Source organism: Streptomyces sp. NPDC028305, from assembly GCF_055569495.1.
Map to the genome: position 1 here is coordinate 230,685 of NZ_JBVHTN010000012.1, position 56,299 is coordinate 286,983.

A 56,299-nucleotide genomic window follows, 5' to 3' on the forward strand; every position below is an offset into this window, starting at 1 on the left:
GCGGTGGGCCGTCCATGCGGGCGAGGTGGTTGCCCATATCGGCGAAGCGGCTGCCCGCATGGGGGGTGAGTTGCCACCCGAAACGGGCTGGAATTCCGGCGGAACGGGCAGAGGGCCCGCACGGCCCCGTCGGGCCGTGCGGGCAGCGGTCCTCAGGAAGCCCCGGTCCCCGCGGGCTCCGTGGGCGTCGTGGGCGCTATGGCCTCCGTGGGCTGCCGGTCCCGCGCGTCCCCCGGGCGCCAGCGCCGGGCCCGGCCGCGGGGGATCACCACGGCCCCGGCGGCCACCAGCAGCAGCAGGCCGCCGCCCGCGCCCGCGATGATCACGGCGCGATGGCGCGGCTCGGGCGAGGCGGCCGGGGGGACATGGGCAGCCGCCGGCTTCGGGGTGGCGCCCTGCTGGTCGGTGAGCAGCGAGCTCACCGACGCGTACGGGTCCACCCGTGGTGTGTCCGACGGATACGCGGCCACCGTGAGCTGCCGTGCGACCTCGGCCGCGGACATCTCCGGGTACCGGGCCCGTACCAGCGCCGCCGCGCCCGCGACGTGCGCCGCGGCGAGCGAGGAGCCCGAACCGATGTAGTGGCCCGAGCCCTTGGGTCCGACGCTGACCACCGCGTCACCCGGCGCCGCCAGGTCCGCGCCGTCCAGCGCGGGCGCGCTGTCGGGGCGCTTGCCGTCCGGGCCGTAGTCGATGACCGAGAGCACGCCGGGCGCGGACGCGGGCCAGTACCAAGGCGCGGGCTCGACCGTCTGGCCCGTGTTCCGGTCCCTGGGGAGGAAGTCCGGGCCGACCGGCGCCACCACCAGCGCGTCGCGCTCGGCCGCGTATGCCGCGGCCTTGGTCAGCTCGGCCTTCCCCGTCGCCAGCACCCGCCCGACGTAGATGACGTCGGCGCCCTTGTCGACCGCGGTGCGGATGCCCGCCGCGAGGGTCGCGGCGGTGGTCTCGCCGCGCGGCTGCGTCCCGCGCACCGCCAGGATCCGCGCCCCGGGCGCGACCCCCGCCACGCCGACGCCCTTGACGGGTGCCGCCGCGATCAGGCCCGCGGCGAAGCTGCCGTGGCCCACGCAGTCCTCGCCCGCGTCGCCGACCGCGGTGACCCGGCCGGACAGCGCCGGGATGTCCGTACCGACGCCGGAGTCGACCACGGCCACGGTCACCCCGGCGCCCTGGGACAGCTCCCAGGCCCGGCCGAGCCCGAGCGTGGACCGGGACCAGGTCGCGTCCTCGGCCTTCCTGGTGGACGCCTTCGCACACGGGACGTCCGACGCCAACACGGCGACGACGGGGGGCAGTTCCACCGAGCCCGAGCCCGGGTCCGCGGCGGCGGGGGTGGCCGCGGTGGCGAGCGGAGCGGTGGCCAGCGCGGCGGCGGCGACCACCCGCGCCACCGGATGACGATGAGAGAGAGCACGTCGCATGGCGCGCATGTTACGCGGCCCAGGGAGGAACCACCGCAAGGTGGTCGATTTACCCATATAAAGTTCTTCAACTCGATAGTTCCGTTTACCTGGATGGCTCGTTCTGTCTGGCCGGGAAGTCGGCCCAGGCACCACAACAAGGAGGTCCCTGCGTGTCACGGCAGTTGCTCACGGTCGGCCCGGACCAGACGGAGAACTTCCGGACGATCGGCGAGGCCCTGGCGAAGGCGCGCACGGGAGCGGTCATCCGCGTCAAGCCCGGCCGCTACCGCGAGAACCTCACGGTCAGGACCCGGCTCACCATCGTCGCCGACGGCGACCGCGGCAGCGTGGAGATCTGCCCGCCGCGCGGCACCGCCGTGGTGCTCGTCGCGGACGCCGTGATGCTCACCGACCTGACGCTGCGCGGCGGCAGCGAGGACCTGCCGGTGGTGGACGCGCCGCGCGGCCAGGTCGCCATGGACGGCTGCACCGTCGTCGGCTCCGGCTGGACGGCGCTCCTCGCCCGCGAGAACGGCTCGCTGGCCATGCGCGGCTGCCGGATCTCCAACCCCGAGGGCGCGGGCGTCGTGGACACCGCCCCCACCGGGAGCATCATCGACGACTGTCTGATCGAGCACCTGGGCACCTCCGCCGTCGTCCTCAGCGAGCAGGCCCGCACCACCGTGCGCGGCTGCCGGATGCGCGACGCCAAGGGCAACGGCCTGCTCGCCAACGGCGAGGCGCAGGGCCGGGTCGAGGACTGCGACATCTCCGGCACCGAGAAGCCCGCCATCGCCCTGGAGGGCCGGTGCGCCACGCACGTGGCGCGCACTCACGTGCACGACACCTCCGTCGGCGTCTACGTCACCAGCGCCGCCCGGCCGGTGCTGGAAGAGGTCACCGTCAGCGACACCACAGGACCCGGCATCGTGCTCGCCCAGGGCGCCGACCCGGAGCTGCTGCGCTGCGGCACCGCGCGCACCAAGGGCAACGGCCTTGCGGTCACCGAGCGTTCCCGGGGCACGTTCCAGGACTGCGCGTTCGACGCCGCGGCCTCGTCCGCCATCCGCGTCGTCGGCTCCAGCGCCCCGCTGCTCTCCGACACCACCGTGCGCGACTGTGCCGACGCGACGGCGGCCGTCCTGCTGTCCGAGGACGCCTCGGCCGAGTTCGACCGTCTGGAGGTGGTGGACGCGGCCGGCGTCGCCGTCTCCATACGCACCGGGGCCAACCCCCTGCTGCGCAACGCCCGTCTCCTCGCGCCCGGCGGCCACGGCGTGGAGGTCGTCGAGGACGGCCGCGGGCGCCTGGAGGACTGTACGGTCGCGCACTCCGCGGGCGCGGGCATCCGGGTCGCGGTCGGCGGCGCCCCCGAGATCACCGGCACCGTGCTGCGCTCGACCGCCCAGGCCGCCGTCTGGGTCGGCACGGGAGGCCGCGCCACCGTACGGGACTGCCAGATCCACGCGAGCACCGCCGCGGGGCTCCATGTGGAGAGCGGCGCCGAACTCTCCGCCGGCCACACCCAGGTGGCCGAGGCCGGGGCACACGGCGTGCTCGTCGCCAACGGCGGCCGGGCCACGCTCGACACCTGCCAGATCAGCGGCAGCGTCGGCGACGGCATCCGCGTCGACAGCTCCGAGCAGGTCACCCTCACCGACTGCGCCGTGCGCGACAACCGCGGCGCGGGCCTGAAGCAGACCCGCGCGACCGAGCGCCTCACCGTCCAGGGCCTGAACAGCAGCGGGAACGCCACTCCCGACGCCTGGGGCGAGACCGCCGGGGACCTGGCCCAGGAGGGCAAGGCCGCCGCCGGCCCCGGCGAGAAGAAGCCCGAAGGCCCGCTGGCAGAGCTGGAGTCGCTGATCGGCCTCGCCGACGTCAAGCACCAGGTGCGCACCCTGGTCAACCTCAACCAGCTCGCGCAGCGCCGGGCCAGCCTCGGCATGCCCGTCCCGCCGATGAGCCGCCACCTCGTTTTCTCCGGCCCGCCCGGCACCGGCAAGACCACCGTGGCCCGGCTCTACGGCGGCATCCTCGCCGAACTCGGCGTGCTGCGCTCCGGGCATCTGGTGGAGGTCTCCCGCGCCGATCTGGTCGCCCAGGTCATCGGCGGTACGGCCATCAAGACCACCGACGCGTTCAACGAGGCGCTCGGCGGTGTGCTGTTCATCGACGAGGCCTACACGCTGCTGTCCGACGGCAAGGGCTCCGGCGCCGACTTCGGCAAGGAGGCCATCGACACGCTGCTGAAGCTGATGGAGGACCACCGCGACGAGGTCGTCGTCATCGCCGCCGGATACACCGACGAGATGGGCTCGTTCCTCGCCTCCAACCCGGGCATGGCCTCCCGCTTCACCCGCACCATCGACTTCGCCAACTACTCGGTGGAGGAACTGGTGACCATCACCGAGAGCATGTGCGCGGCGCACCGCTACGAGCTGGCCCCGAGCACCCTGGACGCTCTCGCCCGGCACTACGAGCGGATGCCGCGCGACGCCACGTTCGGCAACGGCCGCGCGGCCCGCCAGGTCTTCGAGGAGATGGTCGACCGGCAGGCGTTCCGGCTCGGCTCCATGGCCAACCCCGCCGAGGCCGACCTCTCGCTGCTGCTGCCCGAGGACATCGCGGACAAGTCGGCGGCCGGGGCGGGAGCGGACGGCGGCCGCAGCTCCGAGGAACTGCTCGCCGACCTCGACGCCATGATCGGCCTGGAGGCCGTCAAGCGCGAGGTCACCGACCTGGTCAACCTGCTGTCGGCCACCAAACGGCGGCAGGCCGCGGGCCTTCCCACCCCGAAAATCAGCCACCACCTGGTCTTCTCCGGGCCGCCCGGCACCGGCAAGACCACCGTGGCCCGGCTCTACGCCGACCTGCTGCTCTCCCTGGGCGTGCTGGCCACCGGCCAGCTGGTGGAGGTGGCCCGCGCCGACCTGGTCGGCCGCTACGTGGGCCACACCGCGCAGCTCACCAAGGAGGTCTTCGAACGCGCCCTGGGCGGCGTGCTGTTCATCGACGAGGCGTACACCCTCACCCCCGAGGGCGCCGGCTCCGACTTCGGCCGCGAGGCCGTCGACACGCTGCTGAAGCTGATGGAGGACCACCGTGACGAGGTCGTCGTCATCGTCGCCGGCTACACCGAGGAGATGGCGCGCTTCCTCGCCTCCAACCCGGGCCTGGCCTCGCGCTTCTCCCGCTCGGTGAACTTCGAGCACTACTCCACGGACGAACTGGTCGAGATCATGAGCCGCCACGCCACGGCATCCGGCTACGACTGCGCACCCGAGACCGTCGAGGCGCTGCTCCAGTACGTGGCCGGACTGCCGCGCGACCGCTCGTTCGGCAACGCCCGTACGGCCCGCCAGATCCTGGAGGCGATGATGACGCGGCAGGCCCGGCGGATCGGCCCGATGGCCGCACCAGGCCTGGACGACCTGCGGCTGCTGCTGCCGGAAGACCTCCCGACGGACACACGGCAACCGGCGGGCTGACGGAAGGGGCCGTCAGGCGATGGGGTCGCCGACGGCCCCGCCGGTGGCCGCGCGGATCGCGTGGGCGAACCGCCGGGCGGCGGCCTTCACCTCGGTCAGCTCCGTGGCACCGGCGCCGGCGAGGAAGGCGACGCCGATCTGCTCGTCCAGCACCCGCACCACCGCGGCAGCGGCCGCGGCATGCACCCGCACCTCCAGATCACCGGCCGCACACCCCAGCCGATCACCGATGATCACCCGCATCTGCTGCTCGATCTGATCACAAGCCATCAGCCAAGCCGTACGCAACGCCGGTTCGGTGTCGGCCAGCCGGATCATCTTCATCGCCAGCATCTCATCCGCCAGATCGGCCGGCCGCGTCTCATACTGAAGCCGGACCAGCTCCCCCACCAAGTGGTCCTCAAGAGACCTGTCCTTCGGCCAGCTGCGCAGCACACTCATCAACGTGACGACGCCCTGCATCACGATCGGCTCGGCACACGCCTCCTTGCTCCGGAAGTGCCGCCAGATGGTACGCGTGGACAACCCCACCGCATCCGCGATCTGATCACCGCTCGTCGCAGCCACACCCTGCTTCCAGAACAGACGCGCCGCCTCCCGCGAGATCTCCAGCCGCAACCGCGAACGCCGCCGCTCACTCATCCCTCCCACAGGGCGGCTCTCCGTCGCCATGGCACTCATCAACCCTTCTCCTCTCCAAAAATGAACCGATGCGCGGCAGTGCGCGGCCGGCGGTGGTGTTACCAGCTGAGAGCGTTGTCCATCGACTGCTGCCAGTACGTGACGCTCAGGGAGTCATCGACGTAAAGGCCCTTGGCGGGCAGAGGCGGATGGGCGGCCCATGAAGTGTCCTCTCCGGCGCGGTCCTGGAAGGTGACGGCGAGAGATTTCACGGTGCGGCCGTTCGTGCCGCTGCCGTCGGTGGCCGACAGGTTCACGGCGGCGTAGCCGGACTCGCCCGGGGCGAGTCTGACGACGACCCGCGGCTTGGAGTCCTCGTTGACCGGCGGCACCGACTGGGCCTTGCCGAAGCGGGCGGCCGGGTAGCCGTAGAGGTCGCAGGGGGCGCTGCCGGTGTTGGTGACCGTGAGCAGCATGTGGTTCACCGGCCGGTTCACCGGCGCCGCGACCGTCTTGATGCCGGAACCCCCGCAGACGACGGCCTTGTTGCCACTCCCACCGGAATCCCCGATACCGGCCTTGCCCTGCCCCGCCGGCGCGTCCCCGCCATGCCCCGAACCGGCTCCGGACTTCGCGTACTTACCGGAGGTCGATCCGTCGCCGCACGCGGTCAGGGAGAGAACGGCGATCACGACGACCGCGGTGGCGGTAGGCAGGCGGGTACGGATGTCCCGGACACTGGACATGTGGGTGGTGCCCTTCTGTGGCGCAGTGGGGGGTGCTTGGATAACCGGAGTGTGTGGGGTGATCCATCCCAGCCGCTACGAAGGACCGGCAATTGGATACGCTGGGACGCCGGAACAGGCTTTGACCAGGAGCGATCCAGGGAGCCTGGAATGCGGGAATGGGACGCGGCAGGCCACGTGGGACATGGGGAGGAACGGTGTCAGGGTCGATAGGGTCCACCGGAGCGACCGGGCCCACCGAGGACGCGGAAGCGCTCGCGGAGCTGCTGCGGGGGCTCAAGGAACGCTCGGGGCTGAGCTACGGGGCGCTGGCCAAGCGGCTCGGCATGAGCACCTCGACGCTGCACCGTTACTGCAACGGCAGCGCGGTGCCGACGGACTACGCGCCGATCGAGCGGCTCGCCCGGGTGTGCCGGGCGACCCGCGAGGAGCAGGTCGAGCTGCACCGGAGGTGGATTCTGGCGGATGCGGCGCGGACACGCAGGAGGCCGAGTCCGGGCGGAGCAGAGTCGGAGGTAACGGCACCGGAGGTAACGGCGCCGGGCGGGGCGGAACCGGAGGGAATGGCGTCGGCATCCACCGGCAGCGAACACCGCGAGCCGGGCGGAAGTGACGAACCAGTCGTCAGCGGCGCCGGGCCGTCCGCCCCCGCGCGCGCCCGCCGGCGCCGCATCGCGCTCATCGCCCCCGTCGCCGCGGCCGCCGCTCTGGGAGCCGTCGCGCTCGCCGCGATTCTGCCGTCCTTCACAGGCGAGGCCGACGACCGGAGGGCCGGGGACATCACCGTGGGCACCATTGCCGGCCCGGAGGACGACACCATCCCGGCCGACACGAGCCCGGCCGCCTCGGACTCCCCTTCCCCGTCCCATCCTGCGAAGAACGGCAAACCCTCGGCGTCGAAGTCCGCCGCCCACACCGGCGGAGTCACCACCGAGCAGGCCGAAGCGGCACCGGTCAAGGTCACCACCCGGCCCTACGTCTACAAGGACCCGTGCAACCAGCACTTCCTTGTCGACAGCGAGCCCGAACAGGTCGGCCCGCCCGCCGTCGAGCAGGACGCGCCCCGCTGGGCCGCCGCGTACGGCGCGGTCCCCTCGGGGGACCAGCGCATCGCCCTCTCCGTACAGGGCACCGGGAAGGACACGGTCGTCCTGGAGGCGCTACATGTACGCATCGTCACGAAGGGCACCCCGCTCGCCTGGAACGACTACTCGATGGGCGTCGTCTGCCCCGGCGGCGGCGCCGCCGTCAAGACCGAGTCGTTCGACGTCGACCTCGACAACGGCAGCCCCGAAGTCACCCTCAAGAACGGCCAGCGCGACTTCCCGTACAAGGTCAGCGAGTCCGACCCGGAGGTCTTCTACGTCACCGCCCGCACCAAAGCGCACGACGTCCGCTGGAACCTCGCCCTGGACTGGTCCAGCGGCGACCGCCACGGCACCGTGCACATCGACAACACCGGCACCCCGTTCCGTACCAGCGCCCGCCGCCCCGGCTACACCTACCAGCCGGGCAGCAGCGAGTGGGTCAAGCGGTAACTCGTCAGGCGGCGAGCGCGAGTTCGGAGGGGAAGGCTGTGTTTTCCCGGTGAGCCTGGGACGCCCGGACATTTTTCATTTTCACCTACAACCCTTGGGTTCCCTCGCGAGTCTCCTGATCGCCAACCGCCTCGCGAAGCCGTAGCCGCCTTCCGGTGAACTCGCGGCGAACGCGGGCGGAACACACCCCATTGACCGCGGATGCCTGTCAGGCATCCCCCGCATGCCGCAGGAGAACCCCGCATGCACAAGCACCTTCGTATCGCCCTCGCGACCGCCGCCGCGGCCTCGCTGACGGGCGGTGTGCTCACGTTACCGACGACGACGGCCATGGCAGCGGACTCGACGACGGTCCCCCAGGCCGACTTCAACGGCGACGGCATCGGCGACGTCGCCTTCTCGGCCGCCGGCGCCTATGTGAGCGGCAAGGAGACCGCGGGCCAGCTCGTGGTGCTCTACGGCACGTCCACCGGTGTGTCGTCCGCCAAGCGGACCGTGCTCAGCCAGAACAGCGCCGGTGTCCCCGGCACCGCCGAGGCCAAAGACGCCTTCGGTGGCGAGACCGCCTACGGCGACTTCAACAGCGACGGTTACGACGACATCGCCGTGGCCGCGGCCGCGGAGGACGTGGGCGGCGACATCGACGGCGGCACCCTCGCCGTGCTGTGGGGCTCGGCCTCGGGCATCACCGGCACCGGTGTCACGATCGCGGACCCGGCCGCCTCGTCGCACGACTTCTGGGGCAAGAACCTGGCCGCCGGCGACTTCGACGGCGACGGGAAGGACGATCTGGCCGTCGGCAACACCTCCAGTACCGTCTACGTCTACAAGGGCGGCATCAGCACCTCCGGCACCGCCGGCGGCCGCTACACGATCAAGCCCCCGATCCAGTCCGGCGGCAGCGCCCGGGGCCCGATGAACCTCACCGCCGGTGACATCAACGGCGACAGCCGCACCGACCTCATGGTCGACGGCTTCGAGACGCAGACCGACTGGGGCTGGAACACCAACTACTACGTGCCGGGCACCGCGAGCGGCCTCAACGCCTCCTCGGCGAAGGCCCTCAAGCCAGGCGTGATCACCGCCATCGGCGACGTCAACGGTGACGGCTTCGGCGACATCGTCAGCGGCGCCTACTGGAACAACACGACCGACGACGGCACGACCATCCCGGGCTCCGCCCTTGGCGGCAAAGTCAATATCACCTACGGCTCCGCCACCGGCCCCGGCTCGACCACGGGCATCACCCAGAACACCGGCAACGTCCCCGGCGGGTCGGAGAAGAACGACATGTTCGGCTACGAGCTCGACCTGGGCGACATCAACGGCGACGACTACCAGGACATCGTCATCAGCGCCGCGGGCGAGGACCTGAACGGCATCGCCGACACCGGCGCGGTCACCGTCCTGTACGGCTCCGCGAGCGGCCTGAACACCAGCTCCGGCGCCCAGTACTTCGCACAGAGCACCGCGGGCGTGCCCGGCGACGACGAGAAGTACGACGGGTTCGGCCTCGACACCAAGCTCGACGACGTCACCGGCGACGGCAAGGCCGACCTGCTGGTCAGCTCCTGGGAAAACTCCGGCAACGGCGCGGTGACGTACCTGCCCTCCAGCGGCACGAAGATCACCACAACCGGCGCCCGCTCCGTCTCGCCGAGCTCATCGGGTGTCTCCACCACCGGCACGCCGGGGTTCGGCGCCAACTTCGCCGACTGAGCACGCCGCAACCGCGCCCCTCGTGTGGCATCTGTATGACGACATCCGCCATGGCTGTCGTACGCGCCGAATATTCTGCCGGGGTGTCTGACGAACGTTTGATTCTGAGCAGCGTGGCGCCCGGCGGCCCGATCCACGGCCTTGCCGTCGTCGATGTGGACGGGGAGCCATTGGTGGTGTGCACCGGCTTCCACAAGCTGTGGAGCTGGGCTCCGCTGCGGGACGAATGGCTGGAGCGGCCCTTGGCGTCCCCCTTCGCCGAGGGCCCGCTCGCCGCCGAGCACCCGGATGCCGTGAACGATATCGACTCGGTGGCCGCAGCCGTCTTCGACGGGCGCGTGGTGCTGGCCGCCGGGGGTGATGAGCAGGGAGCGGCCATCTGGGACCTGTCCAGCGGCGAGTTGCTGCGTGGGACGGCCGACAACGGGCCCTATATCTCGTCCATCGCCGCAGTGAAGAACGAGGGACCACCGCTGTTCGTGGCAAGCAGTGGGGTCCACTGGGACGGAGCCGAGGTGTGGGGGCCCGGCGAGGAGCCGTCGATCGAGCTGGAGGCCGGATCCGTCTGGGGTCTCGCCACCGCGCGGATCGACGGCCGCTCGCTGGTCGCCGGTGGCGGGGAAGAGGGGGTGACGGTGTGGGATGTCGCGAACGGCGAGGAGCTCGCGTCGTTCTCCGTGCACGACGGGGAAGTCACATACGCTGTCGGTTTTTCCCAGCTCGACGACCGTCCTGTCGTCGTGGCGGGCACGGACTCCGGAAAGGTGTACGTGTTCGACCTGTCCGGGAGCGAAGACGGGGACCCGATCCACGAACCGGCTGCCGGTCATGAGGGCAGGATCAACGCCTTGGACGTCGCCGTGGTCGGCGACCGGGCGGTCGCGGTGACCGGCGGCGAGGACGGGACGGTGCGGATCTGGGACCTCGTCGGCGGTCGACCAGTCGGGCCGCCGCTGACCGGCCACGATGCACGCGTTGAAGCCGTGGCGGTCACCACGATGCGGGATCGCCCGGTCGCCCTGACCGCCGGTCGGGACGGCGTCATACGTGTCTGGGACCTGACTCTCTGACAATCCCGTGGGCACGGCGGCATGGTTTCGGACCCTCGCCCGGTCGGCACCCGCACAGTCGGCTACGACCTCGAGGGTCCGCGATCAGCCCTGGGCATCCAGGCCGTTGCGATCGAGTGCCGCTCGGATCTGGCCGAGCCACTCCGTGCCCAGCCGGCGCCCGTTGGGGAATTCGTCGTCTCGATCCCAGCGCCACGTTGTGATCATCGCCAGCACCAGGATCCGGCACTCGCGCAGCAAGTCCCGATTGACACCCGGATAGTGCTCGCTGACTTCTTCGGGCGCATGGGCGAGGTCGAATTCGACGGGCCCACGGCAACACGTCTCGAAGTCTATGAACAGCAGCCCGTTCTTCGTGGTGAGCAGGTTGCCCGGGTGCGGCTCGCCGTGCAGCAGCTGCTCGGCGCCGCCGCGCTCGGCGATCACTCGTCTCAGGTTTCGTAACGTGTCGCCGAGCAGCTCCCGGTCCGCGTCGGCGAGCGCCGGAGTGAGGTCGCGGTTCGCCACGAGTTGTTGAGCCTGCTCGACTCGATCCGTGAATCGCGGCGTCGGGACATCGAGCTTGCGCATGCCGGCATGCAGCCGCTCGAGCGCATGGGCGAAGTCGGCTGGTGAGACCTCTCGAGGTGTCACGGGTTCGTAGTAGGTCCATAGCGTGACCGCGAAGCCGTCACGCTCATAGACGCGTGGCTCCACTCGAGGGTCGAGAGCAGCCACGGGGCACCCGGATGCGGCGAGCCGCTGAGCAAGGTCGACTTCGAACTGTGCGACCTGATGCGCTATTGGTGCCACCCGGGCCAGGACGTCACAAGGCAGCAGACGCAGACTGAGCTTGTTCGAGTTATGAAGAACGATCGCGTCGTCGGCTGTCAGGCCACGTGATGAGGCGATCGACATGGCCGCGGCCACCGCACGCGAGACCTCTGACGCCTGCATCGTCGCCTGGCCCCTCTCCCTTGAGCGCTGCCATGTCTCTCCAAGCGGTGCGACCTGCGCACCATACCAACCATGCACCCGGGGCGGGCTTACGGCTGCTCCGCGGCCCGGATGATGGCGGACTCGACGGCTGCCACCCGGTCGGCGAGCAGGCCGAGTGCGGCGACGGCCCGGGTGAGGGGGTCCTCCTCGGGGCCGCCGAGGGCCTGCGTGCGGACGTACGCGGCCTTCAGCTCGGCCCAGCGCTCCGCCTGGGCGGGGGTCGGCCTGCCGCGCAGCTCGGCCAGTTTCAGCAGGTTGGCCTCGGCTCCGCTGGTCAAGGTCTGGGCCTCTGCGGTGAAGTGGTCGTCGAGGACGGCGGCGAGTTCGGCCTCGTTCATGACGGGCCGGAGACGTTGGGCGATTTTGTTCATGGTGCGGTAGGAGCCCTGGAGCCGGAAGGGCGGCTCGGTGCGGGTGGTGTCGGACTGCGCCGCGGAGGCGATGTAGGCGGCGTTGACCGCGAGAACGGTCTCGCGCGCGGTGAGCAGATGGCGCAGGACGGCCACGATCTGGTCCGCCTCGGCCGGGGCGTAGGGGTGCGTGAGCTGGTCCGCGCGGGCGGTGGGGTCGTCGGCCGCGAGCCGCAGGAACACGTCGAGGTCGTGGCGGTCACGTCCGGCGAGCGGGGCCAGCACCGGGTTCGAGGTGAGCGCGTTCTCCAGAAAGCTGAGGGCGAAGACCTCCCGCTTACCGGTGAGGACGTCGCCGAGGTTCCAGACATCGGCGCGGTTGGCGAGCATGTCGGGCACGCGGAAGCGGGCGCCGGACTCGGTGTAGGGGTTGCCGGCCATGCACACGGCGAAGCGCTTGCCGCGCAGGTCGTAGGTGCGCGGCTCGCCGTCCCACACACCGTCGACACGGCGGGTGGCATCGCACAGCGGGATGAACTTCTGGAGCAGTTCCGGTGAGGTGTGCTGGATGTCGTCGAGGTACAGGAGGGTGTTGTTGCCCGCCGCGAGCGCGAAGTTGATCTTCTCGATCTCCCGCCGGGCGGTGGCGTTCGGGGCCTCGGCCGGGTCGAGCGAGGTGACGGCGTGGCCGAGCGCCGGGCCGCTGACCCTCACCAGCATCAGGCCCAGACGGTCGGCGACGTATTCCAGCAGCGTCGTCTTGCCGTAGCCGGGCGGGGAGACGAGCAGGAGCAGACCCCCGGTATCGGTGCGCTTCGTCTCGCCTGTGGTGCCGAGCTGCCGCGCGAAGCTGTCGCCGATGAGCGGCAGGTACACCTCGTCGATGAGCCGGTTGCGCACGAAGGCCGCCATGGAGCGCGGGCGGTGGTCGTCCAGGCGCAGACGGGTCCGTTCGGCGGCCACCAGGGCGGTGCGCCGGCGCTGGTAGCCGCGGAAGGCGGGGACGTCCTGGTCGGCGAAGCGCCGCGTGCGGGCGCGGAACTCGTCGATCCGGAGGAGCATGCGGCGGCCCGTGATGCGCGGGTGCGTGCCGAGCAGGCCCTCGACGGCCGTCTCCAGCACCGCGTCGGACGTGTGGCGGCTCAGCTCCGGGCACAGCTCGGCGGCCACCGCCTCCGCCAGGTCGCCGGCAGTGATCTCCGTGCCGGTGGCGGAGGCGTACGCCGACAGCCAGGCCGCGGCCAGTTGGCGGCGCGCGGCCAGGTCGTCGAGGGCGGCGAGGTCCTCGGCGTAGCCCGGGTCGCCCACCGTTCGGTGGAACTTGTCCAGCAGGGTGCGGGTGGCGGCGCTGATGGTGAAGCCGTCGGGGCCGGTCGTCAGCTCTTCGAAGAGGTACCCGGCGGACGCCGTGGGATCCGCGTCGGGGGACCAGGCGCCGATGGCCCGCGCCAGCTCCTCCTCCAGTTCGGCGATCGCGGGCGTCAGGCCGAACGTGTCCCGGGCCCGGGCCAGGGAGCTCGCCCGGCGGGCCCATGTGGTCCGTGCCCCGGCCGTCGTGCCGTGTGCCCAGAACAGCTGGGCCGCGGCCCGGGCGGCGGGCTCGTGCCGCAGCGGGCCCGCCTGCTCGTTCAGGGGAAGGAGAGCGGTGAGGATCGCGGTCGCGTCGTGGTCGTGGATGCCGCGCTCGTAGCCCTCGTCGTACGCCTCCTCCGCCGCCGTGCGTACCAGCGTGGGGAGGTCGGCCGCCGCGAGGGCGGCCGGCCCGTGCCGGCGCAGCAGTCGGGCGGCGAGGTGTTCGGCGCGGTAGACCCCGGGCGACTCGGACGGCAGGTGCCGGTCCCAGTACGGGCGGCCGGCGGCGAAGTCGGGGTCGGAGACGGGTGAGCGGTAGTCGGTGCCGGTGAGGGCGAAGGCGAGGCCGTCGCCGTGCGGGACCAGGGTGAGGCCTGGGGGCTGGGTGGTGACGGCGAAGCGGTGGGCGCCCAGGCGGAGGGTGCGGCCGCCGTCGGCGAACAGGTCGGCGCGGTCGCGCAGCGCACGGACGGCCTCCTGACGCGCGGCCCGCAGCCGGCCGTCCAGCTCCTCCGCCCGTACCGGGTCGCCGAGTTCCCGCAGTTGGTCGGCCGTGCGGCGGACCTTCGCGACCATCGGGTCCGAGGTGAAGTACGTGCTGACCGCGTCGGCGTCCCCGAGCGTGGCCGCACGGCGGGTGATCGTCTCCAGGATGCGGTCGGCGGATGCCGCGAGCTGTTCGGCGCGGCGCGCGCGGGCGTCCAGGAGGGTCTGCTCGCGGGCGGAGAACGCCTCGTAGATCTCGGTGCGCTGGTCCGCGAGTTCGCCGAGGAAGTCGTCGAACTCCGCGAAGCGGGACTCCAGGTTCTCCAGCTGTGCCAGCACGGAGGCCAGGTGCGCCTCGCACTCCTCCGGAGTACGGGTGGCGGTGAGCGCACCGGCGACCGTCTGGCCGAGCAGCGTGAACTCGGCCGCGAACTCGGCGCGCCCCTCGCTGTCGCGCAGGGCCCGGCGCCGGGCGTCGAGAACGGCGCGGACTCGGTTGACGCCGCCGAACACCTCGGCGGTGCGCTCCAGCACGTACGTCCGTACGGTGGCGTCGCCGGTGTCGAGGCCGGCGACGACCTCGGTGACCGTGCGCAGCGCGTCGGCGAGAGCGTCGAGCCGGGCCGCGACGGGCGCGGCCTCCGCCACACTGCGGATCGACTCGGCGTCGGCTGCCAGCTGTTCGACGTTCCGGTGGTGCCCGGCGAAGGCGTCCTCGCGGGCCAGAAAAGCGAGGGCGCGCTGCCCGAAGGACGCGAGGTCCGCCTCGGCCTCGGCGGCGAGTTCGTCGATGCGGGCGGTGTCCGCGTACCGCATGTCCTTCAGGGTCAGCAGGTGGCCCTGGGCGTGGCGGAGTTCCGTCAGCCCGCTCACCCAGGCGGTGGCCTCGCGAGGAGCCCCGCCGCGCAGCCGCCGCACCACCGTCGCGAGACGGCCGGCGGTCTGGTCGAGCGCCTCGGACGCCTGCCGGGTCAGCGTCGATACGGTCTCGAACTCGGTGAGCACCTGCTCGGCCGTGTCCCGGACCGCGTCCAGGGGGGTGCGCAGGTCGCCGAGTTCGGCCTCGCCCAGCCAGTGATGGGCGTCGGCCGCCCGGACGCAGGCCGCGGCGAGCGCCTCGTACACCTCACTCGTCGGGGTGGTCTCGGCGACCGCGCGGGTGAGGGACAGGCAGGTGGAGATGGCGCGTACGAGGTCGGAGTTGCCGATGCGGGCCAGCGGGCCCTCGCCCAGGGGCTGGGCGGCGGCGTAGGTGTCGGAGGCGTAGGGGGAGGTCCACACCTGAAGGGGGTGTACGCGGGCCGGCTCGGCACCGTCCGCCCGCAGCACCAGCAGGGTGCCGTCGTCGAACAGGGCCCAGCCGTGGCAGGACAGCGGGGCGGCGGCCTCCTTGCGGATGGTGTTGTACGACAGCAGCAGGCTGCGGCCCTCGGCACGCGCGTGGAACGCGTACAGCGTGTCCTCGCCGTACGGCGAACGCACCTCGCCCTCGAACTCGAGGTCCGATGTGTCGAGGTCGAAGGTCTTGTGCTCGCCCGTGGCCAGGCAGTAGCCGCCGGGGAAGACGATGCCCTGATCGTCGGGCAGCCGGCGGCATGCCTGCCCGATGCCGTCGAGGCGGATGACCGTCCTGGTGAGGGTGTTGAAGACCAGGTACCGGTGGGTGTCCTCCTTGTAGGGGCGGATCTTCAGCAGGATCAGCGCCCCGACGCGCGCGTGGGCGATGTCGGCGTCGGCGAGGGACTGGAGCGGCTCGTCCACCGGCTCGCCGAAGAGCTCCTCCCCCGCCCCCGTCCGGACAGCGAGTGCGCCGCCGACGGTGGAGACCAGGATCTCGCCCCGCACCCGGACCGTGGGGTGGCTGCCCAGTACGTGGTCCTCGCGGGTGGCCTCGGTCCACGCGAAGCCGTGGGAGGGCGGGAGCACGTCGTCGTGCTCGCCGCGGGGGTCGAGGAACGACGGCCGCCCGTCGTCGGAGACGGCCCAGCGCAGCACCTTGGTGTCCTCGGCCTTGTCGCCCGTCTGGAACACGGCCAGCAGCCTGTCCCCGAGTCGGCGGAGCCTGAGGAGGCGGGCCTGCCGGTAGTAGCGGTACAGAGCCTCGAACTCCCGCACGAAGGCCGGGTCGTCGAGCAGGCCGGGCACCGCATCCTCGGGCAGCCGGGTCCGGTCCCGGTCGTACAGGGCGAAGACGTCGCCCACGGCCGTCTCCGCGTGCGGACCGGAGGCGTCGTTGTAGCCGAAGAGCAGTCGGCCGCCGACGGACACGATGTCGCGGGGCACGCTCCCGCGCTCGGTGCGCAGCCGCTCGGTTCCGGTCAGTTCGAGCCGGGTGGCGCCGAACTCCGCGATGCGGCGGGCGTTCAGTGCCTCGGCCCGGCGGGCGAGCTCGGCGGCCTGTCCGGCGAGCCGGTCGCGCAGCACCTCGTACGTGCCGACGTCGACGGCGTCGTACGTCTCCGTGTCCAGGCCGGTTGCCATGGATCGCGTTCCCTTTCGCAGAGGCGGTGCGGGAGCTGCCGTCCCCTGTTCGGCAGCTCCCTTGACCGCTCGTCATCAGGTCCTGACGGCGCCGTTCAGGGCGGTCAGCGGCAGGTCGGCGAGTCCCAGCTCATCGGCCCGGTCCAGGAGCTGCCGCACCTGGCCCGTGTTCGGGCCGCCCGCCTTCACGAGCTTCATCAGCAGCGCGGAGACCGTCAGGTTCCGTACGTCCGCCGTCGAGACCGAGCCGAGGATCCGGCTCAGGTCGTCGGTCAGGCTCGCCGTGCCGTCCAGCCAGGGCTTCGCCAGCGCCTGGGCGGTCTGCGAGTGCTCGAGGAAGCCGTCGACGCCCTTGCCCAGCGAGATCGCCCCGACCAGCCGGTCGAAGAAGACGGACTCCCCGCCGACGATGTCGATGTCGGCGTTCTCCAGCCCCGTCGCGAGGACCGTGGCCTGCGCCTCGGCGATCTGCCGCTGCACCTCGAGACCGGCGAGCCGGATGTCCTTCTCGGCCTCCAGCCGCAGCCGGTACTCCTCGTGGCCGCGGGACGCCTCGTCGAGGGCGGCCATCGCGGCCGCTTTCTCGGTGAGGCCGGCGGCCTCCGCCTTGAGCTTCTCGCCGATGGCCGCCGCCTCCGCGAGCGCCTTCGCCTTGGCGCCCTCCGCCTCGGCGCGCATCCGCGCCCCGGTCGCCTCGGCCTCCGCACGGCCGGCCTTCTCGACGACCTCGGCCTCCTTGTCGCGGACCTGCACGGCCGCCAGGCCCTCGGCCGCGGCCTCGGCCTGGATTCCCTCGGCGACCCGCAGCTTGGCCTGGGCTTCGAGGTCGGACCTCTTCAACCGGGCCTCGGCCAGGGTGAGTTCCTCGGCGGCGCGGTGGACGGCGGCCTGCTCGGCCGCCTCGGCGGCCTTGATGTCCTTGACCAGCCTCTCCTGCGCCTCCGCCTCGGCCGCGATGATCACGGCTTGGCGGTCGCGCTCCGCCTGCTCCACGGCCCGCAGCTTCTTGATGGACTCCTCCTGCTCGGCCACCGTACGGTCCACGGCGACCCGCTCACGGATGACCTCGGCGATGTCCCGCTTGTTCGCCTCGACCTCCTTCTCGGCGGAGATCCGCGTCAGTTCGGTCTCCCGCTCCCGGGCGATGACCTCCAGCAGACGGTCCTTCTCGATGCGCTCGCTCTCGACCGCGATGACCCGCTCGCGGTTCTTCGCGGCGACGGCGACCTCGCGGGCCTGGTTCTCCCGCTGGATCCCCAGCTGTTCCTCCGTGCGGAGGAACGCGCTCTGCGCCCGCAGCCGCTCCTCCTCCACCACCCGCGCCGTCTCGGCCTCCTCCCGGGCCCGTACGGTCTCGATCTCCCGCCGCTGCTTGATCTCGGCGTCGGCCTGGCGGCGCTCCAGCTCCAGGATCGCCTCGCGGGCGTCGACGTTCTGCCGGGTGATCTCCTTCTGCTCGTTGCGCTGGGCCTCGTTGGTACGCACATGCTCGACGGCCGTCAACTCGGTGATCTTGCGAATGCCCTGGGCGTCGAGGACGTTGGCCGGATCGAGCTGGGTGAGCGGCGTCTGCTCCAGGTAGTCGATCGCCGCGTCCTCGAGGTGGTAGCCGTTGAGGTCGACACCGATGACCTCGATGATCCGGTACCGCAGCTCATCGCGCTTGGTGTACAGGTCGGTGAAGTCCAGCTGCTTGCCGACGGTCTTCAGCGCCTCGGAGAACTTCGCGTGGAACAGCTCCTGCAAGGTGTCCCGGTCGCTGGCCCGCGCGGTTCCGACGGCCTGGGCGACCTTGATGACGTCCTCCACGGTCTTGTTGACCTTGACGAAGAACGAGATCCGGATGTCCGCACGGATGTTGTCCTTACAGATCAGCCCCTCCTTACCGGCCCGAGTGATCTCGATCGTCTTCACCGAGATGTCCATCACCTCGGCCTTGTGGAGCACGGGCAGCACGACCTGGCCGGTAAAGGTCACGTCGACCTTGCGCATCTTGGAAACGATCAGCGCCTTGCCCTGCTCCACCTTGCGGAACAGCCGGGAGACGAAGAGCAGTACGACGACAACGAGAATCAGGCAGACGGCGGCGAGCACGCCGATGACATCCATGGCATACGTCCTTGAGGCATAAGGCAGTCGAAGGGGAAAGCGGGGCCGGTCCCGGGCGGAGTCGGGCCGCCGTTCAGGCGGCGCGCACGTGCGCCGCCACGCGGGCGGGCCCGGGTTCGTCGGGCGAGAGACGATGCCGCGGCCGGACGAAGAGTGAGGACGTCCGCCGGGCGAGCCCGGTCGGCGGGGAAGGCCGATCCGCCACGAGCATCAGCATCGTCCGGCCCCCTTCCCGCACCCAGCACCTGTGGATGGCGCGCGGCCTCCGTGGGGCACTCGTCGGCGCACCTGCCGGTGTCCGGCACCGGAACCATTCGCGGCGCTCCCCGGCCGCCATGGTGCACCACCGGGGCCGGCCCGCGCATTGCCGGTTCCCGGCAGTGTTCACCAGGGTCTGCATGCCGGTGAACTGCTAAGAAGCCATCACCGGCGCATCAGGATCGCGGAACCGCACGCTCGTCACCCGCCGATGGGATGACACGCGGAGCGCTCAGCGCACCGTCAGGCGCCGCAGGCGTGACACCGCCGTGTGCGCCGACCTGTCGACCTCGAGGCTGACGTAACGGGCCGTCTCGGAAGCGGTCAGCCGGCGCACGGGGCCCCGGCCGGTGAGGGTTCCGGCGTCCCGGTAGGTGATCCCGTCCATGCTGAAGCCGACCTTCGCGCCCGGCACCGCGGCCGCCGTCCACTCGGTTTCCACCAAGCGGACCGGACTGGCCGCGCCGAGGTCCACGACCATGCGGCCGCGCGTGCCCGGATTCCACGCCGTGAGGGCGTCGCCGTCCACCGCCGCCGCGGGGTCGGACATGCCCTCCGGCAGCGGGCTCGTGGGGAAGACGGTCCTGCCGAGGGCCAGGTCGTCGTGCGGGTGGGCGGCCGCGCCGTCCAGGACGACGGTGATCGTCCGGCCCGCTCTGACGACGGCGACCCTGCTGCGTCCCTGGGCCCGGACGCGCACGGTGCACGAGGCCCCGGACAGGCGCACGGTCGCACCGTCGACGACCTGGACCCGCAGGCCCGACGGCAGCCGTCGGCTCGTGAGGGGGGTGAGCGTGAAGCGCGGGGCCAGCACGACCGCCGTGGCGGCGGGCAGCACGGCCTCGAAGGACGTGCCGCCGGCGGTCAGCCATTGCGTGCCCTCGAAGACCATCGTGTCCGCGCCGGTGCGCGGGATGGTGATCCGCGTCCTGACGGACTCGCCGGAGAAGTTGAACAGGGTCAGGTGCCCGTCCGTCAGCGTCGTGCGTACCTCGGTGGCCTCCGCCGTGGGTGCGGTCCCCCGGGCGGTCGCACGCAGCTTCTCGGCCGAGGTGCCGGGGAAGCCCTCGACGAGGAGAGGTGCCGCCGGGCCGTCGCCGAGGACGATCTTGTCGTCGTAGACGCCGATCGGGTTCCGGCCGTCACGCACCACGAGCCCGGCGCGTCCCTCGACGTCGAGCCAGCCGCCGCGGCTGCTCACCGCCGGCCTCGGCCCGGTCACCAGATCGGTCCAGTCCCGGCCGTCCGTCGAACCCTGAATGCGGTAGGCGCGGCCGGCCGCCGATTCCCAGCGCAGGGTGACCCGGTCGACCCGGCGCTCGGCGCCCAGGTCGACGGCCAGCCAGCTGTCGGCGCGCGGACGGTCGGCCCTCGACACCGCCCAGCGGGTGGCCGCGTCGCCGTCGACCGCGAGCGGCGCGCCCTTCCCGGCGTCGGCCGACGAGGCGGTGGCGGACCCGCCGCGCGCGAGGTCCGCCCCCTGGGCACCGTCGCGCACCTCGAAGGCGTACAGGGAGTACCCGTAGGCCGGGTCGGGCCGCACGCCGAGCATGCGGACGTGGCGCACCGTCGTGGAGGTGAAGCCGAGGTCGTCGACCCGTCCGGCGGGTGTGTCGGTGGAGGTGTCGCGGGCGCGGACGGTCGCCTCGCCCTCTTCGAAGCGGTAGGTGCGCGTGCCGTCGAGCCCCGGCATGCCGGGCATCGTCAGGTTGTGCACGTCGAGGTGGCCCTCCGCGTCGGCGGTGCCGCTGCTCGCGTAGACGACGGCGCCTGTCGGGAGCGTCGCGAACCCGGCCCAGCCGCCGTCGAGGCGCAGGAGCGTCGCGCTGCCGTCGAAGCCGTCGCGCAGGGACTCGTACACGCGCACGGTACGGCCCTGGACCTTCGCGGCGGTGGCGGGCAGGAACATCGGGGTCGCGCCGCTGAGCCGGAACAGCCAGTCGTCGTGGGCCGGTTGCCAGGCGAACTTCACGAACCCGGGCTTCGTCACGGCACCGGCCCACGCGGCCCGCGACTGGTGCGACACCAGTCCGGGGCCGGGCCCGAAGTCCGTGACACCGGAGGCCCGCGCGAACAGTTCCTCGCGCGACAGCGCCTCGACGGGCCGCCCGGACGCCGCCGCCCAGACGTGCAGCAGGTAGCTGATCGCGATCTCGGCGCGCGCCTCCGGCTCGTACTTCGGCTCCCCCGAGAACTTCGCCATCCGGTGCTCGGGCGGGTACTGCTGGTACGCCTCCAGCCGCGACGCCAGTTCCTGCTCCGCGCGTGCCGCGGCCCGGTCGCGCATCACCTGGGAGAGGAAGGCGAGCGGGATGACGTCCCTGCCGTAGAGGTGCTCGCGGTCGTTGACCATCGGCATCAGCGGTTCGCCCGCGTCGCTCATGACGCCCAGCAGCGTGTGCCACAGCGGCTGGGCGTTCGGCTGCCGTGCGAGAACCTGCGGGAGAGGGCGTCCGGCGGCCAGGAAGTGCGCGGCGTTGCGGCCGGAGGTGCGCCACAGCTCCTCTTGGTAGTGCGGGCCGAAGGAGCCGTGGTTCTCGACGATGAAGGTGTCGTACAGGTTGCGGGCGGTGTTCTCGGAGACGGCGACGCCGTCCACGCGGGCGGGGTTGGCGAGATCGGCGGGCGGCAGCCCCGCCTCGTTGCGCGACCAGATGCCGTACCACGTGGCCCAGTCGGCAGCGCGGCGGTCGTCGTGGGCCCATGCGAGCGCCGGCGCGAGGGTCTGCGCGTACAGGCCCATCTCTTCCAGCTTGGTGTCGCCGACGTGTCCGCCGCTCAGGCCGTTCGGCGTCCAGCCGCCCGAGGCGGGGTCGTCGCCGCTGCCCAACGACACGGTGTAGGCGGCCTGTTCGCGGACGATGGTCTCGACGTTCTGCCGCGTCGCGGTGTCGAGGTCCTTCCACAGCAGCCGGGCGGCGAGGACGAAGTACGACTGGAAGGTGGTGTCGAAGAACAGCGTGCGACCCCACTCGTTGCCGCCGGTGAGCCGGTTCGACGCGGCGAAGTGACGGATAGTGGCGAGCGTGCGCCGCGCGAGGGTCTCCCGGTCGGTGCCCGCGCGCGCCGCGTCGTAGGTGCCGTGGGTGAGCAGGACCGCGTTGCCGAGGACCACGGCGAACCCGAAGTCCTTGGCCCGGTAGTGGCCCTGGGCCTCGTCCCACTGAGTCTCGGACCACCGGGTGTGATCCAGGAGCACCCGCAGGTAGGTGGCCGCGACGGCGTCGGGCGGTGTGTCCGCGCGGCCGTGCGCCGCGTGGGCGCTCGCGGCTCCGGTGAGCGGGGGCAGGGCGGCCAGCGCGCCCGTGAGACCGGCGAGGTGCAGGAAGCGGCGGCGGTCGAGGGGCTGGGATGGGTGCGACACGGAGCGATACCTCACAGACTGGACAACGTTGTCAGAGGAGGGGTGCCGCACATTCTTCGACGGTCCCGGTCTGCGCGTCAACGGGTGTGACGTCAGCTGCCGTAACAACAAAAGGGGGAGTCGGCGTAGGACCCAGGCCAAGCGAGCCCTCCGTACCGAGCCCGCGGCGTCGATCCGCACAGCCGACCGACTGATCCGTCGATCGTGAGTTCTTCCGCTCTGGCGCCCGGTCCGGCGCGATGCTCGGAGGGCGGTGCGTGACCGGTGCCGCCCGGCTGTGTGGTGGGTGGGGGGAAACATGACGCGAGAAGTGGGACGGCGCGACGGCTTGGATGAGCAGGTGGTGCTGCTCGTGGCTGGGCTGGCCGATCTCGCGGTGGGCACCCTGGGTTCGGCCCTGGGGGCGGTGCGGGGGCTGCTGCGCCGCTCGGACACTGCGGAACTCGCGGTGGACGCTGAGCACGAGCTGATGGCTCGAGGGCGTCTGGTGCTGGACCGGTACGCGGCCGTGCCCCCGGCCCACCTGGAGGTCCTCGCCCGGCACGCCCGGGCCCGAAGGGCTGCCGATGAGGTCTGACCGGTGGGAGCCGGCCGCGTTCAAGACCCGCGTCGACGACGTGGTGCGCCGGTTCGTCGCCCAGGAGGCTGACCAGTTCGCGGCGGTCGATCCGCTCCTCACCCCGGTGGCCGCGCAGGTGGAGGCGGCGGCCGCGGACGGCAAACGGCTGCGGGCCGCGTTCTGCTACTGGGGGTGGCGCGCGGTGGGGCAGCCGGACAGCGACGCGCTGGTGCGGGCGGCGGCGTCGATGGAGCTGGTGCACGCTGCCGCCGTCGTGCACGACGACCTCATCGACGACAGCCCGCTACGGCACGGGCGCCCTACCGCGCACGTCGCCCTGCGCGGTGCGGTGCGCCGTCGCCCGCGCGCCGACGCCGCCGCGAGGTCACTGGCGATGCTGGTGGGGGACCTGCTGATGGCGCTGGCCGGGCAGTTGTTCGCCGGCAGCGGTCTGCCCGTCGCCTATCTCGCCCGCGCGCGTCCGCTGTGGTCGGTGATGGCCCGGGAGCTGATCGCCGGCGAGTGCCTGGAGATCCTGCGCACCGGGACCGGTCCGGACACCACCGCGTCGCTGAAGGTGATCCGTTACAAGACCGCCAAGTACACCGTGGAGCAGCCCCTGTTGATCGGTGGCGCCCTGGCCGGGGCCGGCGCGCGGCTGCGCGAGGGCTACTCCGCGTACGGACTGCCCCTGGGCGAGGCGTTCCAGCTGCGCGACGACCTGCTTGGCCTGTTCGGAGACCCGGAACGCACCGGCAAGGCCAACGCCGACGACGTGCGAGGCCACAGGCCCACGGCCCTGCTGGCAGAGACCTGGCGCCTGGCTGGCGACGACGACCGCGAGCGGCTGCGCGCCCTGCTGGGCCGGCGCCGCCCGGACGCGGATGCTCTGGACGCGGTCCGCGAGGTGATGCACCGGCTGACGGCACCCGACCGCATCGAGGACATGATCAGCGCACGGGTCGAGGAGGCACTTGGCGCTCTCCACGAACTGGATGTACCCCCGCACGCAGCCGCCGCCCTGAACGCGCTGGCGCAGTCGGCGGCGGACCGCCTGTCCTGAACCTTTGCCCCCAGGTGGCACGGCCCGTGCCATCCCCGCCCGCCGACCTCTCCCGCCGCCCGTGGACGATCCCGTGGAAGACAAGGAGCCCCGCCATGACCTGCACCGAGGCATCGATGGACGCCCTGCGGCAGGCCGGTGACGAACTCGCCGACGCCACCGTCGCCGCCCTCTTCGAACGCGGCCAGGTGGGCACGTTCAACACCCTGATGCGCTACGTCTCCACCGCCGGCGCTCCCCTGCCGGACGGTCTGCCCGACGTCGCGCACGAGTACCTCGAAGCCACCCGCCTACCGCCGAGCTGGGTCGACTGGGGCGAGATGGAAAAGGCCCGGCTGTTCTTCATCGACAACAACGTGCACATCTCCACCGCGCTGTCCTTCGCCTCCATGCCCGCCTGCTACGTCGTCCCGCATCTGGCGAGGCTGCTGTCGGCCGCCCACGGGCTGAAGTACCCCTCCAAACGCATGGCGGAGACCGGCCAGTTCACCGTCTACCTGATGCAGCCGGACGCCTTCGAAGCCGGCGGCCGCTTCATCCCCGCTGCCCAGAAGGTCCGCCTTCTGCACGCCTCCATCCGCCACCACCTCAAGCGCGAGAACCGGTGGGACACCCCCGCCCTGGGGACGCCCATCTGCCAGGAGGACATGCTCGGCGGGCAGATGTTCTTCTCCCTGCTCGTCCTGGACAGCCTGCACCGCCTCGGCATCCATATGTCACAGGAAGGCGCGGAGGCCTACTACTACGCCTGGCGCGTGGTCGGCGCCATGCTCGGCGTCGACCAGGACGCCGTCCCCAAAACCCTGGAGGAGGCCCGCCGGTTCCTCGACCTGTACATGATCCGGCACATGGGGCCCTCCGAGGAGGGCGCGCATCTGACCCGGCAGCTCATCGACCTCTACGAGGAGGTCGTGCCCGGCACCCTTTTCGACCCGATCGTCTCCGCCCTCATCCGCTACCTCATCGGCGACACCTGCGCCGACTGGCTTCACGTCCCGCACACCCCATGGGACACCGTCGTCAAGGCCGTACCCCACCTCCTCGGCATCCTGGAGACCATCGAGGACCGCTCCCCGCTCGGCGCGTGGGCCCTTGACCGCCTCGGCCACCTCACCACCGTCTTCGAACTGTCCTCCCTCACCCGGGGCCGCGTCATGCACTACGCCATCCCCGAACAGCTCAAAAAGTACTACGACGTCCCGAGCACGGTGCCCCGCACCCGCCGATGGACCCCACCGACCACCACGGTCTCTTGATCACCCAGCGCTCGACCCTGACTCCCCCTCAGACGTCGAGCAGGCCCTCGACCTCGCTGTGGGCGGTGTCCACGATGGACCGTACACAGGCTGCGGCCTCCGCCGGGCGCCGCTCGACGACGGCCTGGGCGACTTCCTGGTGGCGCCGGACCGCTGCCTCGTCGACCCGCTCCGGCATCAGGCTCAGCTCGCGGCGGGCCGTCAGCAACTCCTCCGTGACCTCGGCGAGCTGGGCGAACATTCCGTTGCCCGACGCGGTGAGCAGCGCCCGGTGGAACGCGGCGTCCGCCGCGACGAACCCGGCCGTGTCCGCCTCGGCGGCCGCGGTCGCCATCGCCCGGGCGTGAGCCACGAGCGCCTCGCAGGTTTCGTCGTCGCCCGAGGCCGCGGCGAGCGCGGCCGCGGACGGCTCGACGGCCGCGCGCAGTTCTGCCAGTTCGCGCAGCTGGGCCCCGCGGTGCGGCGAGTTCAGCCGCCAGCGGATGATCTGGGGGTCGTACAGGTTCCACTCGGTCATCGGCCGCACGGTGATGCCGACGCGAGGGCGGGAGGTGACGACCCGCTTGGACTCCAGCACTCGGACCGCTTCCCGGGCGACGGTCCGCGAGACTCCATAGCGCTCCTGGACGTCCTCCAGGCGCAGCACCTCGCCGGCGCGGGTCTCCTCCGCGGCGAGGGACAGGCCGATCTGGTCCACGACCTGTCCGTGCAGCCCCTGTAGTTCCACGCGCTCCGCGTCTCCGTCCTGCTCTTGACCGCCTTCGACCGTCCCGGGGTTTCAGCGGGCCTGTGCGAGTCGGCCGAGGAGCGTGCCAACCCGCTCGCCCGCCGCTTGGGCGCCGCCCGAGGTGAGCGCCGAGCCCATGCCGCAGGCGATGGCCCCGGCCGCGATCCACTCCGGTGCGTTGTCTATTGTCACACCACCAGTCGGGATCACGGGGGCCTGGGGTAGCGCGGCCCGGACGTCGCGCAGCCAGGACGGCGATGCGCCGGAGGCCGGGAAGAGCTTGAGCGCGTCCGCGCCCTCCTCCAGGGCACGGACCATCTCGGTCGGGGTGGCGACTCCGGGGAAGACCGGCACGCCGTAGCGGTGTCCGGTACGGATCACCTCCGGGTGCAGGCTCGGCGACACCAGGAACCGGGCGCCCGCCTCCACCGCGGCCCGCGCGGCGGGGGCGTCGATGACCGTGCCGGCGCCGACCAGCGCGTCCGGCCGTTCCGCGGTCAACTCGGCGACGGCGCTCAGCGCGCGCGGCGTGGTCAGCGCCACTTCCACGGCGTTCAGCCCGGCGTCGAGCACGGCCACGGCCGCGGCCAGGGCCTCGCGCGGCCCGGCCGTCCGGACGATCCCGAACACCCGCTGTGCGGTGACGGCCCGGACGATGTCCCATCGATACATGCGTGCTCCTGGTGCGGTGCGGTGTGTGGTGAGTGCGGTGCGGTGCGGTGAGTGCGGTGCGTCAGCGGTTGACGGTCTCCGCGGCGCCCGTGAACGACGACAGCGCGCGAGCCAGGCCCGGGCGATCGGGCAGGCCGTCGGTGTCGGTGGTGCACTGCACCACGAGCGCGGCGACCGCGGCCGCCGCCGCCAGGCAGTGGTCGTACGGTGTGCCGCTCAGGACCCCGGAGAGAAACCCGGCGGCGAACGCGTCGCCCGCCCCCACCGGGTCGGCGGCCGGTACCCGGAATGCGTCCTGTCGCCACGTGCCGTCCGCCGTACTACAGGTGGCCGACTTGTCGCGGTGCTTCACCACGGCCGTAGTGACACCCGCGGCGAGCAGCCCGTGGGCCGTCATGCCCAGCAGCTCCAGCTCGTCCTCGCCGGCCAGAGTGATGTCCGACTGCTCCAGCAGCGGCGCGACGACCGTGCGCCAGCGCTCGGTAGTGCCCAGTTTCAGCCGTATGTTCGGGTCGAAGGAGACCGTCGCGCCGGCCGCGCGGGCCAGCTCCAGCAGCCGCAGCGTCGCCGTGTGGGCGGAGTCCGAGAGCATGGGGGTGATGCCCGTGATGTGCACCAGCCGGGCGCCCGCCACCATCTCGGCGGTCAGCTCGTCGGCGGTGAGCCGGGACGCCGCCGAGCCGGCCCGGTGGTACTGCACATCGATCGCCCGCGCCGGATGGCTGTCCCTCAGCAGCAGCCCCGTGGGCGCGGAGGGATCCACGACGGCGTACGACGTGTCGATGGCGTCCGCGCGCAGCGCGGCCAGCACGGACCGGCCGGAGGGGTCGTCGCCGACGCGGCCGAGCCAGCGCGTGTGGTGTCCGAGCCTGGCGAGCCCGGTCGCGACGTTGGTCTCCGCGCCCGCCACGGAGCGCCGGAACACCGTCGCCCGCTCCAGCGGCACCCCGGGCTCCGCCACCATCAGGAGCATCGCCTCGCCGCAGGTCACGAACTCGGGCGCCGCCCGCCCTGGGGCAGCACTCCCGCGCTTCGGCGGGAAACGCTCGGCCATGTGTGTCTGTTCTTCGTAGGACATGCGTACTCCTCTGAAGGCCTCAGAACGCCTGCCGCGGCGGGGCGGAATCGGTGGAGCCGACCAGGAAGTCGAGATCGGCGCCGGTGTCGGCCTGGGTGACATGCCGGGTGTAGAGATACGTCCAGCCGCGGTCGGCGGGCGGCTTCGGCGGTTGCCACTCGGCCCGCCGTTCGTCCAGTTCGGCGTCCTCGACCAGCACGTCCAGGCGCCGCTCCGGTACGTCGAGGCGGACCCGGTCCCCCGTGCGTATCAGCGCCAGCGGGCCGCCGACCGCCGCCTCCGGGGCGACGTGCAGCACGCAGGTGCCGAAGGCCGTGCCGGACATGCGCGCGTCGGAGATCCGCACCATGTCCCGGACCCCGGCGTCGAGGAGCTTCTTGGGGAGCGGCAGATTGCCCACCTCAGGCATCCCGGGGTAGCCGCGCGGGCCGGTGTTGCGTACGACGAGGACGGTGTCGGCGGTGACATCGAGGTCGTCGTCCTCGGCGACGGCCAGGTACTCCTCCAGGGAGTCGAAGACCAGGGCGGGGCCGGTGTGCCGGAGCAGTGCCGGGTCGGCCGCGGACTGCTTGACGACCGCGCCGTCGGGCGCGAGGTTGCCACGGACCACGGCGGTGCCGGTGCCGGCGGGCTGCACCGGATGGTCGAGCGGGCGGATCACCTCACGGTCGTACACCTCGGCGCCCGCGCAGTTGTCGACGAGGCTCCTGCCGGTCACCGTGACGGTGTCCTGGTGCAGCCGGTCCCGCAGATCGTTGATGAGGGCGGGCAGCCCGCCGGCGTATGCGAACTCCTCCATCAGGAAGCGTCCGGACGGCATCAGGTCCACCAGCAGGGGCAGTTCGGCGCCGAGCCGGTCGAAGTCGTCGAGCGCGAGCGGTACGCCGAGGCGGCCGGCCAGGGCGAGGAGGTGCACGACGGCGTTGGTGGAGCCGCCGATCGCCGCGTTGACCCGAATGGCGTTCTCGAACGCCTCACGGGTCATGATCCGGCCGGGAGTGAGGGCGCTGCCCGCGAGTTCGACGGCACGGGCGCCGGTGGCCTCGGCGAGTGTGCCGCGGCGGGCGTCCACGGCGGGCAGCCCGGAGGCGCCCGGCAGCATCATGCCCAGCGCCTCGGCGAGACAGGCCATCGTCGAAGCGGTGCCCATGGTCATGCAGTGGCCCGCCGAGCGGTTCAGCGAGGACTCGAACTCGGTGAACTCCTCCTGGGTGATCGTGCCCGCCCGCAACTCCTCGGTCATCCGCCAGATGTCCGTACCCGAGCCGACGTTGCGGCCGCGGAACCGGCCGTTGAGCATCGGACCACCGGTGAAGACGATCGCCGGCACCCCGGCGCTCGCGGCGCCCATCAGCGCGGCGGGGGTGGTCTTGTCGCAGCCGGTCAGGAGGACGACGGCGTCCAGCGGATTGGCCCGGATCTGCTCCTCGATCTCCATGGCGGCGAGGTTGCGGTAGAGCATCGAGGTCGGGCGGAGGAACGGCTCGCCCAGCGACATCGCGGGGAACTCCAGCGGGAAACCGCCCGACTGGAGCACACCGCGCCTCACGGCGTCGGCGAGGATCTGCAAGTGGCCGTTGCACGGCGTCAGTTCGGAGTACGTGTTGCAGATGCCGATGACGGGGCGGCCGTCGAAGTTATGACCGCCGCGGCCCATGGCGCGCAGATGGTGGCGCGAGATGAAACCGTTCTTCCCCCCGTCGCCGAACCAGGCGCGGCTGCGTAGGGGGGCGGCGCCGCCGGCCTTGGCGGTGGTGGTGGCGCTGTCGGCGGTGGCGGTGGGCAGGGGGTCGAGCGCGGCCATGCGCGATGTCCTTTCCGTGCGCTGAGGTGGCCGTGACCAAGCTGTGTCCCATCCACCTCTTCAATGGTGCTATCAAATCACGATACCGTCCGTCACCGTCCAGAGGATCAACGTCGAACTCCTGGGAGAGAGCCGCGTGGAAGCGAAAGTGATGAAAACGGTCACCTGGCGGCTGATGCCGTTCCTGGTGCTGCTCTATTTGGTCGCCTATGTCGACCGGTCGAACGTCGGGTTCGCCAAGCTGACACTCCAAGACGAACTGGGGCTGTCCAGCGCCGCGTTCACCTTCGGACAGGTCGCGTTCTTCGTCGCGTACGCGATCTTCGAAGTGCCCAGCAACATCCTTCTCGAGCGGTTCGGAGCGCGCCGCTGGTTCACCCGGATCATGGTCAGCTGGGGCCTGGTCACCGTCCTCACGGCCCTGGTCTCCACCAGCTGGCAGTTCTACGCTGCCCGCTTTCTGCTCGGCGTGGCCGAGGCCGGCTTCTACCCCGGCGTCCTCTACTACCTCACCAAGTGGTACCCCTACCGCTACCGGGCGCGGATGACCGGCTGGTTCATGATGGCGTCCCCGCTCGCGTTCATCATCGGCAATCCGCTCATGGGTGCGCTCGGCGACCTGGACGGCACCCTCGGTCTGGAGGGCTGGCAGTGGATCTTCGTTGCCACCGGACTGCCCGCCATATTGCTCGCCTTCGTCACTCTCCGTGTGCTCCCCGATGGGCCGGACGGGGTGCGCTGGCTGTCCGCCGACGAGAAGGGCTGGATCGCCGATGAACTCGCCCGAGAGACGGACGCGCTGGGCGCGGCCCACGAGAACCCGCTGAGCGCACTGCGCGACAAGCGCGTCGTGTGCATGGCGCTGTATTTCCTGTGCTTCCCTCTCGGCGCCTACGGCCTCAGCTTCTGGCTGCCGACCATCGTCGACGGCTTCGGGGGCCTGTCCTCCACGGCCACCGGCTTCATCACCGCCATCCCCTACGTCTTCGTCGCCCTCGGCCTGTACGTCGTGCCGAAGCTCGCCGACCGCAGCGGCTCCCGCTACCCGTGGATCGCCGCCACCACGGCCGTGGGCGCCCTGGGCCTGGCCGCGACCGCGCTGGTGGACAACCACGTGCTACAGATGGCGCTCATCAGCGTGGCCGCGGTGGGCATCTTCGCCGGACAGCCGGTGCTCTGGTCACTGCCGTCCCGGTTCCTCGCGGGCGTTCAGGCCGCCTCGGGCATCGCCATGATCAACGCCGTGGGCAACCTGGGCGGCGGATTCGGCCCCATGGGGATCGGTGTGATCGTGGACCGCACCTCGTCCCCTGTCACCGGTCTGTGGTTCCTGGTCGCCGCGATGGTCGTGGCCACTGTCGCCACCTTCGGCATCAAGCGGCTGATCGAGCGCAGGCCGGTCATCGCGGACACACCGCAGCAGGACACCGAGCGCGGGCGCTCCACGGTCTGATCCACTCCGGCCACCGCCCGGCCACCGCCTGCCCCTCCGCCGGCTCACTCGGCGCCCAGGCCGCCGAAGCAGCCACGGCCGACGCGCCCGAGGCGGAGGGGACCCCACCGGCGAGGCGAGGCCACCCCGAGGGAGGTCCGTGGTGACCAGCCGATGGCGACGGCACGTCGAGGTCCACCGGTGCTGTCAGCGGCCTGACCGCGCAGAGGCTGGAGCGCGGGGCCCCGGCTGGGCCCTGTGCTGGCTATGCTGCCGACTGTGATCAGCGGTGTGACCCCTGAGCCTGTCATCCTTGACGCCATGGAGCTGACTTCCGATCCGGAGCTGGAGGTCCGGTTTGCGGAGTCGGCCCACCGGATGCTGGCGGATCTGGTCGGTGGAGGTGCCGCGCTGGGCTGGGTCGAACCACCCTCGCGGGATGAGGTGGCGGAACTTCTCGGCCACGTCGTCTCTGCGGTGCAGGCCGGGGATGCGGCCCTGCGCGCCGCTTACCTCGACCGTCGGCTGGTCGGGTTGGGGTACTGGCTGCGCTATGCCCGACCGACTCATCGGCCACACGCCGATCTGGAGAAGATCGCGGTAGCTCCTGCTGTCCATGGTCGTGGTGTCGGTCGGGCGCTGACCGCTGCCTTGATCACTGACGCCCGGGAGGTGGGGATCGAGGTCCTCACCCTGGACGCCCGGGGCGACAACGCCAATGCCCTACACCTCTACCGGTCGCTGGGCTTCACGGAATACGGCCGTCTGCCCGGCTTCGTCGCCGTCGGCGAACGCCGCTACGACAAGGTCTTCTACATGCTGGACTTTCGACAGCGAGGCTGACCACTGCCGCCTACCCCTGCCCGGCTTCGGCCGGCGAAGGCACGGCGCACCGACGCAGGACCATGAGCGAGTCTTCCAAGGCCGCCACCATGGCAAAGGGAAACCGGTCGAGCTCAAGACAGAGTGCGACGTCATCAGGATGGACTCCTTGACGCACACCCTCCGCCAGCTCGGCAGCGGCGCGCGACTCGGCAGCGCGGCGGAGGAACTCAGCAGCGTCCGTCCCAGCCGCGGTGACCCTGCGAGCGATGTATTGAGCACACGCCAGATCTTCATCGGCCTGCCCATCTTCGCCAGTGACCACGAACGTGACACTGTCACTCTTGCGCGTCCGCAAGAGCCGAGCCGTTGCCTCCGCCACCACGAAGCCGGCGCACAGCACCAGCGACGCCTCCTTGACCGCAAGGGCGCCGACCGTCCCTGCCGTGGTCTTCTGCACAACGGTCCGTCCGCCAAGGTCAACAGACCGCAGCAGGCCCGGCGAGTTGACCATGTCGAACCCGGGCGCGGGCGGACCGTCTTTGAGCGCCACCCAATCCGGGTGGCGAGCCTTGAGCGCCAGAGCGTCGTCCAGCGACTCAGCAAGAACGATCTTCTCCGCCCCCTGGGCAAAGGCCCAAGCAGCCACGGTGAAAGCACGCATGACGTCGACTACGACCGCCACGGACGGGGCCTCGACCAGCTCAGCGATGCCAACGAAACGAGTGTCCATTCCGATCATGATCACGCACGCCCGGCCCAAAGCGGCCAGTGAGTGATCCACGTCATATCGACGGTCTCGGAATGCGACACACACCTGCTCTACGCCGCGGCGACGCCCGCGGCGAAGGCGAGGAGATCAGAGCTGTTCGTCGGGGAGGTGAGGCGCGGCGTCGACGACGGCGTGCACGACTCCGGCGACGAGCTGCCGGTTGAGGGGGGCAGCATCGAAGCGGCGGTGCATGGGCCAGCCCTCGACCAGGGCATCGAGAGCTCGGGCCACTCCGGGGGTGAAGTGCAGGGCGAGGCTCTCGCGGCTGCGCGCCAGCCAGGAGCGGGTGGTTGCGGCTACCGCGGTGTTGTGGTTGGCGTAGGCGTACATCTCGAAGATGAGCGTCATGTCGCGGTCAGTGGCATAGGCCGGCCCGCAGATCAGCTCGACCACGGCCGCCTCCGCCTCCGCGGTCGACCCGGCGCTGGCCACGGTGCGGCGGTAGAGCTGGGACATCGTGTCGGCGAGGCGGGCGAACGCCAGCGCCAGCAGATCGTCCATGCCGTCGAAGTAGTACGTCAGCGAGCCCAGAGGGACGCCGGCCCGTGAAGCGATCTTGCGATGGGTCGTCCGGTGAACACCACCCTCGGCGATGACGTCGAGGGCGGCATCGAGAATCCGGTCCCTGCGTCCGGGGTCGTTCGGGATCGCGCGCCGTGTGCCGCTCACGCCCCCAATCTGTCACAAGGCGACTCCACCCAAGTGTGTACGATCGTACAGACTTCTGTGTTCGGTCATCTCCTGGAGGCATTCCCCGTGACTGTCAGCCCCGGCCGGCGTCGGACCGCCGCGTTCGCCCTGTTCTTCCTGCCCGGCCTGGCCATGGCGTCCTGGGTGACCCGCACCCCCGACGTGCGCGACCTGCTCGGGGCCTCCACCGGACGCATGGGCCTGGTCCTGTTCGGGCTCTCGGTCGGGTCCATGGCGGGCATCCTGTGCTCGGGGCCGCTCGTTGCCCGCTGGGGCGCCCGGCCCCTCATCGCCGCCGGAACACTGGCGACCGCCGCGGGGTCCGGTGTCATCGGCCTGGGGGCCGCTGCGGGCGCGGACGCGGTCGTGGCCCTCGGGCTCGGACTGATCGGCCTCGGGATGGGCGGCGGCGAGGTGGCCCTCAACATCGAAGGGGCGGAGGTGGAACGGCTGCTCGGCCGTTCCACCCTCCCCGCGATGCACGGCTTCTACAGTCTCGGCACGGTGGTCGGCGCGGCCGGCGGCATGATTCTGACCGCCGTCTCGTTCCCCGTCCTGTGGCATCTGGCCATCGTCACCGCCGTGGTACTGGCCGTACTGGCACCGACGATCCGATATGTTCCCGCCGGAGTGGGCCGACGAACCGGCAACGGCAGCGGCAGCGGCACGCCCGCGCAGGCCTCCGCGCGCCCCGCGGTGTGGAGGGAGCCGAGGCTCCTGCTCATCGGCGGCATCATCCTCGCCCTTGCCATGGCCGAGGGAACGGCCAACGACTGGCTGCCGCTGGTCATGGTCGACGGCCATGGCTTCGACCCGGCGCTCGGATCGGCCGTGTACGTGGTCTTCGCGGCCTCGATGACCGTCGGCCGCTTCGCCGGCGGCCGATTCGTCGACCGCTACGGACGCGCGGCCGCCCTGTGCGCCAGCGCGGTCATCGGCGCCGTCGGCATCGCACTCGTGATCCTCGTCGACAACCAGGCCGTCGCGGCAGCGGCCGCCGTCCTGTGGGGCATCGGCGCGTCCCTGGGTTTCCCCGTCGCGCTCTCCGCGGCCGGCGACTCCGGCGACAACTCCGCCGCAAGGGTCTCCCTCGCCGCCACCCTCGGCTACGTCGCCTTCCTCGTCGGGCCTCCCTCACTCGGCCAGCTCGGCGAGCACTTCGGACTCCGCAACGCACTGTTCCTGGTCCTGATACTCGTGCTGGCCGCGTCCTTCGCCACACCCGCCGCCCGCACAACCGACCCTGCACATACTCCGTGAACAGCGCCGACGAACGGACGGCACCACACGAGGCGGAGGCGGGATTGTCCCGCCGGCAAGTGGGCTCAGGCGTGACCTTCGCTCTCTTCGAGGGCGCTGATGGCGGTCGCGGTGAGGCTGTACGTGATGTGGTCGCGCATGAGCTGGGCGGCCTCGGCGGCCGGGGGCTGACAGCCGCCACGGAGGCCCTGGGCGGCTCGGTGACCGCCCTCGACGTCGGTGACCGATGCCAAAACGGCATCAGGCCGGGCTGTGCCCGGCGGGAGCGTCGTAAACCAGGCTGTACCGCCAGAACAGGCGACGCCGGATCCGGGCGCCGGGCAGCTCCTGCGCGGCCGCGGCCCGGATGTCCTCCAGGGTCTCCTGCGGAAGAGCGGTAGGCGCCGTCATGTGCAGGGGCAGCGCAACGGCACGGGCCGGATGCTTGACCAGCCCCATGACCGGATTCACGAGCACGGCCAGGTGGGAGACGAGGAGATCGACAGGCCCGGTCTCCCGATAGCAGCCGACGACCACGAGGCGCCCGCCCGGAGCGAGGCAGCCGCGCAGCTCCCGCAAAGTGGACACCAGCGGCAGGTGGTGCAGGACGGCGACCAGGGTGATCGCGTCGAAGCGCCGCCGCGGGTCGCGCCCGGCGAAGCCGGCTTCAACGATGGTGACCGCGGGGTCGTCGGCGAAGCGCTCCGCCGCGGCGCGGGCCATCTGGGGGGAGGGTTCGAGCCCGGTGACGGTGACAGCCCGACGGCGCAGAAGCGCGGCAAGATTCCCCGCGCCGCACCCGACGTCGAGGACGTGGCGAGCCCCGGACCCGGCCACCCGGCGCGCGATCCAGGGGCCGTAGTGGTCGTTGTGACTCCATGGGTGCCGTTGATTGAAACGGTGGAGGTAAGAAATCAGCGCCATGGGGCCACGGTAGACAGGAGCGGCTGCTCAGCCACTTCGTCGATCGGACATCCTCACGCCACCACCCGCCACGGGGCTGATGAAGTGGCGCCCCCGGAGGGCGACGATCCAGCCCAAGCCCTCGGGCACCACCGGAACGTCCAATCGCCACCCGCCGGCAAACCGAACCTTCAGCGCACCCGAATCGGATACATGAACCTCAGCGACCACCTGATCGAGCAGCAGCGTCACCTTGTCCAGATTGATTCGGCCCGCGGCGTGAATGGCATAGGCCTCCCCGCCGGCCGTCAACTCGGCCGGGCTGTGCACCTCGATCCCATGCGAACCAATGTGCAGCCGCATCACGCTGCCGACGACCACCTCGCCGACGCCCACCCCACGTATCGAGCGGACGTCCCAGCCGTCCTCCACGCGATCAATCCCGTTCCTCATAGCGCAAGGCTACGGACCTGAACCGGCCAAGTGACACGCGAGGCTGGGCTGCCCGCGAGTCATGGTCAGGAGTTGTGGACTGACGAGTGTTCGGGCGGTGTCCCGCATGACTGCGCGTACGCAAGTCAAGCTCGCTGAATGGCGATTGGCACGGATGCGCGGTTGCGTGAGGCTGTCGATCATCTGCCGGCGGATGCTTGAGGAACCGGCTGAGCCGCGCGCCCCTTGAGGCCGCGGGGCTCATCCGGACTGCGGGCCGGGGCCGGGCGGGGACGTGCCGCCGGCCGAGGGATGGGCGTGCGCGGCGTGCAGGATCGTGGCGGCGCCGCGGATCGCGGCGGTGTGCGGTGCGGGGACCGCCCGCATTGGCGCGTGCAGGCCGCCGATGAGCCGGCGGGTGAGGTCGGGGCGCAGTGCGCCGCCGCCGGCCAGGAGGGCGCCGCGGCTCAGGGCTTCGGCGGTGAGGGACGTACGGTCCTGCCGGAGCATTGAGGTGATCATGACGGTGATGGCCTCGCTGACCTCCGCCGTGGTGCCGGCGCCGGAGAGGTCGCTGGTGCCCAGGGTGGTGCGGCGGGCGTCGAAGACGACGCCGTCGACGAGGAGGACCACTTCGGTGAGGTGGGCGCCGACGTCCACCACGAGCAGCGGCAGGGAGAGGTCGGCGTCCGCGGCCAGGGCGATGGCGCGTGCGGTGGGGACGGTCAGGACCGCGCGCGGGCGCAGCACCTCCACGGCGGTGCGGGCACGTTCGCGGTAGCCGGGGCCGTCCAGCACGGGCGTGGTGACCATCACCAGCGGGCGGGTGAGGCGGGGCAGACGGTGGCCGAGCAGCCGGTCGAGCATCCGGGCCGTTCCCGGAACGTCGACGATGGCGCCGCGCCGGATCGGGTGGACAACCCCGGGGAAGGTGACGGTGGGCACGTCGAAGATCAGTCCGCGGCCGGCCATCCAGGCGCGGGTGCGGGCGCTGCCCAGGTCGAGGGCGAGGCCGCAGCACTGCCGGCACAACGGCCAAGGCTGGTGCCGGTGCCGGGCGGTGGAGTCGGCCCGGCGGCGGATGACGGTCATCGTCCGGCCTCCCGTACCTGCTGGCACCGTGCGCAGTAACGGTCCTGCGGAACGATCATCAGGAGTTCGCGTTCGACGGAGCGCCGGCACAGGTGGCAGCTGCCGTAGCGGCCCTCGGCGATGCGTTGCAGCGCCGCCTCCACGTCGGCGAGGACCATGCACGCGGAGGCGGCGAGTTTCCCCTGCACTTCGGCCTGTGCCGCAGAGCGGCACAGGCGCGGGTCCGCGGCGTGGGGCGCCGCGGCTATCTGCCGCAGCTGCTCCTGGCGGAACAGGCGCTGTTCGCGCAGGTTCTCCCGCAGCGCGGCGAGGTCCTCGGGCGACAGGTGCGCGGGACGGTCGCCGATGATCTGGTGGTTCACCACTTCACCCCTTTGAGCAGCGCGGAGACGAAGGCGGGTGGGACAGGGCCGGTCAGGCCGCGGCGCGGCGCCGGCAGGCGACGCAGTGCCGGGTGTAGGGGAGGATCTCCAGGCGTTCGGCGGGGACGGGCTTGGCACAGCCCTGGCAGGTGCCGTAGGAGCCGTCGTCGACGCGGACGAACGCCTCGTCGATCTCGGTGAGGACCTGCCGGATCGCCTCCGCCTGCACGGACATCAGATGGTCGTCCGTGCTCTGCCCGGTCTCGTCGATGGCGCGCAGCTGGGCAAGGCGGCTGTTGCGGGCGTGTTCGAGGCGCTGACGGGCCTCGTGAGCGGTCAGCCGCTCGGGGCGGGGATCGGTCTGGGCGGTGTCGAGCGGCACGATGAGGTCCTTTCCCGGAAGCGTGGAAGCGTGGAGCGTGGAGCGCGGAAACGTAAAAGCGCGCTGCGCGCGGCAGCGGCCGCCCGGTTCCGCCGACCCCCGTCTCCACGACCGCGGCACGGGCCGAACCGGGCGGCTCGGTCACCTTCGACTCTGCTCGGCCCGGCGCCGGAAGCCCATCGGGCGCGGACCCCATTTGCCCGGGACAGCGGTGACCACGAGGCGATGGCGGGGAACGGCGGATGGGTACCCGGTGACCTCGGATATGGGTGGCGTGCCCCATCGACCGCGCGCGATGCGGGAGGCAGGCTGGGGCGGGATCGGTCGCGACCAGTCGCGGCAGCTCCGCCAGGGGTGCGATGCGGATGACCGACAGCGGATGACCGACAGTAGAGGTGATCACAGTCGGGTCGCAGAAGGAGGAGTTTCCGCGGTGTCGCTGTTCTGGCGGATCTTCGGGCTCAACGCCCTGGTGCTCGGCGCCGCGACGGCGCTGCTGCTGTGGGCGCCGGTGACCGTCTCCGTGCCGGTGGTGCTGACCGAGGCGGTCATCCTGGTCGGCGGTCTCGCCGTCATGCTGGTCGCCAACGGCACCCTGCTGCGCTGGGGCCTGGCCCCGCTGGGCCGGCTGACCAGGCTGATGACCACCGTCGACCTGCTGCGCCCCGGCCAGCGGCTGCCCGTGCCCGGCGCCGGTGCCGGCAGCGAGGTGACCGAGCTGATCCGCACCTTCAACGCCATGCTCGACCGGCTGGAGCACGAGCGCGCCACGTCCAGCGCCCGGGTGCTGCTGGCCCAGGAGGCGGAACGCCGCCGTATCGCCCAGGAGCTGCACGACGAGGTCGGACAGAGCATGACCGCGATCCTGCTGGTGCTCAAGCGCGCCGCGGACGACTCCCCCGAGCCGCTGCGCGAGGACCTCCAGCAGGCCCAGGAGATCACCCGGGAGAGCCTGGACGAGGTCCGCCGCCTGGTGCGGCGCCTGCGGCCCGGTGTCCTGGACGACCTGGGCCTGGTCAGTGCGCTGACCTCGCTCACACAGGACTTCGCCACCCACACCGGGCTGCGGGTCGTACGCCGCCTCGACGCCGATCTGCCCACCCTCGACCGAGAGAGCGAGCTCGTCCTGTACCGGGTGGCTCAGGAGAGCCTGACGAATGTGGCCCGCCATGCGGACGCGCATCGGGCCGAGGTGAGCCTGTACCGCGCGGGTGAGGCGGTGGTGCTGGAGATCGCCGACGACGGCCGCGGTATCGAGGCCGCCTGCGAAGGCGCCGGGATCCGCGGTATGCGCGAACGGGCCCTGCTCACCGGAGCCACCTTGGACATCACCTCCACACCCGGCACCGGCACCCGGATCCGCCTGATCACCCCCGTCCCCAGGAAGCAGTCCTGACCATGCACGATCCGACCTCGCCCGAACCCACCACGGCCCCGGCACCGGCTCCCACGGCCCCGGCTTCCACGGCCGCGACGCCGATCCACATCCTGCTCGCCGACGACCACGCCCTGGTACGCCGCGGTGTGCGGCTGATCCTCGACCGGGAACCCGATCTGGAGGTCGTCGCCGAGGCCGGGGACGGCGCCGAGGCCATCGAGGCCGCCCGGAGCCAGGAGATCGACCTGGCCGTGCTCGACATCGCCATGCCGCGCCTGACCGGTTTGCAGGCCGCCCGTGAGCTGGTGGCGCTCAAACCGAGCCTGCGCATCCTGATGCTGACGATGCATGACAACGAGCAGTACCTCTTCCAGGCGCTCAAGGCCGGGGCCTGCGGCTATGTGCTGAAATCCGTCGCCGACCGCGATCTGGTCGCCGCCTGCCGGGCCGCGATGCGCAACGAGCCGTTCCTCTACCCCGGCGCGGTCACCGCCCTCATCCGCAATTACCTGGACCGCGTCCGGCACGGCGAGGAGAACCCCGACCAGTTCCTCACCCCTCGCGAGGAGGAAGTCCTCAAACTCGTCGCCGAGGGGCACTCCTCCAAGGAGATCGCCGAGATCCTGTTCATCAGCGTCAAGACCGTGCACCGCCACCGGGCCAACCTCCTGCACAAACTCGGGCTGCACGACCGGCTGGAGCTGACCCGCTACGCCATCCGCGCGGGTCTCGTCGAACCCTGACACCCGCCCTCCCCCACCGGGGCGCCCCGTGTCGAGCACCCGGCAGGAAATCGAACGCCCAGCAGAAAGGGGACGGTGCATGCGCCCAGCACCCCGCACCGTCCCGACCGCCGGTCGTCACGGGCTCCACCGGCTCCACCGCTGCGCGGGAACGCTCATCCTGCTCCTCGCCGTCCTGCTGGCGCTGGTGCCCGCGGATACCGCGCGCGCCGCTTCCGGGCCGGTGCCCGCCCCCGCCACCGCCACCGCCCCGGCGGCCACGCACGCCGCGCGCCCGGACCCCGGGCCCCGCGCGGACGACCCGGGTGCCGCCGGCTGCGCGGCCCAGGCCCGGGTCCGGCACGACCGCCCTTGCGACCGTCCGTACCCGCCGGATCACCACGCCACCGACCCCCGCGGTACGGATGCCGGCCCGGCCGTCGGTATCCGCGCTTCGGCGCCTTCCGCGTGCGCACCCCTCACCTCCGGCCAATCGGCCCACCAGCGCGGCCGGGCACCTCCTGCGCCTTCCGGTACCTGACGCACCCCATCACCCTTTTCCCGTCGCGGCCGCGCGAGCCGCCGCCGCGACGTGCCTGCCGGAGGCTTGTGTTGAAACGCCGGAACGACCAGAACAAACGGAACAGCGGCCGGAACAAGCGGAACAAGTCCCTGCGCGCCCGTGCGCTGATCGCCCTCGCCGTGATCGCCGGATCGCTGGCCATCGCCCTCACCGTGCCGGTCCGCCTCGGCCTCGACCTGCACGGCGGCACCCAGATCATGCTGGAAACCCGCTCCACCCCCACCACCGCAGCCGACGCCGCGGCCACCGACCGCACCCTGGAGGTGCTCCGCGGCCGTATCGACGCGCTCGGCGTGGCCGAGCCGACCCTCGTCCGCTCCGGAGACCAGCGCATCCTCGTCGAGCTGCCCGGTGTTCATGACCCGAAGAAGGCCGCCGATGTGCTGGGCCGCACGGCGCAGCTCACCGTCCACGCGGTCCTCGGCCCGGCTAGGACCTCCGACGGCGCCACCGCCCCGCCGCCCGCCGATCCGGCCGCGGAGCGTGTGCTGCCGGACGAGTCCGGACAGCCCCTGCGGCTGCGAGCCGCCGACCTGACCGGACGGGACGTAGAAGGCGCCGACGCCCGCTTCGACCAGCAGGGCGGTGCCGGATGGCATGTCACCGTCGACTTCACCAAGACCGGTCAGGGCCGGTGGAAGCAGGTCACCGCACGGGCCGCGTGCCATCCGGCCGACGATCCGCAGCGCCGGGTCGCCATCGTCCTCGACAACAAGATCATCTCTTCGCCGCAGGTCGACCCCTCCGTGCCGTGCGGGGCCGGTATCCCGGGCGGCACCACCCAGATCACCGGCTCCTTCGACGGCACCGAAGCCCGCGAACTGGCCCTGCTCATCTCCGGCGGCGCCCTGCCCGTACCCGTCGAGACCGTCGAACAGCGCACCGTCGGCGCCACGCTCGGCGACGCGGCCATCGAGGCCGCGGCCTGGGCCGCCGCCATCGGCACCGCACTGACCGCGCTGTTCATCATCGCCGTCTACCGGCTCATGGGTCTGCTCGCGACCGCGGCCCTGGTCTGCTACGGCCTCATCTCGTACGCCGCCCTGGCCGCGCTCGGCGCCACCCTGACCCTGCCGGGCCTCGCCGGGTTCGTCCTGGCGATCGGCATGGCCGTGGACGCCAACGTCCTGGTCTTCGAACGGGCCCGCGAAGAGTACGCGGCCCGCAGCCGCCCCACCCCGCGCTCGGCCCTGACGGCCGGGTTCCGCGGTGCCCTCAGCGCGATCGCCGACTCCAACATCACCACGCTGATCGCCGCGGGCCTCCTGTTCGCCTTCGCCTCCGGCCCGGTACGCGGCTTCGGTATCACCCTCGGCATCGGCGTCCTCGCCTCGATGGTCAGCGCCCTGGTGATCAGCCGGGTGCTCGCCGAATACGCGGTCAACCGCCCCGCGGTCTTCCGCCGCCCTCGTATCACCGGCATCGCGAGCACCGGATGGGTGCGCGACCGGCTGCTGCGCCGCGAGCCGTTCCTGCTGCGCCGTCCGCGTCGCTGGCTGGCCGCCTCCGCCGTCCTCCTCGCCGTGGCCGCGTCGGGCATCCTCGCCCGCGGCCTGGACTTCGGCATCGAGTTCACCGGCGGCCGGCTGATCGAGTACGCCACCAGCACCCCCGTCGAGCCCGACCGGGTCCGCACCGCCCTCACCGACGCCGGGTTCCCCCGCGCGGTCGTGCAGTCCTCCGGCGACACCGGGCTCACGGTGCGCGCCGAGCACCTGACCAACGCCGCCGAGGCCGCCGTCACCGAAACCATCGGCGGCCTCGGCGGCGGGACGGAGAAGATCCGCGACGAGCTGATCGGCCCCAGCATGGGCGACGAACTGCGCCGCAACGCCCTCATCGCCCTCTCTCTCGCGCTGGGCGCCCAACTGCTGTATCTCGCGGTCCGGTTCCGCTGGATCTTCGGGACCGCGGCCGTCGCCGCGCTCGTCCACGACGTGGTGGTCCTCATCGGTGTCTTCGCCTGGCTCGGCAAGCCGATCGACGGGATCTTCCTGGCCGCCCTGCTGACCGTCATCGGCTACTCGGTCAACGACTCCGTCGTCGTCTTCGACCGCGTCCGCGAACTGCTCGCCCGCGACCGCATCACACCGCTTCCCCGTCTGGCGAACCAGGCGATCCTGCAAACCCTGCCCCGCACCGTCAACACCGGTATGGGCGCGGCACTCATCCTCACCGCCCTTGCCGTCCTCGCCGACGACACCCTCACCGACTTCGCCCTCGCCCTGCTCATCGGCCTGGCGATCGGCACCTACTCCTCCGTCTTCATCGCCGCCTCACTCACCGTCGAGCTGCATCCGCACCGGAGCGCGCCGCGCCGCCGGGTGATGACCTCGCATTGAGCGGCATCCTCGAGGTATGGCCACTACGACCACTCCCGCCGTCGAGACCCGGCTGCGGGAGTGGCAGGCGCGGCGCGGGGCGCTGGTCCGCGACCGCGACCCAAAGTTCACGGCCGTCTTCGACACCGTGATGGCCGATACCAGGACGCTCGCCAGTGGCAGCGGCCCGCTGGGGGTGTGAGGGTGGAAGGCATGTGACGTCCATTGAGGAGCGACGCATGATCGTCACCATCGTCGGCGCCGGGAACATGGCCCGCGGCATTGGTGCCCGGGCAATGGCAGGCGGACACTCCGTCCGCCTGCACGATCACAAGAAGGCAAAGGCGGAAGACCTGGCCACCGCCTTGAGCCAGGCCACACCTGGAGCGGAGGTCACGGCGGTCGACGCCGACGCCGCGGCTGATTCCGACGTCGTGGTGCTCGCCCTGCCTTATCCGGCCGGGCGCGACGTCGCCGCCGCGTGGCGCGGCGCCCTGGCAGGAAAGATCGTCGTCGATATCTCCAACCCGGTGGACTTCTCCACCTTCGACTCACTCGTCGTGCCCCCCGGCACCTCGGCCGCCGAACAAATCGCCGCCGCCGCACCGGAGTCCCGGGTCGTCAAGGCGTTCAACACCACCTTCGCCGGGCCGCTCGCCACCGGACAGGTCGCCGGCCGACCCCTGGACGTCTTCGTCGCCGCGGATGACGACACCGCGAAACAGGCCGTGTCGGGCCTGGTCTCATCGGGCGGGATGCGCCCCTTGGACGTAGGACCGCTGCGCCGGGCACGCGAGCTGGAAGCCTTCCAGCTCCTGCACATGGCGTCCCAGGAACGGCTCGGTCTGAACTGGTCGAGCGCCATCGCGATCCTTCCGTGACAGCCGGCGGATCCGCGCGCGTGACCTTCGGCCCGCTCGCGCGCTCGGCAGAGCGGCTGAACTCCGCCTTCTTCGATGGTGGGAGGAAGGGGAGGTGCTGACCCGTGGCCGACTGGCTGTCGCCGGAGAACGTGCCCGGGGTGCCCGTGGCAGGGCACCCTGCTGGCCCTGTTCCAGCCTGCCGAGGAGCCCGGCGACGGCGCCGACCGGATGCTCGCCGACGGGCTCATCGACCGTGTTCCCCGCCCGGACGTCGCATTCGCCCAGCACGTGCTCCCCTATCCCGCCGGACAGGTCGGCACGCGCGCCGGCTCCTTCCTCTCCGCAGCGGACAACATCAAGATCACTGTCCATGGCAGAGGCGCTCATGGATCGGCACCGCAGGCCGCGATCGATCCCGTGGTGATCGCCTCGATGATCGTCGTCCGCCTCCAGACGATCGTCTCGCGCGAGCTGGCCGCCACCCGGCCGGTCGTGCTCACGGTGGGCTCTGTACAGGCGGGCACGAGCGGCAACGTGATCCCGGAGTCGGCCGAGCTGCTGGTCAACGTGCGCACGTACGACGAGGACACCCGCCAGGCCGTTCTGGCCGCGGTACGGCGCATCGTCAGAGCCGAATGCGACGCCTCCGGGGCGACCCGCGAGCCGGAAGTCGAGGAAGGCACCCGTTTTCCGCCGACCGTCAACGACACGGCGTTGACCCGCGAGGTCGCCGCCGCCTTCACCGCGGCCTTCGGGGACCGCGCGGGCACCAGCGAACTACAGGGCGCCAGCGAGGACTTCAGCCGCATCCCGGACGCCTTCGGCATCCCGTACACCTACTGGGCCCTCGGCTGCATCGATCCGGACACGTACCAGGCTGCCCAGCAGCGCGGCACGGTGGCGCAGGACATCCCGGTCAACCACAGCCCCCGCTTCGCCCCGGTCCTCCAGCCCACCCTGGACACCGGCGTACAGGCCCTGGTCGCGGCGGCCCTCACCCGACTTGCACAGCCGGACCACATGAGCCCGTGACTCCTGGGCCAGGGCCGGACCGGCGACGCCGGCGCTTCCGTTCGTTCAGTCCGCCCGTACGGCGTGGATCGCGGTGAAGGCCAGCAGGGGGGTGGCTGTCCGCGGCGGATCCTCGAGCAGGGGCGAGTGCCCGAGACCGGGCAGCAACTCGACCTTCGCGCCCGGAACGGCGCGGTAGTCGGCGGCGGATGAGGATCGCCATCTGCGGTCGTCCTCGCCGAAGATCACCAGTAGCGGCTTGCCCAGGACCGCCAGCCGATCCGGCAGCGCCAGCTGCTCCAGGTAGGAGCGGGTGGCCCGCATCGTCGTGGTGAACGTGTGGGAGGTCATGGCGCGCACCTCATCCAGGAGCTCTTCCGGGAACTGGTAGCCCGCGCGGCTGAAACCAGTGCTCGCGAGCCGGCGGAGCTGCTCGTCGCTCGGCGGCCACTGCGAGGGGCCGATTGCGGCGGACTCCGGTGCGATGAAGGCGTCCAGGCTGGGGCCGGTGTTGACGAGCGCGAGCGCGGTCACCAGGTCGGGCCGCTGTTCGGCGAGGGCGGTGGCGACGACGCCGCCGCTGGAGTGTCCGACGACCACGGAGTGCTCGACGCCGAGCCGGTCCAGTACCGCGCCGGCCCGACGTGCCTGATCCGGGAGCTCGTAGCTGCGGTCGGCCGGTTTGCCCGACCGGCCGTGCCCGAGCAGGTCGATCCGGATGACGCGGTGAGATGCGGTCAGCAGCGGAACCATCAGGTCCCACGAACGGGTCGAGGATGCGGACCCGTGGATGAGCAGGAGTGCGGGGGCGTCGCGGGGGCCGTCCTGGCACACGTAGATGTCGCCGTCGCCCAGCGACAGGGTCGAACTCTCGGTGGCCTCGGCGCCGCCGTTCACATGCGAACCGCCGTCAGAAACAGTCATGAGCCCACTGTCCCCGCCGGTACGCGCCGGTGGATTGGACGAATGTTCCCCTCGGCCGGCTCACCTAGCATGGGACGATGCGGACGTTCGTGCACGGTGAGGTTGTGTGGGGCGTCGCGTGCCCGAGGCGGCCCAGCCGGGTGGCCGGTGTCACTATGGCCGGGTTCCGTGTCCGTGACCTGGACGCGCTCCGGATGGTCCCGCACCCGGCCGTGACACTGCTCCTGGAGTTCGGCGCCGGTTCGCCCGTCGTCGACTGTGCCGCCGGGCGGCAGCAACGGGGAAGCCTCGTCGCCGGGCCCGGGCTCGGGTCCGGAGGCGCGGTCCGGGCTCGGGGAGAGAACGTCGAGTGCGTACAAGTGCGTCTGTCCCCCGTGATCGCACGCGCGGTCCTGGGCGTCTCCCCCGCCGACCTCGACGGGGCCGTCGCGTCCCTGGGCGACCTGTGGGGCCAGGAGGCGTCACGGATCCGCGAGCAACTCGGCGATGTCGCGTCGTGGCAGGATCGCTTCGCGTTGGCGGACGCCCTGCTCGCCCGCCGGCATGAGGCGGGGCCGCCGGTGGACCCGGAGGTGGCCTGGGCCTGGCACCGGATCGTCGTCAGCCGTGGCCTGGCCCGGGTCGACGAACTCGCGGCCGAGGTCGGGTGGAGCCGTAAGCGGCTGTGGTCCCGGTTCCGGTCGCAGCTCGGCCTGCCGCCCAAGCGCGCCGTGAAGCTGGTCCGCTTCGACCATGCCGCGCACCGCCTGGTCGCGGGTGAAGGCGCGGCCCGAGTCGCGGCCGACGCCGGCTACGCCGACCAGTCCCACCTGCATCGGGACGTCAGGGCGTTCACCGGGGCAACCCCCGCGACCATGGCCGGCGAGCCGTTTCTCGCCGTTGACGACATCGCATGGCCCAACCGCGGAACACCCGCAATGCCTCACGTCTCCAGGGATCTCCGGCTCGGGCGCCGGCCGTCTGATCGATCCTGAAGGAGGCCGGGGTCGACCGTCACCGAGTCGGACACCCTGAGCGCGGCGCCGGTCGGGCAGCGGCTGCTCGCCGCGGTGCGCATCTCAGAGGTCACTCTCCGGCCTGTCGCCGGCGCAGTAACTCGGCCGCGATCGAGTATCGCGGTGCCGCGGCCCGGGAGCGGGCGGCATGCTCGACGATCGCGTTCTGGATAAAACGGTCGTCGGCGGGTCGGGGGTATCTGGCGTAGATCGGCTGGAGCATCGCGTCGCCGAGATCGGTGAAGTAGCCGGCGTCGGTGAAGACACCTTTGTGAGTCAGGTAGGTCAGCAGTCCGCACCGGTCGGCGATGCCCAGGGAGGAGTGCAGGGCAATCGCCTCCCACACCCGGTCGACGTCCGCCGCGGCGATGCCGTGCTCGGTCAGCACGGATGCCGCCAGATCGGCGCCCTCCACTTCGAACCGGGCCTGGCCGGCCGCGAGGGTGCCCAGCCCCAGATCGTGCATCACGCAGGCAGCGAAGAGCAGTTTCTCGTCGTAGGCCGCGTCGTTCAGGCAGCATTCCTGCTCGGCTAACAGGCGGGCGAACAGGAAGCTGCGGACGCTGTGGTCGGCGATCGACGTGCTCTCCGCCTTCTGTACGAGGGCGAGGCTCGCGTCGGCCAGCGGCCCCGTGGGCAGGGCGAGTAAGTTGTCCATGCGCCGAACGTAGGAAGGCGGAGCAAGAGCGAGAAGAGGCCCGAGTGCCGTGCATCGCCAGGATCGGGTCATTTCTTCGACGAGTTGATCAGCACCAGGTGGCAGTCCTCGGCAGACGGCTTCAGCGGGCGGCCCGGGCCGGGCGGTACCGGCTACGGAAGGTGGCTGGTGTGGTGCCGGTGCGCTGGATGAAGTACTTAACGAAATTGCTGGTGTCGAGGAAGCCGAGGCGGGCCCCGATGCCCGCGACGGGTTCTTCGCCGTGGGCGAGGAGGCGTTTGGCCTCCAGCACGACGCGACGGTCGATGAACTCCTTGGCGCCGACGCCGGCCGCGGCGAGCGCGGCCCGGGTCAGGGTGCGCGGCGAGTATCCGAGGGCGCGCGCGTAGTGTCCGACGTCGCGGGCCCGGGCGAAGTCGGTTTCGACGGCGGCACGGAAGCGCTGGAAGGTTTCCGCGTGCCCGGCGGGCGGGGTGCCCACGGGTGCGGTCAAGTGGGTCAGGCGCAGCAGGAGTACGGCGAGCAGCCGCTGGAGGATGGCTGAGCGGGCGGGGGTCGGCATGTGGGTGGTGCCGTATTCGTGGGCGAGGTGGTCAAGGGCCCGGTGCAGGGCGGGGGCGTCCTCGCCGGTGATCTGCCACAGGGTGCGCCCGAAGGGGTCGTCGAGGCGGACGTCGGTGGCGGTGGCGGGGTCGAGGAAGTCGGGCTGGAACAGCACCAGAGTGCCGGTGGCCGCGCCGAGGTCGCCGAAGCGCTGTACCTGGCCGGGGCGGACCCACAGCCAGGTGCTGTCGGTGACGGCGTAGTCGGCGAAGTCGATCATGTGCCACAGCAGCCCCTGTTCCACCGTGAGGAGCAGGTGGAAGTCCGGGCGCTGTGCGCGGCCGGCTCCCTCGGCGTCCCGGGCGCCTTCCGCCCCGCCGTGGTGATGCAGGCGGCGGCGCAGTTCGGCGATCGGCATCACTTCGACACCGACCGCGTCGTCCGCCGGCGGGACGTACTGGATCTCCGGGATCGCTTCGTGTCCGTTTTTCACCACGACGAGACCTCACCGTACCTGGGCGGAACCTTTCCCGGCTCCTACGTTTGACGTCAGTCGAGAGCATATGCGGCGGCAGGGGCGTCGCAGCTCCTGGCCGATATCGATGACTGACTTCTACCAATGTCAGGAGGTCCCGAATGACAGACCGTATCCGTCTCACGTACGCGTTCGACGCCTACTGCGGCTGGTGCTACGGCTTGGGCCCGGCGTTGCGGCGGTTCGCTGACGGCAACGCGGACCGGATCGAGTTGCAGGTGCTGTCCGGGGGCCTCTTCTCCGGCCCGCGGGCCCTGCCCGCGGCGGCGTACCCGCACATCCCGGCCGCCAACGAGCGCATCGCCGCCGCCACGGGGGTCACCTTCGGCGACGGCTACCAGCAGGTTCTGGCCGAGGGGGCCGTGGTGATGGACTCCACCGATCCCGCCGTCGGCCTGGTCGCGCTGCGCAGCCAGGCTCCCGGACGCATCCTGGAACTGGCGAGCGCCCTCCAGCGCGCCTGGTATGTCGACGGCCGCAGCCTCTCCGACCTCGACGTGTACCGGTCCATCGCCGCCGGGCACGGCCTCGACGCCGACGCCGTCGCCGAAGCCTTCTTCGACCCGGCCACCCGCGCCGAAGCCGAAGGCGGCTTCCGGGAACTGCGCCGGCTCGGCGTCGACGCCTACCCGACCCTGCTCCTGCACACCCCCACCGGCACCCACCGGCTCGGCGGAGCGCTCTCCAGCGCCCTCCAGCTCACCGAGGCCCTCGACCGGCACCTGGCCCCCGCCTCCGCCTGACCGCCCTCCGAACCACCCCGAAAGATCACGAAGGAAAACACTGCCATGACGAACATTGCTGTCTTCGGTGCCAACGGCACCATCGGCTCCGCCATCGTCCGCGAGGCCCTCGACCGCGGCCACACCGTCACCGCCGTCGTCCGCGACCCCGCCAAGGTCACCGAACGCCACGCGAACCTGACCGTCACCACCGGCGACGTCCTCGACGCCCAGTCGGTCGCCGCCGCCGCGACGGGCCACGACGTCGTCGTCAGCGCTGTCGGCGGCGGTGACGGCCCCGGCCACATCGCCACCATCAAGCCTGCCGCCGTCGCCCTCACCGAAGGACTGCGGACCCTCGGCGGGCAGGCACCCCGCCTGATCACCGTCGGCGGCGCCGGGTCCCTGCGCACACCCGACGGCAAGCAGGTGTGGGACGCCCCGGGCCTGCCCGAGTTCCTGCTCCAGATCATGCACGCCCACGGCGACGCCCTCGACTACTACCGGACCGTCACGGACGTCGACTGGACCAACATCAGCCCCGCGGCCATGATCGAGCCCGGCACCCGCACCGGCGGCTACCGCACCGCCCTGAACGACCTCATCACCGACGACGACGGCAACAGCGCCATCACCGTGGAGGACTACGCGGTCGCCCTCCTCGACGAGATCGAGCAGCCCGGCCACCGCCGGCAGCGCTTCACCGTCGGCTACTGACCGGCCCGGACGCCATCCGCGTAGGCCTGGGCCGGCTCCTCGACTCTCAGGCCCAGGTGAAGCTTGACCTGCGCAAGATCCACATCGTGGATGACATCGCGCTTGTCTCGCACCATGTGCCCCTTACCGCGCCGGACGGCACCACGCAGCAGAGCGTCAGCACCGATGGCAACGTGACCCGGCTGTCGGCTCAGTCGTGGTCGGTGGAGAGGGCGACGTGCCGCCAGGCGTCCAGCTCCTTGCGGAAGTTGTCCAGCTTGGCGTCGAAGGCTTGCAGGGTGTCGGCTCCGAGCTGGAGGCGCAGGGGCGGCTCGGGGGCGGCGGCCATCTCCACGATGGCGCGGGCGGCCTTGGCCGGGTCGCCGGGCTGGGCGTGGTTGAGCCCCGTAGCCGCTTCACGCATGGTGCCGACGGTGGCCGCGTAGTCGTCGATCACGTCGGTGCCGGTGTGCAGGCTGGCCGGGTCGAGGAAGTCGGTGCGGAAGAAGCCCGGCTCCACGAGCGTCACGTGGACGCCGAGGGGCGCCAGTTCGGCGTGGAGGGTCTCGGTGAATCCCTCGACGGCAAACTTCGTGGAGGCGTAGATGCCCCAGCCCGGCGCGGTGGCGAAGCCCACGATGGAGCTGATGTTGACGACGTGCCCGGAACGCTGGCGCCGCAGTAGCGGTAGCACGGCGCGCTGGACGGCGAGCGGACCGAACACGTTGGTCTCGTACACCGCGCGCACCGCCGCGTCGTTGGATTCCTCCACGGCGGCGAGCAGGCCGGTGCCGGCGTTGTTGACCAGGACGTCGATGCGTCCGAACCGTTCGACTGCCGCGTCGACAGCCGCCTGGATGCTCTCGGGGTCGGTCACATCCAACGGCACGGCCAGCAGCGCGTCACCGGCGTCGGGGAGCTGCTCGCGGACGGCTTCCGCCTTCCGTGCGGTCGCCACCACCTGGTGTCCTGCCGCGAGCGCCGCGCGCGTGATTTCGAGGCCGAACCCACGGGACGATCCTGTGATGAACCAAACACTCATTGTTCTCTCCTGGGTTCAGGCGGTGCGTGAGTCGAAGGCCGCCCGGTTCTGGGCGACGAAGCTCTCGACATCGAGGGGGTCGGTGCCGCCGACCTTCTTCACGACGTCGTTCGTGCCGGCGAAGATGCCGTTGCGGTAGTCCACCGCGACGGCGAGAAGGTGCTGGATGAGGTGTTCCGGCGCTCCGCGCTTTTCGAGGATGGCCCTGAACTCGTCGAGGCTGATGGGCACATAGGTGACCTGACTGCCGAGCGCCTGCGACATCTTCTCGGCGATCTCGTAGTGGTTGAGCTCCACCGGCCCGTACAGCGGGTAGATCTTGCCGGCGTGCGGGGCGGGGTCCTCCAGGATGGCCGCGATCACCCTTGCCTGGTCGCTTTCCGCGATCGGGGCATGGCGTCCGTCCGCGAAGGGCAGGCGCAGTTCGCCGGTCCCGTCGGCCCAGGTATCGATCAGCCACTGGGCGAAGAAGGTCGGACGGATGTGGGTAACGGCCACCGGGAAGCGGTCCAGCACACGCTCCGCGACCCAGTGGTGGCGTGCCGCGTTGCTGGCGGAATCGCGGCGGGCCGAGATTTGCGACATGTTCACGATCGCCTGCACCCCGTTCTCCTCCGCCGCCAGGGCCACGTTCGCCGTAGCGTCCATCAGGCCGGGGAAGATCGGATAGGTGAAGTACAGGGCATCGATCCCCTTCGTCGCCTCCGCCAGGGAGTCGAGGTCGAGGACATCGCCTTCCACGATCTGCGCCCCGAGGCCGGCAAGCCTCGCGGAGCGCCCATCGGCACGGCGGACGAGCGCGCGGACGTGGTGGCCGCGCTGAAGCAGCAGTTCGGCGGTGTGGCCACCGGTCTTGCCGGTCGCCCCGATCACCAGAAGATTGCGTTCCATGACTTTTCTCCGTCTCTAGGTCAGACACGAACCGGGCGTCGATCGGTGTAGCCGGGCGGCGTGGTGCGACGCGGCACGTCGTGTCGTTCGAGGTGCTTGAGGCGTGTGGCCAAAAGGCTGGCCCCCATGCCCGGCCGGGCCGACAGGAGATCTCCGTAGCGGCGGGGCCCCAGTGCAACGGCCATCCGGGCGGCGGTGCGGCGTGCTTCGGCGCTGTCTGCTTCGCCGTCCGCCAGATAGAAGTGCTCAACGATCACTCCCACCGCAGAACGGCGGCGGAATCCGACCATCCACTTATTGTCGTTCATCGACCTTCTCTTTCCTGGTCGCGCTCACATGGCTGGAACCAGAGACTGTGCGGCGGGGGTGGAGGGCGAGCAGGGCGGCGCCCGCGGCCAGGCCCGCGCCGGCCTGGACCCACCAGGCATGGTCGAATCCCGTGAGCGTGGGCTGGGCCGTGAGGGCGACGAGCACAGCCACGCCGACGGCGCTGCCGATCTGCCGGCTCATGTTGAGCACGGCGCTGCCGGTGGTGGCGCGCTCGGGTGCGAGGGTGCCGGCGGCGGCGAACATCGGCGCCTGGGCCAGGCCGCCGGCCAGGCCCACCAGGATGAGGCCCGGGAACATGCCGCTCCAGTAGTCGGGGGTGGTGTGCACGGCCGCGAGCCAGTAGCCGGCGGCGAGCGCCATGGCGATGGTGCCGGTGACGGCGGGGGCGATGCGCCCGAAGCGGCGCTGGATGGGGCCTGCGTTCATCGCGAAGGCGATCGAGGCCAGGGGCGCCGGGGCGATGGACACACCTGCGCGCAGCGGGCTGAAGTGCCAGATCTCCTGCATGAACATGGCGGTGCTGAGCAGGACGATGGCGAAGCCGACGTAGAACAGGAACAGCGCCACGGTAGCGGCGGTGAACGGCCTGCTGGTGAACAGCTGCTTCTCGATCACGGGCGCCTTGGCACGCAGGGTTCGCTCGACGGTCGCGGCCCCGGCCAGGACGGCGGCGGCGAACAGCGCCAGGGTGCGCGCGTCGGTCCAGCCCCACCCGGATCCCTGGACGGTGGCGAGCACCAGCAGGCTCACGGCCAGCAGGAGTGTGACGGCGGAGACGGGATCCGGCACGGGGGCGCCCTTGGGCCGGCGCACCTCGGGCAGGAGCAGCGCGCCCGCGACGAGGGTGGCGATCCCGATGGGAACGTTGATCAGGAAGATCCACCGCCAGTCGAGGCTGACCAGCAGCCCGCCGACGGGTGGGCCTGCCGAGGCCGCGATCGCGCCCACGCCGGCCCACAGGCCGACCACGAGGGTGTGCTGCCGCTTGGGGAAGCTCGGGTAGAGCAGACCGAGCGAGGTCGGCACGATCATCGCCGCGCCGACAGCCTGGAGCGCTCGAGCACCGACCAGCACGCCGAGATTCGGCGCGGCAGCCGCGACGGCGGAGGTGAGGGTGAACATCCCCACCCCGCTGAGCAGCACCTTCTTGCGCCCCCACTGGTCCGCGACCCGGCCCGCGGGCACGAGTACGGCAGCGAACACGATCGCGTAGGCCGACAGGACCCACGACACGCTCGCGACGCCCGCGCCCGGGAACGACTGGCCGATCCCGTCGAGGGCGACGTTGACGACAAAGAAGTCGAGCTGCGCCATGAAGGCGACGGCACCGAGCACTGCCATGACGCTCCAGCGGCGCGGGTGACCCGCCTCGGTGACGGCCGGGGCCGGGCCGGTGTGCGGTGTCGTCGCGACCGCCTGCGGTGCGGCCTGTGTGGACATCCCGTCCGCCTCCTCAAGAGAATGGGCTTGCCAGCCCTTTTTCGGCCTGCATTCAGGAGACACCTCAAAGAATGGGTTGTCAAGCCCTTTTTTTGCTACGATGGCCACCATGACCACCACCGGCGAAGCGCCGGGCCGGAAGCTGACCGCCAAAGGCCTGGCCACACGCGAACGCATCGTCAAGGCGGCTGCCGAGCTGATCTACGAACACGGTGCACAGAACACCAACAACGAGCAGATCCGCGCGGCCGCCGGGGTCAGCGGCTCGCAGCTGACGCGCCACTTCCCCACCAAGGAGTCCCTGGTACGCGCGGTGCTCGCCTGGCAGGCCGACAGCATCGTCGCCCGCCACCAGGCGCCCGAGCTGGGTGAACTGGACAGCTTCGCCGCCCTGTACCGATGGGCCGACATGTACGTCGCCTCGCAGGACATGACGCGCGGCGGCTGCACGTTCGGCTCCCTGGCCGCTGAGGTCGTCAAGACCGAGCCCTCCCACCGGGACGCGGTGGCCGACGGCTTCGGGCGGTGGCAGGAGCTGTTCAAGCGCGGCCTGAGCAAGATGCGCGAGCGCGGCGAACTGCGGCCGGAGGCCGACCCGGCCGCGCTCGCCCACCTGCTCGCCGCCGCGTTCCAGGGCGGAGCACTGCTGGACCAGGCGGCCGGCGAGTCCACACCCCTGCGCGACGCGCTGTACGGGGCCCTGGCCTACATCGAGTCATTCGCCGCCGCGCGCTGACCGTTCCCGCCGGGCGGAACGGCGAATGGACCGAGGCCGGCGGGCCTCGGTCCATTCGATGTCATGCTCGGCTACGCGACCTCGGCGGGAACGTCGCGAACGATCTCGGTCAGTTCGCCGGAGTCGATGTCGTAGAAAAGGCCGTAGATCTCAATGTGCTTCGGGGTGCCCGGGCTGTTGCGGATCAGACTCACGTCGTAGTTGAGTGACTTTTCGAAGTCGGCGATGGAGATGCCGTCCCAGTCGTACAACGACGAGATGTCGGTGTGCTGCTCATTTTTCCATGCAGCGGTGATTCCCTCCGCCGTGAAGGAGGTGGCGCCGCAGAAGGAGTGGTGTACGACAACAACCCGCTCGATTCCGAAGAGGTGCTGGGAGACCGTGATCGAGCGAAGCGCGTCCGCCGCGCGCCCACCCCCGACGATGAGAGGGAACACCGTCGCTGTGGAGCCCATCTTCCTGCCGGCCTCGTCGAGGATGAGTTCGCCGGGGTAGACCTCGTCGCCGAAGTAATCGGCCACCGCCTTCGCGGCCCCGGCCGCCCGGGGGTCGAAGCAGTACATGGCGATCGTCCTGACGGGAATCACACTGGCGATGATCTCCCGAGCCGCTGCTTCGTCGTAACCCGGCTGTCCTTGGAACGTGAACTCTGTATAACCCGACATCGTTTGACTCCGGTTCTCGCGGTTGACTTTCCGGCTTTCTTGGCAAGCCAGGAACGTTTCACATAGGGAATTCCATGGCGGCGAGGGCTCTTCGCTACTCCCCCCATGGCCCATTGACCACGCCGCGCTCCATGGTGGTGACGCCATCCGCCTTCCGTTCCTGCGCAAGGTGGTAGGCGAGTGCGTAGGGAGGCGCGGCCGTCTCGGAGCGGGCACCGTGGGCGATGACTTCGTCGGCCAGATTGCTGATCATCTCGAGCCGTGGATACGCGGCATGGATCTTCCTCTGCTCCTCGGCCACGAGGTCGGCATTCTTGCCGAAGTCGATCCAGACGCCTTCGTAGGTCAGATAGGTCAGCAGCCCCATGCGTTCGGGGAGCTGCGGAGTGGTGTGAAAGGCAATAGCCTCCCAGACCTTGTCGACGTCCCCGGCGGGGGCTCCGAAATCGGTCAGCACGGCGGCGGCGAGATCGGCGCCCTCCAGCTCGAACCGGAGCCGGCCGGGTGCGTCCGGGCCGGTTCCGAGGTCGTGCATCACATTGGCGGCAAAGAGGAGTTCCTCGTTGTAGTCCGCGTCGTTGAGAACTCCTCTGCGGGCGGCGAACAGACGAGCCCAGTAGAAGCCGCGGATGCAGTGATTCAGCAGCGACGGATGCACCGCCGCGCGGGCTGCGGCGAGACTCGCCTCGACCAGCGGCCCGGAGGGGAGGGCGAGCACGTCGTCGGGCAGCTTGTTCGGAAGGACTGGAGGAGCGTCGGTCATGATTTTGACGCTACGAGAGTCAATCTGGGACAAAAAGTGGCACGGATGCCAATCAGCGCTACCATCGTGCCACCATGACGAACAGACATCGCGTTGCGGTGCTCGTGCTGCCCGGTGTGCTCGCGCTTGAATTCGGCACCGCTACGCAGATCTTCTCGACAGACCCGCACTACGAGCTGACCGTGTGCGCCGAAAGCGGGCCCGGACCCGTGCCCGGGTCCGGCTTCGCGATCACCGTCACAGCCGGCCTCGAAGCGCTGGACGACGCCGACACCGTGATCATCCCGGGTTACGAGAACCTCGACGCGGTCCCGTCAGCAGGATTCCTGGCGGCGCTACGGGCGACTCACGCCCGAGGCGCCCGGCTCGTCTCCATCTGCACCGGGGCCTTCGTCCTCGCCGCGGCCGGACTGCTCGACGGGCGCCCGGCCACCACGCACTGGCGGCAGGCCGAGCAACTGCGACGGCGCTACCCGCGCGTCAAGGTCCTGCCGAATCAGCTCTACGTCGACGACGGCGACATCCTCACGTCCGCCGGTGTGACGGCAGGGATCGATCTGTGCCTGCACCTGATCCGCACCGACCTGGGTGCGGCGGCGGCGAACACACACGCACGGGATCTCGTCGCGCCGCCACGACGGCGAGGAGGTCAGGCACAGTTCATCGAACAGTTCCGCCCCGAAGCCAGCGGAGACGAGCTCGCTCCCCTGCGGGAGTGGATGCTCGACAACCTCGCAGACCCCCTTACTGTCGACGACCTCGCCGAGCGCGCCCATATGTCCCGGCGGACCTTGATCCGCCGCTTCCGTGAGGAGACCGGCACCACGCCGATCGCCTGGCTGACCGACGCGCGTATCGACCGAGCACGCGAACTGCTGGAGGCGAGCGATGTGCCCGTCGAACAGGTCGGTCGCCTCACCGGCTTCGGTGCTCCCGCTTCCCTGCGGGCCGCCTTCCACCGGCACCTGGGCACCTCGCCCCAGGAATACCGGACCCTGTTCCGCCAC

Annotated in this window: 50 protein-coding genes and 1 pseudogene (1 of these 51 running past the window's edge); 22 read left to right on the forward strand and 29 right to left on the reverse strand. The window is 71.2% G+C overall.

The window, feature by feature from the left end; translation table 11 throughout:
- Nucleotides 1-152: 152 nt before the first annotated feature.
- A complete protein-coding gene (locus ACZ4WQ_RS42625) occupies nt 153-1,424 on the reverse strand; it encodes a S8 family serine peptidase (RefSeq protein WP_311721700.1) in 1,272 nt (423 codons plus the stop codon).
- 152 nt (nt 1,425-1,576) lie between these two features.
- On the opposite strand from ACZ4WQ_RS42625, the gene ACZ4WQ_RS42630 reads away from it, so the two are divergent.
- Nucleotides 1,577-4,897, forward strand: coding sequence for a right-handed parallel beta-helix repeat-containing protein (locus tag ACZ4WQ_RS42630; RefSeq protein ID WP_468022822.1), 3,321 nt, complete (start codon nt 1,577-1,579; stop codon nt 4,895-4,897).
- A gap of 12 nt (nt 4,898-4,909) precedes the next feature.
- Here ACZ4WQ_RS42630 and ACZ4WQ_RS42635 read toward each other — a convergent pair whose 3' ends face one another.
- Together ACZ4WQ_RS42635 and ACZ4WQ_RS42640 are read right to left on the reverse strand one after the other, a co-directional pair.
- Nucleotides 4,910-5,515 carry a TetR/AcrR family transcriptional regulator gene (locus tag ACZ4WQ_RS42635; RefSeq protein ID WP_361181839.1) on the reverse strand — a complete coding sequence of 202 codons (606 nt, stop codon included), beginning with the start codon at nt 5,513-5,515 and terminating at the stop codon, nt 4,910-4,912.
- A gap of 122 nt (nt 5,516-5,637) precedes the next feature.
- Nucleotides 5,638-6,264 (reverse strand): DUF4232 domain-containing protein, encoded by a 627-nt coding sequence (locus tag ACZ4WQ_RS42640; RefSeq protein ID WP_311721696.1) that lies wholly within the window; start codon nt 6,262-6,264, stop codon nt 5,638-5,640.
- A gap of 197 nt (nt 6,265-6,461) precedes the next feature.
- Here ACZ4WQ_RS42640 and ACZ4WQ_RS42645 point away from each other — a divergent pair, with 197 nt between their 5' ends.
- The 3 genes from ACZ4WQ_RS42645 to ACZ4WQ_RS42655 all read left to right on the forward strand — a co-directional run bounded on the left by ACZ4WQ_RS42645 (nt 6,462) and on the right by ACZ4WQ_RS42655 (nt 10,591).
- Nucleotides 6,462-7,802: a helix-turn-helix domain-containing protein gene (locus ACZ4WQ_RS42645; protein WP_468022823.1), complete on the forward strand. Its 1,341-nt coding sequence runs from the start codon at nt 6,462-6,464 to the stop codon at nt 7,800-7,802.
- Between the two features lie 243 nt (nt 7,803-8,045).
- Nucleotides 8,046-9,521 (forward strand): integrin alpha, encoded by a 1,476-nt coding sequence (locus ACZ4WQ_RS42650; protein ID WP_468022824.1) that lies wholly within the window; start codon nt 8,046-8,048, stop codon nt 9,519-9,521.
- 83 nt (nt 9,522-9,604) lie between these two features.
- The gene (locus ACZ4WQ_RS42655; protein WP_468022825.1) at nt 9,605-10,591 is read left to right on the forward strand and encodes a WD40 repeat domain-containing protein; all 987 of its coding nucleotides are present in this window, start codon (nt 9,605-9,607) and stop codon (nt 10,589-10,591) included.
- Between the two features lie 84 nt (nt 10,592-10,675).
- Here the strand turns inward: ACZ4WQ_RS42655 and ACZ4WQ_RS42660 are convergent, their stop codons facing one another.
- The 4 genes from ACZ4WQ_RS42660 to ACZ4WQ_RS42675 all read right to left on the reverse strand — a co-directional run bounded on the left by ACZ4WQ_RS42660 (nt 10,676) and on the right by ACZ4WQ_RS42675 (nt 22,189).
- Nucleotides 10,676-11,527: a phosphotransferase enzyme family protein gene (locus tag ACZ4WQ_RS42660; protein ID WP_468022826.1), complete on the reverse strand. Its 852-nt coding sequence runs from the start codon at nt 11,525-11,527 to the stop codon at nt 10,676-10,678.
- A gap of 89 nt (nt 11,528-11,616) precedes the next feature.
- Nucleotides 11,617-16,458, reverse strand: a complete 4,842-nt coding sequence (locus ACZ4WQ_RS42665; protein ID WP_468022827.1) for a DNA repair ATPase — start codon at nt 16,456-16,458, stop codon at nt 11,617-11,619.
- Nucleotides 16,459-16,533: 75 nt separating this feature from the next.
- Nucleotides 16,534-18,567 (reverse strand): flotillin family protein, encoded by a 2,034-nt coding sequence (locus tag ACZ4WQ_RS42670; protein WP_398372823.1) that lies wholly within the window; start codon nt 18,565-18,567, stop codon nt 16,534-16,536.
- 490 nt (nt 18,568-19,057) lie between these two features.
- Nucleotides 19,058-22,189 carry a discoidin domain-containing protein gene (locus ACZ4WQ_RS42675; protein WP_468022828.1) on the reverse strand — a complete coding sequence of 1,044 codons (3,132 nt, stop codon included), beginning with the start codon at nt 22,187-22,189 and terminating at the stop codon, nt 19,058-19,060.
- Nucleotides 22,190-22,487: 298 nt separating this feature from the next.
- Between ACZ4WQ_RS42675 and ACZ4WQ_RS42680 the strand changes: the two genes are divergently transcribed.
- The 3 genes from ACZ4WQ_RS42680 (at nt 22,488) to ACZ4WQ_RS42690 (ending at nt 25,067) form a co-directional block, all read left to right on the forward strand.
- Nucleotides 22,488-22,766, forward strand: coding sequence for a polyprenyl synthetase (locus ACZ4WQ_RS42680; RefSeq protein ID WP_398372819.1), 279 nt, complete (start codon nt 22,488-22,490; stop codon nt 22,764-22,766).
- A complete protein-coding gene (locus ACZ4WQ_RS42685; protein WP_468022829.1) occupies nt 22,756-23,811 on the forward strand; it encodes a polyprenyl synthetase family protein in 1,056 nt (351 codons plus the stop codon). The genes ACZ4WQ_RS42680 and ACZ4WQ_RS42685 overlap by 11 nt, the downstream gene beginning before the upstream one ends.
- 95 nt (nt 23,812-23,906) lie before the next feature.
- Nucleotides 23,907-25,067: an oxygenase MpaB family protein gene (locus ACZ4WQ_RS42690; protein WP_468022830.1), complete on the forward strand. Its 1,161-nt coding sequence runs from the start codon at nt 23,907-23,909 to the stop codon at nt 25,065-25,067.
- Between the two features lie 28 nt (nt 25,068-25,095).
- Here the strand turns inward: ACZ4WQ_RS42690 and ACZ4WQ_RS42695 are convergent, their stop codons facing one another.
- The 4 genes from ACZ4WQ_RS42695 to ACZ4WQ_RS42710 all read right to left on the reverse strand — a co-directional run bounded on the left by ACZ4WQ_RS42695 (nt 25,096) and on the right by ACZ4WQ_RS42710 (nt 29,348).
- Nucleotides 25,096-25,794 carry a FadR/GntR family transcriptional regulator gene (locus ACZ4WQ_RS42695; protein WP_311721685.1) on the reverse strand — a complete coding sequence of 233 codons (699 nt, stop codon included), beginning with the start codon at nt 25,792-25,794 and terminating at the stop codon, nt 25,096-25,098.
- A gap of 51 nt (nt 25,795-25,845) precedes the next feature.
- Nucleotides 25,846-26,466 carry a bifunctional 4-hydroxy-2-oxoglutarate aldolase/2-dehydro-3-deoxy-phosphogluconate aldolase gene (locus ACZ4WQ_RS42700; protein ID WP_311721684.1) on the reverse strand — a complete coding sequence of 207 codons (621 nt, stop codon included), beginning with the start codon at nt 26,464-26,466 and terminating at the stop codon, nt 25,846-25,848.
- Between the two features lie 61 nt (nt 26,467-26,527).
- Nucleotides 26,528-27,544, reverse strand: a complete 1,017-nt coding sequence (locus tag ACZ4WQ_RS42705; RefSeq protein WP_468022831.1) for a sugar kinase — start codon at nt 27,542-27,544, stop codon at nt 26,528-26,530.
- A gap of 19 nt (nt 27,545-27,563) precedes the next feature.
- Complete coding sequence (locus ACZ4WQ_RS42710) at nt 27,564-29,348, reverse strand: IlvD/Edd family dehydratase (RefSeq protein ID WP_398372810.1); 1,785 nt, start codon at nt 29,346-29,348, stop codon at nt 27,564-27,566.
- A gap of 136 nt (nt 29,349-29,484) precedes the next feature.
- Between ACZ4WQ_RS42710 and ACZ4WQ_RS42715 the strand changes: the two genes are divergently transcribed.
- Together ACZ4WQ_RS42715 and ACZ4WQ_RS42720 are read left to right on the forward strand one after the other, a co-directional pair.
- Nucleotides 29,485-30,801 carry an MFS transporter gene (locus tag ACZ4WQ_RS42715; protein ID WP_385338730.1) on the forward strand — a complete coding sequence of 439 codons (1,317 nt, stop codon included), beginning with the start codon at nt 29,485-29,487 and terminating at the stop codon, nt 30,799-30,801.
- A gap of 300 nt (nt 30,802-31,101) precedes the next feature.
- The gene (locus tag ACZ4WQ_RS42720; RefSeq protein WP_398372808.1) at nt 31,102-31,623 is read left to right on the forward strand and encodes a GNAT family N-acetyltransferase; all 522 of its coding nucleotides are present in this window, start codon (nt 31,102-31,104) and stop codon (nt 31,621-31,623) included.
- A gap of 10 nt (nt 31,624-31,633) precedes the next feature.
- Here the strand turns inward: ACZ4WQ_RS42720 and ACZ4WQ_RS42725 are convergent, their stop codons facing one another.
- A complete protein-coding gene (locus ACZ4WQ_RS42725) occupies nt 31,634-32,335 on the reverse strand; it encodes a 2-phosphosulfolactate phosphatase (RefSeq protein WP_398373018.1) in 702 nt (233 codons plus the stop codon).
- Nucleotides 32,336-32,461: 126 nt separating this feature from the next.
- Nucleotides 32,462-33,043 (reverse strand): TetR/AcrR family transcriptional regulator, encoded by a 582-nt coding sequence (locus ACZ4WQ_RS42730; RefSeq protein ID WP_398372806.1) that lies wholly within the window; start codon nt 33,041-33,043, stop codon nt 32,462-32,464.
- A gap of 87 nt (nt 33,044-33,130) precedes the next feature.
- Here ACZ4WQ_RS42730 and ACZ4WQ_RS42735 point away from each other — a divergent pair, with 87 nt between their 5' ends.
- Complete coding sequence (locus ACZ4WQ_RS42735) at nt 33,131-34,324, forward strand: MFS transporter (RefSeq protein ID WP_398372804.1); 1,194 nt, start codon at nt 33,131-33,133, stop codon at nt 34,322-34,324.
- Nucleotides 34,325-34,389: 65 nt separating this feature from the next.
- Here the strand turns inward: ACZ4WQ_RS42735 and ACZ4WQ_RS42740 are convergent, their stop codons facing one another.
- From ACZ4WQ_RS42740 to ACZ4WQ_RS42765, 6 genes are all read right to left on the reverse strand, one after another.
- The gene (locus ACZ4WQ_RS42740) at nt 34,390-34,557 is read right to left on the reverse strand and encodes a hypothetical protein (RefSeq protein WP_311721677.1); all 168 of its coding nucleotides are present in this window, start codon (nt 34,555-34,557) and stop codon (nt 34,390-34,392) included.
- A 7-nt stretch (nt 34,558-34,564) separates the two neighbouring features.
- On the reverse strand, nt 34,565-35,227 hold the full coding sequence (locus ACZ4WQ_RS42745; protein WP_398372802.1) for a class I SAM-dependent methyltransferase: 663 nt from the start codon (nt 35,225-35,227) through the stop codon (nt 34,565-34,567).
- 27 nt (nt 35,228-35,254) lie between these two features.
- The gene (locus ACZ4WQ_RS42750; protein WP_398372800.1) at nt 35,255-35,659 is read right to left on the reverse strand and encodes a DUF6188 family protein; all 405 of its coding nucleotides are present in this window, start codon (nt 35,657-35,659) and stop codon (nt 35,255-35,257) included.
- A 240-nt stretch (nt 35,660-35,899) separates the two neighbouring features.
- Nucleotides 35,900-36,730, reverse strand: coding sequence for a hypothetical protein (locus ACZ4WQ_RS42755; protein WP_311721674.1), 831 nt, complete (start codon nt 36,728-36,730; stop codon nt 35,900-35,902).
- Nucleotides 36,727-37,095, reverse strand: coding sequence for a TraR/DksA family transcriptional regulator (locus ACZ4WQ_RS42760; RefSeq protein ID WP_398372798.1), 369 nt, complete (start codon nt 37,093-37,095; stop codon nt 36,727-36,729). The genes ACZ4WQ_RS42755 and ACZ4WQ_RS42760 overlap by 4 nt, the downstream gene beginning before the upstream one ends.
- 49 nt (nt 37,096-37,144) lie before the next feature.
- Nucleotides 37,145-37,474, reverse strand: a complete 330-nt coding sequence (locus ACZ4WQ_RS42765; RefSeq protein WP_311721672.1) for a TraR/DksA family transcriptional regulator — start codon at nt 37,472-37,474, stop codon at nt 37,145-37,147.
- Nucleotides 37,475-37,907: 433 nt separating this feature from the next.
- Here ACZ4WQ_RS42765 and ACZ4WQ_RS42770 point away from each other — a divergent pair, with 433 nt between their 5' ends.
- From ACZ4WQ_RS42770 to ACZ4WQ_RS42800, 7 genes and pseudogenes are all read left to right on the forward strand, one after another.
- Nucleotides 37,908-38,870, forward strand: a complete 963-nt coding sequence (locus ACZ4WQ_RS42770) for a HAMP domain-containing sensor histidine kinase (protein WP_352130221.1) — start codon at nt 37,908-37,910, stop codon at nt 38,868-38,870.
- A 2-nt stretch (nt 38,871-38,872) separates the two neighbouring features.
- The gene (locus tag ACZ4WQ_RS42775) at nt 38,873-39,595 is read left to right on the forward strand and encodes a response regulator (RefSeq protein WP_398372795.1); all 723 of its coding nucleotides are present in this window, start codon (nt 38,873-38,875) and stop codon (nt 39,593-39,595) included.
- Nucleotides 39,596-39,674: 79 nt separating this feature from the next.
- Complete coding sequence (locus ACZ4WQ_RS42780) at nt 39,675-40,115, forward strand: hypothetical protein (protein WP_398372793.1); 441 nt, start codon at nt 39,675-39,677, stop codon at nt 40,113-40,115.
- 71 nt (nt 40,116-40,186) lie between these two features.
- Entirely contained in the window at nt 40,187-42,499 is a 2,313-nt protein-coding gene (gene secD, locus ACZ4WQ_RS42785) for a protein translocase subunit SecD (RefSeq protein WP_398372791.1), read from the forward strand.
- A gap of 16 nt (nt 42,500-42,515) precedes the next feature.
- The gene (locus ACZ4WQ_RS42790) at nt 42,516-42,680 is read left to right on the forward strand and encodes a hypothetical protein (protein ID WP_311721667.1); all 165 of its coding nucleotides are present in this window, start codon (nt 42,516-42,518) and stop codon (nt 42,678-42,680) included.
- Between the two features lie 37 nt (nt 42,681-42,717).
- Entirely contained in the window at nt 42,718-43,359 is a 642-nt protein-coding gene (locus ACZ4WQ_RS42795) for an NADPH-dependent F420 reductase (RefSeq protein ID WP_361181869.1), read from the forward strand.
- A 147-nt stretch (nt 43,360-43,506) separates the two neighbouring features.
- Nucleotides 43,507-44,373: pseudogene (locus tag ACZ4WQ_RS42800) on the forward strand (amidohydrolase); the annotation flags it as partial.
- 45 nt (nt 44,374-44,418) lie between these two features.
- Here ACZ4WQ_RS42800 and ACZ4WQ_RS42805 read toward each other — a convergent pair.
- Nucleotides 44,419-45,276, reverse strand: a complete 858-nt coding sequence (locus ACZ4WQ_RS42805; protein WP_398372788.1) for an alpha/beta fold hydrolase — start codon at nt 45,274-45,276, stop codon at nt 44,419-44,421.
- 77 nt (nt 45,277-45,353) lie between these two features.
- On the opposite strand from ACZ4WQ_RS42805, the gene ACZ4WQ_RS42810 reads away from it, so the two are divergent.
- Entirely contained in the window at nt 45,354-46,250 is an 897-nt protein-coding gene (locus ACZ4WQ_RS42810) for a helix-turn-helix domain-containing protein (protein ID WP_385338763.1), read from the forward strand.
- 91 nt (nt 46,251-46,341) lie between these two features.
- Here the strand turns inward: ACZ4WQ_RS42810 and ACZ4WQ_RS42815 are convergent, their stop codons facing one another.
- Together ACZ4WQ_RS42815 and ACZ4WQ_RS42820 are read right to left on the reverse strand one after the other, a co-directional pair.
- Nucleotides 46,342-46,929 carry an HD domain-containing protein gene (locus ACZ4WQ_RS42815; RefSeq protein ID WP_358842964.1) on the reverse strand — a complete coding sequence of 196 codons (588 nt, stop codon included), beginning with the start codon at nt 46,927-46,929 and terminating at the stop codon, nt 46,342-46,344.
- A 121-nt stretch (nt 46,930-47,050) separates the two neighbouring features.
- Complete coding sequence (locus tag ACZ4WQ_RS42820) at nt 47,051-47,965, reverse strand: helix-turn-helix domain-containing protein (protein ID WP_398372784.1); 915 nt, start codon at nt 47,963-47,965, stop codon at nt 47,051-47,053.
- Nucleotides 47,966-48,108: 143 nt separating this feature from the next.
- On the opposite strand from ACZ4WQ_RS42820, the gene ACZ4WQ_RS42825 reads away from it, so the two are divergent.
- The gene (locus ACZ4WQ_RS42825) at nt 48,109-48,750 is read left to right on the forward strand and encodes a DsbA family protein (protein WP_398372782.1); all 642 of its coding nucleotides are present in this window, start codon (nt 48,109-48,111) and stop codon (nt 48,748-48,750) included.
- Nucleotides 48,751-48,795: 45 nt separating this feature from the next.
- Complete coding sequence (locus tag ACZ4WQ_RS42830; protein WP_398372780.1) at nt 48,796-49,446, forward strand: NAD(P)-dependent oxidoreductase; 651 nt, start codon at nt 48,796-48,798, stop codon at nt 49,444-49,446.
- Here ACZ4WQ_RS42830 and ACZ4WQ_RS42835 read toward each other — a convergent pair.
- The 5 genes from ACZ4WQ_RS42835 to ACZ4WQ_RS42855 all read right to left on the reverse strand — a co-directional run bounded on the left by ACZ4WQ_RS42835 (nt 49,440) and on the right by ACZ4WQ_RS42855 (nt 53,128).
- Complete coding sequence (locus ACZ4WQ_RS42835; protein WP_311721659.1) at nt 49,440-49,562, reverse strand: hypothetical protein; 123 nt, start codon at nt 49,560-49,562, stop codon at nt 49,440-49,442. The genes ACZ4WQ_RS42830 and ACZ4WQ_RS42835 overlap by 7 nt on opposite strands.
- Before the next feature lie 74 nt (nt 49,563-49,636).
- Complete coding sequence (locus ACZ4WQ_RS42840) at nt 49,637-50,467, reverse strand: oxidoreductase (RefSeq protein WP_311721657.1); 831 nt, start codon at nt 50,465-50,467, stop codon at nt 49,637-49,639.
- Between the two features lie 15 nt (nt 50,468-50,482).
- Nucleotides 50,483-51,358: an NmrA family NAD(P)-binding protein gene (locus tag ACZ4WQ_RS42845; RefSeq protein ID WP_398372777.1), complete on the reverse strand. Its 876-nt coding sequence runs from the start codon at nt 51,356-51,358 to the stop codon at nt 50,483-50,485.
- Between the two features lie 20 nt (nt 51,359-51,378).
- A complete protein-coding gene (locus tag ACZ4WQ_RS42850; protein WP_398372775.1) occupies nt 51,379-51,666 on the reverse strand; it encodes a hypothetical protein in 288 nt (95 codons plus the stop codon).
- A complete protein-coding gene (locus tag ACZ4WQ_RS42855) occupies nt 51,653-53,128 on the reverse strand; it encodes an MFS transporter (protein ID WP_385338783.1) in 1,476 nt (491 codons plus the stop codon). The genes ACZ4WQ_RS42850 and ACZ4WQ_RS42855 overlap by 14 nt, the downstream gene beginning before the upstream one ends.
- A 109-nt stretch (nt 53,129-53,237) precedes the next feature.
- Here ACZ4WQ_RS42855 and ACZ4WQ_RS42860 point away from each other — a divergent pair, with 109 nt between their 5' ends.
- A complete protein-coding gene (locus ACZ4WQ_RS42860) occupies nt 53,238-53,864 on the forward strand; it encodes a TetR/AcrR family transcriptional regulator (protein ID WP_311721653.1) in 627 nt (208 codons plus the stop codon).
- A gap of 71 nt (nt 53,865-53,935) precedes the next feature.
- On the opposite strand, the gene ACZ4WQ_RS42865 is transcribed toward ACZ4WQ_RS42860, so the two are convergent.
- Nucleotides 53,936-54,529 carry a carbonic anhydrase gene (locus ACZ4WQ_RS42865; RefSeq protein ID WP_361181881.1) on the reverse strand — a complete coding sequence of 198 codons (594 nt, stop codon included), beginning with the start codon at nt 54,527-54,529 and terminating at the stop codon, nt 53,936-53,938.
- A gap of 94 nt (nt 54,530-54,623) precedes the next feature.
- Complete coding sequence (locus tag ACZ4WQ_RS42870) at nt 54,624-55,292, reverse strand: HD domain-containing protein (protein WP_358842955.1); 669 nt, start codon at nt 55,290-55,292, stop codon at nt 54,624-54,626.
- Nucleotides 55,293-55,366: 74 nt separating this feature from the next.
- On the opposite strand from ACZ4WQ_RS42870, the gene ACZ4WQ_RS42875 reads away from it, so the two are divergent.
- A protein-coding gene (locus ACZ4WQ_RS42875; RefSeq protein ID WP_358842954.1) for a GlxA family transcriptional regulator crosses the window boundary here: on the forward strand, nt 55,367-56,299 show its 5' portion. It continues 24 nt past the right edge of the window; the window shows 933 of its 957 coding nt (coding positions 1-933); it begins with the start codon at nt 55,367-55,369; its stop codon lies beyond the right edge, outside the window.

Coding starts and splice junctions, on each gene's coding strand:
- ACZ4WQ_RS42805 (WP_398372788.1), bottom strand. CDS start 45,276: ATGACTGTTTCTGACGGCGGTTCGCATGTGAACGGCGGCGCCGAGGCC.
- ACZ4WQ_RS42860 (WP_311721653.1), top strand. CDS start 53,238: ATGACCACCACCGGCGAAGCGCCGGGCCGGAAGCTGACCGCCAAAGGC.
- ACZ4WQ_RS42795 (WP_361181869.1), top strand. CDS start 42,718: ATGATCGTCACCATCGTCGGCGCCGGGAACATGGCCCGCGGCATTGGT.
- ACZ4WQ_RS42690 (WP_468022830.1), top strand. CDS start 23,907: ATGACCTGCACCGAGGCATCGATGGACGCCCTGCGGCAGGCCGGTGAC.
- ACZ4WQ_RS42815 (WP_358842964.1), bottom strand. CDS start 46,929: ATGGACAACTTACTCGCCCTGCCCACGGGGCCGCTGGCCGACGCGAGC.
- ACZ4WQ_RS42825 (WP_398372782.1), top strand. CDS start 48,109: ATGACAGACCGTATCCGTCTCACGTACGCGTTCGACGCCTACTGCGGC.
- ACZ4WQ_RS42720 (WP_398372808.1), top strand. CDS start 31,102: ATGGAGCTGACTTCCGATCCGGAGCTGGAGGTCCGGTTTGCGGAGTCG.
- ACZ4WQ_RS42835 (WP_311721659.1), bottom strand. CDS start 49,562: ATGGTGCGAGACAAGCGCGATGTCATCCACGATGTGGATCTTGCGCAG.
- ACZ4WQ_RS42700 (WP_311721684.1), bottom strand. CDS start 26,466: ATGTATCGATGGGACATCGTCCGGGCCGTCACCGCACAGCGGGTGTTC.
- ACZ4WQ_RS42670 (WP_398372823.1), bottom strand. CDS start 18,567: ATGGATGTCATCGGCGTGCTCGCCGCCGTCTGCCTGATTCTCGTTGTC.
- ACZ4WQ_RS42705 (WP_468022831.1), bottom strand. CDS start 27,544: ATGTCCTACGAAGAACAGACACACATGGCCGAGCGTTTCCCGCCGAAG.
- ACZ4WQ_RS42830 (WP_398372780.1), top strand. CDS start 48,796: ATGACGAACATTGCTGTCTTCGGTGCCAACGGCACCATCGGCTCCGCC.
- ACZ4WQ_RS42855 (WP_385338783.1), bottom strand. CDS start 53,128: ATGTCCACACAGGCCGCACCGCAGGCGGTCGCGACGACACCGCACACC.
- ACZ4WQ_RS42680 (WP_398372819.1), top strand. CDS start 22,488: ATGACGCGAGAAGTGGGACGGCGCGACGGCTTGGATGAGCAGGTGGTG.
- ACZ4WQ_RS42750 (WP_398372800.1), bottom strand. CDS start 35,659: ATGAGGAACGGGATTGATCGCGTGGAGGACGGCTGGGACGTCCGCTCG.
- ACZ4WQ_RS42660 (WP_468022826.1), bottom strand. CDS start 11,527: ATGCAGGCGTCAGAGGTCTCGCGTGCGGTGGCCGCGGCCATGTCGATC.
- ACZ4WQ_RS42840 (WP_311721657.1), bottom strand. CDS start 50,467: ATGAGTGTTTGGTTCATCACAGGATCGTCCCGTGGGTTCGGCCTCGAA.
- ACZ4WQ_RS42755 (WP_311721674.1), bottom strand. CDS start 36,730: ATGACCGTCATCCGCCGCCGGGCCGACTCCACCGCCCGGCACCGGCAC.
- ACZ4WQ_RS42665 (WP_468022827.1), bottom strand. CDS start 16,458: ATGGCAACCGGCCTGGACACGGAGACGTACGACGCCGTCGACGTCGGC.
- ACZ4WQ_RS42845 (WP_398372777.1), bottom strand. CDS start 51,358: ATGGAACGCAATCTTCTGGTGATCGGGGCGACCGGCAAGACCGGTGGC.
- ACZ4WQ_RS42865 (WP_361181881.1), bottom strand. CDS start 54,529: ATGTCGGGTTATACAGAGTTCACGTTCCAAGGACAGCCGGGTTACGAC.
- ACZ4WQ_RS42810 (WP_385338763.1), top strand. CDS start 45,354: ATGCGGACGTTCGTGCACGGTGAGGTTGTGTGGGGCGTCGCGTGCCCG.
- ACZ4WQ_RS42725 (WP_398373018.1), bottom strand. CDS start 32,335: ATGGACACTCGTTTCGTTGGCATCGCTGAGCTGGTCGAGGCCCCGTCC.
- ACZ4WQ_RS42685 (WP_468022829.1), top strand. CDS start 22,756: ATGAGGTCTGACCGGTGGGAGCCGGCCGCGTTCAAGACCCGCGTCGAC.
- ACZ4WQ_RS42625 (WP_311721700.1), bottom strand. CDS start 1,424: ATGCGACGTGCTCTCTCTCATCGTCATCCGGTGGCGCGGGTGGTCGCC.
- ACZ4WQ_RS42790 (WP_311721667.1), top strand. CDS start 42,516: ATGGCCACTACGACCACTCCCGCCGTCGAGACCCGGCTGCGGGAGTGG.
- ACZ4WQ_RS42775 (WP_398372795.1), top strand. CDS start 38,873: ATGCACGATCCGACCTCGCCCGAACCCACCACGGCCCCGGCACCGGCT.
- ACZ4WQ_RS42710 (WP_398372810.1), bottom strand. CDS start 29,348: ATGGCCGCGCTCGACCCCCTGCCCACCGCCACCGCCGACAGCGCCACC.
- ACZ4WQ_RS42650 (WP_468022824.1), top strand. CDS start 8,046: ATGCACAAGCACCTTCGTATCGCCCTCGCGACCGCCGCCGCGGCCTCG.
- ACZ4WQ_RS42745 (WP_398372802.1), bottom strand. CDS start 35,227: ATGGCGCTGATTTCTTACCTCCACCGTTTCAATCAACGGCACCCATGG.
- ACZ4WQ_RS42780 (WP_398372793.1), top strand. CDS start 39,675: ATGCGCCCAGCACCCCGCACCGTCCCGACCGCCGGTCGTCACGGGCTC.
- ACZ4WQ_RS42850 (WP_398372775.1), bottom strand. CDS start 51,666: ATGAACGACAATAAGTGGATGGTCGGATTCCGCCGCCGTTCTGCGGTG.
- ACZ4WQ_RS42870 (WP_358842955.1), bottom strand. CDS start 55,292: ATGACCGACGCTCCTCCAGTCCTTCCGAACAAGCTGCCCGACGACGTG.
- ACZ4WQ_RS42640 (WP_311721696.1), bottom strand. CDS start 6,264: ATGTCCAGTGTCCGGGACATCCGTACCCGCCTGCCTACCGCCACCGCG.